This is a genomic window from Micromonospora sp. NPDC048835 (assembly GCF_040649995.1).
Lineage (GTDB): Bacteria > Actinomycetota > Actinomycetes > Mycobacteriales > Micromonosporaceae > Micromonospora.
Window position 1 is genome coordinate 1 of the sequence record NZ_JBEZGM010000003.1, and the last position, 57,671, is coordinate 57,671.

A 57,671-nucleotide genomic window follows, 5' to 3' on the forward strand; every position below is an offset into this window, starting at 1 on the left:
CGAACTCAACGCACGGCCACGCCAAACCCTCGACTGGCAGAATCCAGCCGAGGTACTCCACAAACACCTGGTTGCAACCGCCGCTTGAAACCGCCCACGCGCGAGGCCACTACATCCCGGATCTTGCGCGATCTTGGGGGCGGGAGGCCCCGGAGGGGGAGCTCGGGTCTTCCGGCAGGCGATCCTCGGCCGGCTCGATCCACCCGAGTGCGCCGGCTCGCCAGCTCGGCGAAGTCTTCCACGCGTCACCGCGCACTGATCATGACGTTCTCGCGTTGATCATGAAGTTATTGTCAGGGCGCAGGATTGATGGGTGACGACTTCATGATCGACTGATCTGGGGTGCGAGACCGGGGGTGGGCGCGAGTGCAATTCACGCGGAGAGTCGGGGCTTACGGGCTGTTGCGCGATTCGGGTCGGATCCTGATGCTGCGCGACGGGGCGGAGGGCGAGTATCCGGGGTTCTGGCGGTTGCCGGGCAGTGCCGTTGGGCACGCGGAGCACCCGGAGCGGACCGTAATCCGCGCGGCTGCCGCACAGGCTGGGCTGACCGTGACGGTGACGCGACTGGTCGCGGTGGTCGCCGACGTCACCACCTCTGCGGAGCAGGGGCTCGCGCTGCACACCGACCGATTGCTGTTCGAGCTCAGCACGTCCCACGGACGGGCCGAGAGCGCGCGACCCGAGAACGGGTGGGCCGAGGGCGCGCGACCCGAGAACGGGTGGGCCGAGGGCGCGCGACCCGAGAACGGGTGGGCCGAGGGCGCGCGGCCGGAGGCTGCGTTGCGTGACGTCGGGGCTGGCTCGGTTGATGAGGCCCGCTGGCTTTCCCTGGAGGAGGTCGAGCGGTTGCCGCTGACCCCGTTCACCTCCGAGGCGCTCGGCCTGCCGGTGACGCCACTGCCACCGGGGACGCATCGGTTCGCGGAACCGTTCTCGCCGCCGCACCCCGACCGGCGGTTGCGCTTCGGGGCGTACGGGCTGGTCACCGACCCTGCCGGGCGGATCCTGCTCACCCAGATCGCGGCGGGCTACCCGGGTGCCGGCCTGTGGCATCTGCCCGGTGGTGGCACCGATCACGGTGAGCAGCCGGCCACCGGGTTGCTCCGGGAGTTGGTCGAGGAGGGTGGGCAGGTGGGGCGGGTGGTGGAGCTTCTTGGCGTCAACAATCTGCACAATCCCGCTGCGGTGGGCCCGGAGGGTCGGCCGCTGGACTGGCATGGCGTACGGGTGATCTATCGGGTGGTGGTGGACGTACCTACCGATGCGGTCGTCACCGAGTCTGTCGGGGGGTCGACGGCGCGGGCGGGGTGGTTCAGCCGCGCGGAGGCGGTTGACCTGCCGTTGAGCGACATCGCCGCGCTGGCAATCGGACAGAGTGGTCGATAGCACTCCGCTCGCTGAGCCGAGATGGTGACCCTCCGGTACAGTCAAGGGCGGGAATGATGGAGGAAACGGGCGATGATGCCCGGGATGGGAACAAGCGAGCGGTTCGAGCGGTTTAAGCCAGATACAAGTACCGCCGGCAGCTATCGCCAAGCCATGTTCCCCTATGCGATGGTGTACTCCGCAAAATGGCTGCCGGGCCATGCAAGGTCCGGCACGAGACAGCCGGACACCCGCCAGTCGGCGGTCAGCAGATCCGGTGATGGAGGAAACGTGCCGAGAGCCCCATGGCGCCGGCGTCGTACTACTGACAGTCCGCGCCCCGCAGGGCGTCGCTGGGCGGGCCGGTTGCGCCGCAGCAGCACGTTCGCCCGCCAGGTGCTGTTGGTCCGGGTCGGCCGCCGCGACGGCGACCTGCACACGACCGACCTGGCCCCGACCGAGCACCGGTACGCCGACCGGCAGCGCCGTCGCTACGGCCTGGACCGGCTCAGCCGCCCGACGCTCGGTGTGGATCCCACACTTGGGCTGGACCGGGCGGACATCGACGCGGTCATGCCGGTCAGCCCAGCGATGCCGCCGATGGCGCCTGTCGACGAGGCCCGCTCGATTCCGCTGCTCCCCGGCGAGCGCACCATGGCGCGCCGGATGAAGTTCGCGCTGGTGAATGCCTGCACACTGGCCAGCCTGATGCTCGGCATGCTCGCCATCTTCCTGGCCATGCAGGGCGAGGTGCGCATCGCCGCGCTCTGCCTGATCGCCTGCGTCGGCTTCGACGGTCTGGACGGCGCGCTGGCCCGACGGCTCGGTGTGGCCAGCCCGTTCGGCGCACAGATGGACTCGCTCGCCGACATGTGCTCGTTCGGCCTCGCCGCGCCGGTCGTGGTCTACGCCTCGCTCGCCGGGTCCGTCTCCACGGCCGCGGCGGCGGTGGCGTGCGCTCTGGTCGCTGCGTGTGCCGCGATCCGACTGGCCCGCTTCAACGTCTCACCCAAGGACGGCCGGTTCTTCTGCGGTGTGCCCACCACCATGGCGGCCGCCGTGCTCGCCGTCACCGTGGCGATCAACCTGCCGGTGCCCGGTGCGGTGCTGGTCGCCGGGGTGGCGCTGCTGGCCTTCGCGATGGTTTCGAGCTTCCCGTACGCCAAGCTCGCCCGCCTGGTGAAGCTGCCGCCGTGGCTCTGGTTGGCCCCGGTGATCGGCGCGTTGGTCGACATCCGGCTCACGTTCGCCCTGATCGTGGTGGGCTACCTGATCAGCGGGCCGGTCCTCTGGCTGCGGCAACGTCGTACCGTCTGATGTGAGCAGACAGAACGGGGCGCCGCGGACAGCGGCGCCCCGTTCTGCGTTGGCGGGTCAGCGCCAGCGGGCGATCACCGTGGACCCGCCGACCACCTTGTCGCCCGGCCCGACCAGCGGGTCGGCGGACTCGGCCGGCAGGTAGACGTCGGTCCGGGAACCGAACCGGATCAACCCGAAGCGCTCGCCCTTGGCCAGCAGCGCGCCGATCGGCGCGCGCTGCACGATCCGGCGGGCGATCAGCCCGGTCCGTTGCGCGACCACCACCGTGCCACGGGCGGTGTCCAGCACGGTGTACGCGGCGACGTTGTGTTCGGCGTCCGGCTTCATCGCGTTGACGAAGCCGCCGTCGGCGACGAAGTAGTCCACCACCTTGCCGGCGACCGGGGCGCGGTTGACGTGCACGTCGAGTACGGACAGGAACACCGCGACCCGCAACCACTCGCCGTCGCCGAAGCGCTCGTCGTGCAGTCGCTGCACCGACAGGACCTTGCCGTCCGCGCTGGCGACCACGGCGTTCGGGTCCTCCGGCACGTCCCGTTCGGGGTCCCGGAAGAACGCGGCGACCGGCCCGGCGGCAAGCGCCGGCAGCAGCCACAGTTTGGACGACGGGCGCGTCACCCGGGCCAGCGCCGCGAGGCCCAGCGCGATGCCCGCTGCCGCCACACCGTTGGAGTCGATGTGCATGCCCCGGGTCAGCGGCACACTCGACGGCCGGTACGCGGGGGCCAGGCTGTCGGCTGCGGCCGGGCTGGCCGGGGTGAACCGCAGCCGGTAGACCCGCACCGGGGGCGAGTTGCGCAGCACCAGATCCGCGCCGACGCCGTAGAGGGCGTCCTGTCGGGCCAGCTCGGCGGCGGCACCCTCGGTCCGGCCGGGCGTGGTGACGGTCGCGACGCTCAGCACCGCCCCGTCGGTCAGGTATTTGGCCAGCCCCTCGATGCCGCTGCGGGTCGCCTCGGCGGTGCCGGTGAACGCCTCGCCGGCGATGACGACCGCGGCGGCCTCGGCTTCGGCGAGCGAGTCGACGACGTTGACCCGGTCGGCGACCCAGCGGCCCTGGGCGGTGACGTGCTCGCGGAGCGCAGCGGCGCCGAACGGCTCGGTGGGCACCACCGTGAGCCGGTCACCGGGGAGCAGCGCCTCGATCGCCGCGGCCAGCACCGCGGAGTCCGGGTTCGCCCCGACCAGCAGGGCGGCCTTGGCGTCGTTGATTCGGGCCAGCTCGGCGACGAGGGTACGGGCGGCTCGCTCGCCGATGCGGACCGGACCGGACCGGCCGGTGGTACGCACGGCGGGGGACTGGGTCATGTCGGGCGGGCTCCTGACGGGGGTAGAGACGGGAATCGCGGCGGGACCGCCATGGGCGGGACGGGCCGGCCGGCGGAGGCGAGATCTCCACCGACCAGCATATGCGTCCGTCCGCGTCGGCCGCACCGCCGTGGGGATGCGGTGGACCGACGCGGACAGGTGCCCGAGGTCAGGCTTCCCTGCGCGGACCCTTCCGCTCGTCGCCCGGCTGGTCGTCGACGGCCCCGACGGGGTGGTCGGGTCGGGTCGGCTCGTCCCCGTCGGACGGAGGGGTGCCGATCCCGATGGTCGGCTCCTCGTCGCCCTTGGCGGGCGACCCGGTGCTGGGCTCGGTGGGCGGTTCGGTGGGTGCATGTGCCAGCCAGGCCGGGTGGATCACGTCCGGGGAGAGCGGCGGGGGTGTGACGAGTGTCGGGTCGCTGGAGGGAGCGTCCCAGGTGGACCGTTCGGCTTCCCAGACCGGCAGGGCCACGCCGGAGGTCGACGAGGCGGCGCCGGAGACCGGCGCGGGCGCACCGGACGTGGGCGCGCCGGAAACAGACGGGCCGGAGACGGGCGCCACGGCCTCGGCGGCACCTGCCTCGGCGGTCGGTTCCGGCTGGTTCGGCCGAGCCGAGCGCAGCGCGCCGACCAGACCGAAGACCCCGATCAGGATGAGTGCGCCGGCCAGGAACCAGCCGACCGGCGGTAGCGAGAGCCCGAGCAGTTGGGCGAGCAACCACCAGGCGGACAGCGCCAGGAACACGAGCCCGAAGGCGAACGACACCAGATCCGTGCGGTGAGCCTTCACCGGGTCACCTCCAGGTTGCCGGCATTGACATGGATGTAGAGGCGCAGCGTTCCGCCGCCGGGCCCGTCTGCGCCGACGTCGGTGAACTCCCGCAGGCGGCCGTCCAGCCCGCCGGAGCGGTTGCCGAAGATGGTGGCGTCACCGGCGTTGACGTCGGCCACGGTGGTGACGTCCACGTTCGGTGGGACGACAACTGTCGCCTGGCCGAAGTTCACCGCAACCGTCACCTGGCTGTCCCGTTTCGCGAAGTCGATCCCGCGCAGGTCGAGCACGGCGTCGCCGAAGCTGTTCTCGTAGCGGTCCGCCAGGTCGCGGTAGTCGGTGGGCGCCCAGGTCACCGCGCCGTCGACGCCGCGTACCCGGTCGTAGGACTCGGCGACTGTCGCCGTACCGAGCGCTGCCGCGGTGACCAGACCGAGCGCGATGAGCCAGCGCGCCCGCCCGAACCACGTGCCGACAAGCAACCCCAGCGCGATCGTGGCCAACGCGGCCGCGAAGTACGCCGAGGCGCTGACCGCGAAGACGTCAAGCAGGTCGAGCAGGGCCACCAGACCGAGTACCAGGAAGATCAGTGAGAAGGTCACCGCGCCGAGCGGCGAGCGCTCCTTGGGGCGCTTCGGTGGCTTGGGCGGCTTGCGGGGCGGAGGCGCGACCGCCGTCGGCGAAGCGTACGGGCCGTGTGGCGCGAACGGAGGACGGTAGCCGGAGGGCGGCGGGGCGGTCGGATAGCCGGCCGGTGCGGTGGGCGTGCTGCTCACCGGTGCCGACGGCCAGCCGGCGCTGGGCATGGCGGTGCTCGGCCAGTCGGGCTGGGCAGCGGTCGCGCCGACCGGTTGCCCGGACGCCGGGCCCACCCCGGTCGTCCCACCCGCTTCGCTCAGCGGGCCCGCCCCGGTCACCTGCTGCGTCGCGGCGGCCGACAGCGGAGCACCTGTCGGTGGCGTGTCGTACGCCGGGAGGGTCACGGTGGGTGCCGCCCCGGTCGCCGCGCTGGGGTACGCCGGGCCGGTGCTGGCCATCGGCGGTGTCACCGCTGGACCGGTGGACGGCGCGACGCCGTACGACGGTGCGGGCCAGGCCACCGGCGGGACGACCGGGCCGGGCGGCCCGGTGGGTGGAGGGCCACCCGGGGTGCCGGGCCGTGGGAAGCGGCTGTCCCGGTTGAGTAGGAGCGCGCCGGCGACCAGGATGGCCGCGCCGAGCAGCACCGCGCGGAAGGCGTCGGTGACGATGTACGCGAAGCTGGCGGCGACCAGGATGCCCAGGATGATCACGGTCACCGGCGACATGCTGGAGCGACCACGCCCGAGCATCGACTCGACGGGGGACGCGGTGTCGCCCTCGTTCGGGATGATCAGCCAGGCGGCGACGTAGACCAGGATGCCGATGCCCCCGAAGAACCCGAGCACCGCGAGCAGCACCCGCCAGAGCACCGGATCGGTGTTGGTGGCACGGCCGATCGCCGCGCAGACGCCGGCCAGATACCGCCCCTCGCGCGGTCGGACCAGTCCGTACCGTGAGGTGAAGCCGGTGCCGCCGAGCGGCGGTGGCGGCGCGGACGGACCGGGAGCGCCCGGGCCGTAGCCGGTGCCCGCCGCGAACCCGGGGCCTGGGCCGTAGCCCGCCGCGGGTGGCCCGTAGCGGTCCTCCGGACCGCCGGGTGCGGTGCCGGCGTGCGGCGCGAACGTGCCGGGATCGGTCCGGTCGGTGGGCGGGGTGGTGGGCGGGGGCGGTGCTGAACCGCCCGGCTGTGCCGACCCCGGTCGGGGCGGCGGGGCAGCTTCCTCGGTCATGCTTCGATCCTGCTGCCCGGTCCACCCGAACGACCTCAGGACCCGACCCTGACCCCACCCTGAGATCCGGCGGCCGGAATGTCGGGGGCGTCCCCGTGGTCGGGGACGCCGCAGCGTGTGACGATCGAGTCACCCACCTCGACCTGTCAGCAGGGAGCCTCCGATCAGCACCGTGACCTCGCCCCCGCGCCTCTACCGCGCCCCGGAGCACCGGATGGCGGCCGGCGTCGCCGCCGGCATCGCCGACCATCTCGGCATCTCGGTGTTGCGGGTGCGCGTCGCGTTCATGGTCCTGCTCGGCCTGAGCGGGCTCGGCCTGCTGCTCTACGCGGCCTTCTGGGCGGTGGTGCCGCTGCGTCCCGGTGACACCGCGGTGCCGCCCCGGCGGGATGTGGCCCAACTCCTGCCGTTCGTGGGGATCGGGCTCGGTGTCCTGTTGATCCAGGTGATGGTCTTCGACTCGGTGGGCGCGGCGGGCACCGCCGGTTGGCTGGTGGCGATCATCGCGGTCGGCGCCGGGGTCATCTGGCACCAGTCCGCGCCCGAGCGCCGCCGACAGTGGGGCGACGCGATGCCGGTGCCCTGGCTCGGCGCGGTCGTCGAGGAGAGCGACCGGCGGGCCTTCGTGCTCCGGTTCATCGGTGGGGGGATCCTGGTCGCGGTCGGCATCATCGGCGTCGCGGCCGTCTATTCGCCGGCCCAGAACTTCGACGCGGTGATCAACGGCGTGATCTTCGCGCTGGTCGGGTTGGCGGGTGTCGGGGTGGTCGCCGCGCCGGTGCTCTGGCGGACGTACAACCAGCTCCGTTCGGAGCGCGAGGGGCGCATCCGTGAGCAGGAGCGGGCCGAGCTGGCGGCGATGGTGCACGACCAGGTGCTGCACACGTTGGCCCTGATCCAGCGCAACGCCGGCGACGTCAAGACGGTGCAGCGGCTGGCCCGGGGGCAGGAGCGGTCCCTGCGCAACTGGCTCTACAAGCCGACCGCCTCGCCGAGCGAGCGCTTCGCCGCAGCTCTGGAACAGGCCGCGGCCGAGGTCGAGGACACCTTCGCGATCAGCGTGGAGACGGTGGTGGTGGGGGACCGGGAGACCGACGAGAAGGTCGGGGCGATCGTCGCGGCCGCGCGCGAGGCGTTGGTGAACGCCGCCCGGCACGCCGGCGTGCAGACCGTGTCGCTCTACGCCGAGGTGGAGCCGGATCAGGTAAGCGTCTTCGTCCGGGACCGGGGGAAGGGCTTCGATCCGGATACCGTGGAGGACCACCGGCACGGCGTGAGCGGCTCGATCATCGGGCGGATGAAGCGGCACGGCGGACGGGCCGAGATCCGGTCCGGCCCGGGGGAGGGGACCGAGGTCCGGTTGATCCTGCCGATCTCCCGGGACTCGTCCGCAGCGGAGAGGAACAGATGACCATGGCCGAGCAGTCGACCGAGCACCTCGACCCGGCGGGTGCCCGCCCCGAGCGGCTGCGGGTGTTCCTGGTGGACGACCACGCCATGTTCCGAGCCGGGGTGCGCGCGGAGTTGGGCGCCCACGTCGAGGTGGTGGGCGAGGCGAGCACGGTGGCCGAGGCGGTCACCCGGATCGCCGCCGTCGGCCCGGACGTGGTGCTGCTCGACGTGCACATGCCCGACGGTGGCGGTCGTGCGGTGTTGGAGGCGATGCGGCGTACGCACCCGCAGGTCAAGTTCCTCGCGTTGAGCGTCTCCGACGCCGCGGAGGATGTGATCGGGCTGATCCGTGCCGGTGCCCGTGGGTACGTCACCAAGACCATCTCCCCGGACGAGCTGGCCGCCGCGATCCGCCGGGTGGCCGACGGGGACGCGGTGTTCAGCCCACGGCTGGCCGGGTTCGTGCTCGACGCCTTCGCGGCGCGACCGGACGCTCCGGTGGCCGACCCGGAGCTGGACCAGCTCACCAACCGTGAGCGGGAGGTGCTGCGGCTGCTGGCCCGGGGGTACGCGTACAAGGAGATCGCCAAGGAGCTGTTCATCTCCATCAAGACGGTGGAGACGCACGTGTCGAACGTGTTGCGCAAGCTCCAGATGTCCAACCGCTACGAGCTTTCCCGTTGGGCGGCGGACCGCCGGCTCGTCTGAGCGTGCGTCGGTGCGGGCGAGGATCAGAGAAACGTCGGGCGCACCCTCCTACACCCAGCCGGTGATCGCGCCCGGGTAGCCCTGGGCGCCCTCATCCGGACGGGTCGAAACATGAGTGGTGACGTACGTCCTATCGGGCTCGGGTAGGTCCGGGACGCGGATACGGGCCGAGGCCTGCTTCGCGGGTGACGCAACGTATTTCCTGCTCAGTGACGTCCGCGACGACCGTTTTATGATCATTTTTCAAGTATCGGCAACATGGCGGGCAACTAACGGCTTGATAACGGCACCTTCACGGAAGCGGCCGGTGGGTGTCACAGTGGCAGCACCTCACCATCGGTGTGTGGCACTCCGTACGCCCCAGGCCCACGATTTCCGCCGGAAACGGCGGCCCGTGGCTGTGTCGATCGCGTCGTGTCACGCCTCTTTGGTGGGGAGCCCGGCGGATCGGAACATCAGGGGTGTCCCCAACTTCCCTGTGGTCCCGGCGACCCGCGCCCCGGGGTGGTCGGGCGGTGTCACCCCCAAACGTGCGTGAAACCCACGACGGAACCTGGTTAGAAAGAGGAGGCCCCTCGGAATGAGAGTCTCGAAGCGGGCGACGGGCGCGATCGCGCTCAGCGCGGCTGCCGCGCTTGTCGCGAGCGGTTGCTCGAGCGGCGGCGACGGCGACACTGCCGCCAGCGCGGACGGCTCGATCGTTGTTCACGGCGTCCAGCCGGAGAACCCGCTGGTCCCGGCGAACACCACGGAGACCGGCGGCGGCAAGATCATCGACTGGATGTGGACCGGCCTGGTCGAGTATCCGAACGACGGTGGGGCCCCGCGTAACGCGCTGGCGGAGTCCATCAACACCACGGACTCCAAGGTCTTCACGATCAAGATCAAGGCTGGTACCAAGTTCCACGACGGTACCGAGGTCAAGGCGAAGAACTTCGTCGACGCCTGGAACTGGGCCGCCTACTCGCCGAACGGCGCGCAGAACGGCACCTTCTTCGCGGACATCGCGGGCTTCGACAAGACCTACACCTCCGACCCGGACGGCGCGGAGGGCCCGAAGAAGGCCCCGGAGCCGACGGCCAAGGAGCTGTCCGGTCTGAAGGTCATCGACGAGCAGACCTTCGAGGTCACCCTGGCGGCCCCGACCGCGGTCTTCCCGACCAAGCTCGGCTACAGCGCCTTCATGCCGCTGCCGGACGCCTTCTTCACCATGAAGCCCGAGGAGTTCGGTCGCAAGCCGATCGGCAACGGCCCGGTGAAGTTCGTGTCGTGGGACGACAACGCCCTCATCAAGCTGACCCGCTTCGACGACTACAACCTTCGCGACAAGATGAAGGTCAAGGACGTCGACGTCAAGCTGTACCAGGACGACAACGCCGCCTACGCCGACCTGCTGGCCAACAACCTCGACTTCATGGAGGTTGTCCCCACCTCGGCGCTCGCCGGTGACAAGTGGAAGACCGACCTCGGTGACCGGGGCCGCTCGACCGTCACCCCGTCGACCGCGTTCATCGCGTTCCCGATCTACGACAAGCGCTTCCAGAACCCGAAGCTGCGTCGTGCGGTGTCCCTCGCCGTCAACCGGCAGGAGATCTCGGACAAGATCTTCTTCGGTACCCGCAAGCCGGCCGACAGCTGGGCGAACCCGCTGACCCCGGGCGCCAAGCCGGGCAACTGCACCGCCTGCAAGTTCGACCCGGAGACGGCCAAGACGCTGCTCGCCGAGGCCGGTGGCTTCACCGGTGAGATGGTCTTCTACTACAACGCGGACTCCGCCCACAAGGACTGGATGGACGCCGTCGCGCAGCAGATCAAGACCAACCTCAGCATCAACGCTCGGGCCGAGGGTGTGCCGACCTTCGCGGTGTTCCGCCAGAACATCAACGCCCACCAGATGAAGGGCCCGTACCGCGCTGCCTGGCAGCAGGACTACCCGGACGTGGAGAACTGGGTCAACCCGCTCTTCATCACCGGCGGCTCCTCGAACGACGGCCTCTACAGCAACCCCGAGGTCGACACCCTTGCCAAGCAGGCCAGCGGCGCTCCGAGCCTGGAGGCTTCGCACGAGGCGTTCGCCAAGGCGGTCGAGAAGGTCGACCAGGACGTCCCGAGCATCCCGGTCTACTTCTACGGTCAGCAGTCCGGCCACTCGGAGAAGATCAAGAAGCTCGAGCTGAACAACGTCGGTGAAATCGACATCACCTCGGTCGAGCTCTGATCCGAACGGTCTGACCCCGGGTCGGGCTCGCCACATCCGGTGAGCCCGACCCGGGGCCGTTCCGCGATTGGGTGTTACAACACTCCACTCGCACGTTGTCACCACCGTGTCGGCCGTCCGACGCGCCCCCTGTCTGGAGGACCACCCCATGGGCCGTTATCTGTTGAGACGGCTGCTCCAACTCGTGCCGGTCTTCATCGGTACGACGTTCCTGATCTACTGGCTCGTCTGGGCCGTTCCGGGCGACCCCTTCGCCGGCAAGTGCGGCGAGCGTCGCTGCCCGGACCAGTACATCGCCTTCATGACCGAGAAGTACAACCTCGACCAGAACGTCTTCGTGCAGTACGGCAGTTACATGAAGAACCTGCTCCAGGGCGACTTCGGTCAGACGTTCTCGCAGCGCGAGATCAGCGACATCATCCTGACCTCGTACCCGAACACCCTGAAGCTGGCTCTCGTGGCGCTCGCCATCGAGGCGATCATCGGCCTCGGCGCCGGCGTGCTGACCGGTCTGCGGCGCAACGGCTTCCTGGACAACCTGGTCCTGGTCTCCACCCTCTTCCTCATCGCGCTGCCGGTCTTCGTGGTCGGCTTCGTGCTGCAGTGGCTGCTGGGTGTGCAGTGGGGCATCATCAAGCCGACCGTCTCCTCGGAGATGCGGTGGTCCGAGCTGATCGTGCCGGGCTTCGTGCTGGGTAGCGCGTCAGTGGCGTACATCGCCCGGGTGGCACGAACGAGCATCGCCGAGAACCGTCGCGCGGACTACGTTCGTACCGCAATCGCCAAGGGCCTGCCGATGCGCCGTGTGGTGGGTGTGCACCTGCTGCGCAACTCGCTCATCCCGGTGGTGACGCTGCTCGGTACCGACCTCGGTGCCCTGATGGGTGGCGCGATCGTCACCGAGGGAATCTTCGGCATCAACGGGATCGGCCGCCAGGTCTTCCGGGCGATCATCACCAAGGAGAGCGCCACGGTGGTAGGCATCGTGGTCGTCCTGGTGCTGGTCTATCTCGTGATGAACCTGCTGGTTGACCTGCTCTACGCCGCCCTGGACCCGAGGATCCGTTATGAGTGACCCGAGTACCGCATCGATCGTCAGCACCCCTGGCGCACATCCGACCGACTCCGCCGCCCCCGCCACCGCGGGCCAGCCGCAGAGCAACGAGAAACCGCGCGGCCTGCTCGGTGACGCCTGGCGGGACCTGCGGCGCAAGCCGCTGTTCTGGATCTCGGCAACGCTGATCTTGATCTTCCTGCTGATGGCGGCCTTCCCGGCGCTGTTCGCTCCGGGCGGCGACCCGGAGAACGGCGCGTTGGCCCGCAGCCTCAACAAGCCGGGCGCCGATGGTTGGTTCGGCTACGACGTGCAGGGCCGCGACGTCTACGCCCGGGTCATCTACGGCGCGCGTGCGTCCATTCAGGTCGCCGTGCTCTCCGTGCTGGGCACCCTGCTCATCGGCGGAACGATGGGCATCATCTCCGGCTACCGCGGTGGCTGGGTGGACGCGCTGCTCAGCCGGATCGCCGACGTCTTCTTCGGCCTGCCGTTCGTGCTCGGCGCGATCGTCATCCTGACCACCTTCAACGGGTCGGGCACCGGCAACAGCAAGAACAAGATCATGGGTCTGGTGACCGCCTCCCTGATCGTGTTGAGCTGGCCGGTGGTGATGCGACTGATGCGCTCCTCGGTGCTCGCCACCAAGGAGGCCGACTACATCGTGGCGGCCCGCGCGCTGGGTGCCGGCACTGGCCGGATCATCCTCAAGCACCTGCTGCCGAACTGTCTGGCGCCGCTGCTGGTCTACGGCACGATCATGGTCGGCTCGTTCATCGGTGCCGAGGCCACCCTGTCGTTCCTGGGCGTCGGACTGAAGTCGCCGGTGGTGTCCTGGGGCATCATGATCAGCGATGGGCAGCAGTTCGTCCGGGTCGCGCCGGGGCTGGTGTTCTTCCCCGCCGCGTTCCTCGTCACCGCAGTGCTGAGCTTCGTGATGCTCGGTGAGGCGGTCCGCGAGGCCCTCGATCCGAAACTCCGCTAGGGGATATCCAGTGTCCGACATTCTCGTGTCCGAGCAGTCCGCGTCGGGGCCCGGCAGGTCCGGGCGTCCCTCCGGCCGGCTGCTCGAGGTCGACGACCTGCGGGTGGAGTTCCGTACCCGGGACGGCGTCGCAAAGGTCATCAACGGGGTCACCTACCACGTCGACGCGGGGGAGACCCTCGCCGTGCTCGGCGAGTCCGGCTCCGGTAAGAGCGTCACCGCGCAGACCATCATGGGCATCCTCGACACGCCGCCCGGCTTCGTGACCGGTGGGCAGGTCCGCTTCCACGGCAAGGACATGCTGCGCATGTCCGCCGAGGAGCGTCGCCGCATCCGCGGCGAGGGCATCGCGATGATCTTCCAGGATGCGCTCTCCGCGCTGAACCCCGTCTTCACCGTCGGGTTCCAGATCGCCGAGCAGTTCCGGGTCCGGCGCGGCATGGGTCGCGCGGAGGCCAAGAAGCGCGCGATCGACATGCTCGACCAGGTCAAGATCCCGAACGCCAAGGGTCGGTACAACAACTACCCGCACCAGTTCTCCGGCGGTATGCGGCAGCGCGCGATGATCGCGATGTCGCTGGCGCTCGACCCGGAGGTGCTGATCGCGGACGAGCCCACCACGGCGCTCGACGTGACCGTCCAGGCCCAGATCATGGACCTGCTCGCGGAGCTTCAGCGTGAGCGGCAGATGGGCATGATCCTGATCACCCACGACCTCGGCGTGGTCGCCGACGTCGCGGACCGGATCGCGGTCATGTACGCGGGCCGGATCGTCGAGGAAGCCAACGTGTACGACCTGTACGCCAAGCCGGCGCACCCGTACACGATCGGTCTGATCGAATCCATCCCGCGCCTCGACGAGAAGGGGCAGCAGCTCCGGACGATCAAGGGCCTCCCGCCGAACCTGATGAACATCCCGCCGGGCTGCCCGTTCAACCCGCGGTGCCCGATGGCTCAGCCGGTGTGCCGGGAGAAGGTCCCGCCGCTGCTGCAGGTCGGCGCCTCCCGGGCCAGCGCCTGCCACTTCGCCGAGGAGCTGGTGAACCGTGTCTGAGAACATCCTCGAGGTCAATGACCTGGTCAAGCACTACCCCGTCACGCAGGGTGTGGTGTTCAAGAAGACCGTCGGTCAGGTCAAGGCGGTGGACGGGGTCTCGTTCGGTCTGCGCGCCGGTGAGACGCTCGGTGTGGTCGGCGAGTCCGGCTGCGGCAAGTCGACGCTCGCCCGGGTGCTGATGAACCTGGAGAAGCCGACCGCCGGCAACGTGGTCTACAAGGGCCAGGACATCTCCAAGCTCTCCGGTGGGGCGCTGCGACGTCTGCGCCGGCAGATTCAGCTGGTCATGCAGGACCCGTACACCTCGCTGAACCCGCGAATGACCGTCGGTGACCTGCTCGGTGAGCCGTTCGAGATCCACCCGGAGGTGGCGCCGAAGGGCAGCCGCCGGGCCAAGGTCCGCGAACTGCTCGACCTGGTCGGGCTCAACCCGGAGCACATCAACAGGTACCCGCACCAGTTCTCCGGCGGTCAGCGTCAGCGCATCGGCATCGCCCGTGCCCTCGCGCTGCGGCCCGAGATCATCGTCTGCGACGAGCCGGTCTCGGCGCTCGACGTCTCCATCCAGGCCCAGGTCATGAACCTGCTGGAGCAGTTGCAGGGCGAGTTCGGGCTCTCCTACGTCTTCATCGCGCACGACCTGTCGGTGGTTCGCCACCTGTCGGACCGGGTCGCGGTGATGTACCTCGGCAAGATCGTCGAGATCGGCACCGAGGACGAGATCTACGAGCGGCCGACCCACCCGTACACCCAGGCTCTGCTCTCCGCGGTGCCGGTGCCGGACCCGACGCAGCGCAACAACAAGACGATCATCCGGCTCACGGGTGACGTGCCGTCGCCGATCAGCCCGCCCTCGGGCTGCCGGTTCCGGACCCGCTGTTGGAAGGCGCAGGACGTCTGCGCCGAGCAGGTCCCGTTGCTGGAAGTCCGGCGGAGCTCGGACCACCCGAGCGCCTGCCACTTCGCGGAGAAGCGCGAGATCGTCGCCACCCACGAGGTGTGAGTCACCGAAACCGCCTGCCGCCGTCACCACGACGACGGCAGGCGGTTCCGTCTGTCCGGGACCTTCGTCGGCCACGCGGCGGCCCGGCAGCCCGCGTGGCGTTCCGGCAGCCCGCGTGGCGTTCCGGCAGCCCGCGTGGCGTTCCGGCAGCCCGCGTGGCGTTCCGGCAGCCCGCGCGGCGTTCCGGCAGCCCGCGCGGCGTTCCGGCAGCCATGTGGCGGCCCGGCAGCCCGCGTGGCGGTTCGGCGGCCACGTGGCGTCATCGGCCCGTGCGTCGCGCGGGGCGGGCCCCAGGTCGCCGCGGCGCGCCTCAGCGATCGCCGGGACGGCTCACAGCGGGCCGCGGCCGGCGCGGAGCAGCAGCAGGGCCAACTGGGTGCCGTCGGCACCGAGCGCGACCCGGAACCGCTCCAGGATCTCCCGTTCCCGGGAGAGCACCAGCCGGGTCCCACCGGACGCCATCCGGGTCACCCCGACCTCCTGGGACAACGCGGCCCGCTCCTGCCAGAGGGCGATCAACGCGTGGTCGATCTCGTCGATCCGTTCCCTGATCTGCACGATCCGCGCGGCGGCGGACGGCTCCTGGGTGCCGGTCTGCTGCTCGGCCGGCTCGGCGTCCCCACCCGGGGTCGGGGTGGCCACCGCCGGCTCAGACCCCTGTGCCGCAGGCTGACCCGGTCGGATCGGGCTGCCGCTCTGCTCCATCACGTCTGTCATCATCGGGTACCTCTCGCAGTGTGGTGCCCGGTGCCCGGAACCTGGGACGGAAAAAGCCCCGGACTCCAGGAGCCCGGGGCTTTAGCAGGTCAGGAACGATCAGGCGCGACCTACGGCAGCGGGACTCCCGGTGCCATAGTAAAAGTAGTAGCGCTCTGCGATCACGCCGTCGAGTATGCCCACGTCGTCGCCGGGTGCGCAAGCATTCGGCGGTTTGTTCGACCGGGAGCGCGCCGAACGGTTACAGGGCGCGGTCGCGCGGAGCCGCCGAGCGCCAGTGCTGCCGAGCGCCAGAGGCGCAGGGCTGCCGAGCGCCAGAGGCACAGTGTCCGACGGGCGGCATAGACTTGTCGGGCGATGCATCCTCTCTTCGACATCCCCGCGTCCCCGCCTGCGCCGGAGTCCGCGCCGGCCCGCCCGCACCGACCCGGGGCGGCCGTCGCGCGCCTCGATCCGCAGCAGCTTCTCGACGGGCTGAACGGGCCGCAGCGCGACGCCGTCAGCCACGCCGGCTCGCCCCTGCTGATCGTGGCCGGCGCCGGGTCCGGCAAGACCCGGGTGCTCACGCACCGGATCGCCTACCTGCTCGCCGCCCGGGACGTGCACCCCGGGGAGATCATCGCGATCACCTTCACCAACAAGGCCGCAGGCGAGATGAAGGAGCGCGTCGCCGCGCTCGTGGGCCCCCGAGCCCGCCTGATGTGGGTGTCGACGTTCCACTCGGCCTGCGTGCGGATCCTGCGTGCCGAGCACGAGCACGCCGGTCTCAAGTCGACGTTCTCGATCTACGACGCGGACGACTCCCGCCGGCTCATGCAGTTGGTGACCCGTGAGCTGGATCTCGACCCCAAGCGCTACCCGGCACGTGGGCTCGCGGCTCAGGTCTCCAACCTCAAGAACGAGCTGGTCGACCCGGAGCAGTTCGCGGCGCGGGCCTCCGGGCCCAACGAGCGGGCCCTCGCCGAGGCGTACACGCTCTACCAGCGGCGGCTGCGTGAGGCACACGCCCTGGACTTCGACGACCTGATCATGACCACGGTGCACCTGCTCCAGTCCCACCCGCACGTCGCGGAGAGCTACCGCCGGCGGTTCCGGCACGTGCTCGTGGACGAGTACCAGGACACCAACCATGCCCAGTACGTCCTGATCAAGGAGCTGGTCTCCGGCACCGACGGGCTGGAGCCCGCCGAGTTGTGCGTCGTCGGCGACGCCGACCAGTCGATCTACGCGTTCCGCGGTGCGACCATCCGCAACATCCTGGAGTTCGAACGGGACTTCACCGACGCCCGGACGATCCTGCTGGAGCAGAACTACCGCTCCACCCAGACCATCCTCAACGCGGCCAACGCGGTGATCGACCGCAACACCTCCCGCAAACCCAAGCGGCTGTGGAGCGAGGCCGGCGCCGGTGAGCAGATCGTCGGCTACGTGGCCGACACCGAGCATGCCGAGGCCGACTGGGCCGCGCGGGAGATCGACCGGCTGGTCGACGCCGACGAGACCCGCCCCGGCGACGTCGCGGTCTTCTACCGCACCAACGCCCAGTCCCGCGTCTTCGAAGAGGTGTTCATCCGCGTCGGCCTGCCCTACAAGGTCGTCGGCGGGGTGCGCTTCTACGAGCGCAAGGAGGTCCGCGACGCCCTGGCGTACCTGCGTTCGGTGGTCAACGACGACGACACGGTGAGCCTGCGCAGAGTGCTCAACACCCCGCGCCGAGGCATCGGTGACCGCGCCGAGGCGTGCGTCGAGGCGCTCTCCAGCCGGGACCGGATCTCCTTCGGGGCGGCGCTGCGCCGGGCCCGGGAGGCTCCTGGCATCTCCAGTCGGGCGGCCAACGGCATCGCCGACTTCGTGGCGCTGCTCGACGGTGCCCGCGAGCTGGCTGAGACCGGCACCCCGGAGGAGGTGCTGGAGGCGTTGCTGACCCGCTCCGGCTACCTTACCGAGCTGGAGGAGAGCTTGGACCCGCAGGACGCCGGCCGGGTGGACAACCTCCAGGAGTTGGTGAGCGTCGCCCGGGAGTACACCGAGCGGATCGAGGCGCTTGGCGAGGAGGGCGAGCGGGCCACCCTGGCCGGCTTCCTGGAGCAGGTGGCGCTCGTGGCCGACGCCGACCAGATCCCCTCCGACGACCCCGATCACCAGGGCGTCGTCACCCTGATGACCCTGCACACCGCCAAGGGCCTGGAGTTCCCGGTGGTCTTCCTGACCGGGCTCGAGGATGGCGTCTTCCCGCACCTGCGCTCGCTCGGCGACACCCGCGAGCTGGAGGAGGAGCGCCGACTGGCGTACGTCGGCATCACCCGCGCCCGACAGCGGCTCTACCTCTCCCGGGCGGTGACCCGCTCGGCCTGGGGGCAGCCGTCCTACAACCCGCCGTCGCGCTTCCTGGAAGAGCTGCCGACCGAGTTGGTGCACTGGGAGCGCACCGAAGGGTCGTACACCTCGTGGGCCGGCGGGGGCGGCGGCGTGGGCGGTCGTGCGGACCGCGTGCCCGGCGGCCGCGGCACCTTCACCGGAGGCACGCCGAAGGCGGCCCAGCTTGCCCAGCGGCTCGGCGTGGACGCCAGCCGGTTGACCACGGCGAGCGAGCTGCCGCAGGGGCCGAAGGTGTCCGCGGGCGACCGGGTCAACCATCAGCGGTACGGGTTGGGTCGGGTGCTCGCCGTCGAGGGGCACGGCCCGGGTGCCCGCGCGCAGATCGACTTCGGCGACCAGACCATGTGGCTGGTGCTCCGGCACGCCCCGGTGGACAAGCTCTGACCCCACCCGGACCCGTACGGCCTCCGGGTGACGTGTGGCCTGCGGACTCGCCGGTCGAGGCTCGGTGGTGCAGCGGGTAGGGCCTGCCCCACCGGCGATCCTCCCGCTCACTGGCTGTCACCCGGACAGGCCGCTTCGTAGGGTCACAGGACAGGCGTCGAACACGACGCCTGTCCGTTCCGGAGGTGTCACGTGAGCCACTCCATCAAGGGCCCGCCCGTCGAAAACCTAGCGTCGTCCGGGACGCTCGCCCGGATCGTCGACGTCGACGCGTTGCGCGCCGTGGCGCTACTCCTCATCCTGGTTGTCAACGTCGCCTTTTTCGCCTCCGGCTACCCCTTCCACCTGGTTCCGGACCCGGCGCACGACTCCTGGGGCGACCAGGCGGTCCAGTGGCTGGTCGAGCTGCTGTTCACGATGAAGGCGTACCTGCTCTTCTCCTTCCTGTTCGGCTACAGCTTCACGCTTCAGCTCGATTCCGCCGCGCGGCGTGGCGTCGACGTCGCCCCACGGTTCCGGCGACGGCTGACCGGGCTGTTCGTGCTCGGCATCCTGCATGCGGTGCTGCTGTTCCAGGGCGACATCCTGACCACGTACGCGTTGCTCGGTCTGGTCCTGCTCGCCATGCGGAACGTCGGCGTCGGGACCGCGCTGCGCGTCGCCGTCCTGCTGACCGGCGGGATCGGCTTCGTCCTCGCGCTCGCCGCCACTGGCGGGACCGAGCTGGTCACCGATCCGGCGACGGCACTTGCGGCGGGGCAGCGGTCCACCGAGGCACTACAGGGTGGAATCGGCACAGTGATCACTGAGCACCTACGCCAGCTGCCGGCGATGTTCGGCACCCTCCTCGTGCAGGGGCCGCTCGCCCTCTCTGCCTTCCTCTTCGGTTACGCGGCCGGGCGGCGCCGGCTGCTCACCGACGTCGTCGGGAACCGGCAGCTCCTGCGCCGGGTGCAGCAGCTGGGCTATCCCATTGGCCTGGCCGGTGCGGTGATCTTCGCATCGGGTGGGGGCACCGCCAACCTGACCGGGCTGACGGCGGGTGTGCTCACCGCGCCGCTGCTCGCGGCCGCGTACGCCGCCACTCTGCTCCAGTTCTTCCAGACCGACCGGGGGCGGCGGGCCGCCGCCATGCTCGCGCCGGCCGGCCGAATGTCCCTGTCGAACTACCTGGGTCAGTCGCTGCTCTGCGTGCTGGTCTTCACCGGCGTAGGGCTGGGCCTGGCCGGTGCCCTCGCGCCCCCGGTCGTCGTCCTCGTCGCGGTCACGATCTACTGCGTGCAGCTCGCCGCCAGCGCGGCGTGGATGGCCCGGTTCCGGTACGGGCCGGCGGAGTGGTTGTTGCGGGCCTGGACCGAGCAGCGGTGGCCACGGCTGCGGGCCGCGGACCCGGCCTAGGTCTTTCTCGGCATCGGTCGACGCCAGGCCGGAGGGTTTCTCGTGGGCGGCCGGTCAGCAGCCCAGATCCACGCCGCGCGCCCGCATGAAGGGGGCCGGGTCGATCTGGTTCCACATGCCCTGGTGCACCTCGAAGTGCAGGTGCGGGCCGGTGGCGTCGCCGGTGGCGCCCTCGTAGCCGATGACCTGGCCGGCCTTGACCTTCTGGCCGACGGCGACCGCGATGCGGCTCTGGTGGGCGTAGTGGGTCAGGTAACCGTTCCCGTGGTCGATGAAGACGGAGTTGCCGTACCCGTCGGAGGCGTCGCCGGCCTGGGTCACGGTGCCGGCGGCCGCGGCGTGGATCGGCGTGCCGGAGGGCAGCGCCAGGTCGATTCCGGCGTGCAGGGTGCCCCAGCGCTGCCCGTAGCAGGACGTCACGGCCGCGCCCGGCATCGGGTCGACCCAGGCGGGCGTGGGCTTGGTGGTCTTCTTCGGCTTTGGCTTCGGCTTGGTGACGGTCTTGGTGGGGGCCGGGCTGGTGCTGACCGCCGATGGGCTCGGCGTCGGGCTGAGCGAGGGGGTGGCCGGGGCGCTCGATTCACGGACCGAGCGGTCGGCCCGGCTCGCGGCCTCGGCCCGGGACTGCGCGTCGAGGGAGACGGCAGCGGGTGTCGGGTGGTCGGTGCCGCTGGTGGCGACGACGACACCGCCGAGGCCGAGCGCTACCAGGGCGGCGGCCCCGAGCACGATGAGGCGGTTCCGCCGGCCGGTGCGCTGCGGCTGCCCGGTCTGGCTGGTGTCGGGGGTGTTCTCGTTCTGGACGGGGCTGTCTTCCTGCACGGCGGACCTTCACAGTCGAGGGGCACTTGACCTCGAAATACTGGCGTCGGGCCGAGTGGGGGCAGCCGTGGGGACCGAACACCCGGACGGAGAGCGGACCATCCGGTGTCCGAATTTGACCTGGTATCCAGCATTAAATCCGTAAAAGTGATCATGCTGGCGGGTGGCGTCGGCCACAGTCGCCGCTGTGGGCCGGGACACATCAAGCCCGGACCCAACAACGCAGAACCGCCCGGATCGACAGATCCGGGCGGTCAACGGTCGTTACGCACTGTCAGGAGGCGGCTGCCTCGCTGTAGATTGCCTCGACTTGCAGCTTGATGTCCACTCCGCGTTCCTGGAGGTACGGCACCGGGTCGACCGGCTGCCCCTTGACATGGATCTCCAGGTGCAGGTGCGTGCCGTACGCGTGGCCGGTCTGACCCACGAGGCCGAGTTGGTCGCCCGCCTTGATCTGCTGGCCTTCCTTGACGCTCACCGCGGAGGAGTGGCCGTAGATGGCCTCGCTGCCGTCGGCGTGCTGAACGATCACCGCGTTGCCGTACCCGCCGAACCAGCCGGCCTTGGTGACCAGCCCGTCGTGGATCGCCACGTAGGGAGTGCCCTCGCCGGCGACCAGGTCCACGCCGGTGTGCATCTTGCCCCAGCGCACCCCGTAGGGCGAGTTGAAGTCGTAACCCTGCAGCGGCAGCAGCCAGACCTCGCGCTCGGCGCTGTCCTCGCTGCGGCTGTCGCGGGAGGCGCGGTCGGCGTTGTCCGCACGGGCCGCGGCGTCCTGACTGGTGACCGACGCCTGCTTCAGCTCGTCGAGGACCGTCGGGCTGACGTCCTTGGCGTCCGGCAGGGCGCTCGCGCCGAGGGCCACGATGCCGGCCCCGACGAACGCGGTGGTGACGACAGCGGCGTAACGGCTGCGGGGTGGGGTGGGTACGCGGCGGCGACCGCGATATCGATCGGGCTCAGACGACAGGCGCTGGCGCACGCACACCCTCCGTTGTCGGGGTTCCGAAGCGGCCGGTGGGCGCCCCCTGAAAGCTCAGGCGGAACGTCCGCTGACCGCGTCGTCACCCGTCCATGGACCTGATGACAACCGTGGACACGTTAGCCAACCACCAGGCGAGTCACAAGCTAGACCGAAAAATTGGCGTGTCGATCTGTCCGTTTGCGTCCATGATTGTCATGCATCGCGACGCCGAACGGTGCCCCTGTCGCTGCCCGTTCGTCGCCGAGCGTGACCGTTCCGGCGGACTCGTCCGGCTTGACTCCGGACAGCGCGCCGGGAGGGTCTCGGCGGGTCGACCAGGAGCGTGGCGGTGGCCGTTGCCAGGCTGGACCTCGCCGGGCGACGGGTGGACGCGTCGGATGCCGGCCGGTGGCAGAGCCCGGATTTCCCGGGCCGGGTCCGCCGGGTTACCGTTCGTTAAGGGTGAAGGTCGTCAAGCCGGTGGAAGGTGTGCGCTGATGAGCTCTCGTATCCGGGTCGTCGTCGCCAAGCCCGGCCTCGACGGTCACGACCGGGGCGCGAAGGTCGTTGCGCGCGCCCTTCGGGATGCCGGGATGGAGGTCGTCTACACCGGCCTGCACCAGACTCCCGAGCAGATCGTCGAGACAGCCATCCAGGAGGACGCGGACGCGGTCGGCCTGTCCGTCCTCTCCGGCGCACACATGACGCTCTTCCGGCGGGTGCTCGAACTGCTCGGTGAGCGGGACGCCCGCGACATCGTCGTGTTCGGCGGCGGCATCATTCCGAACGGCGACATTCCCGAGTTGGAGAAGCTGGGCGTCGCGAAGATCTTCACGCCGGGCGCCACCACCCAGTCGATCGTCGAGTGGGTCCGCGAGAACGTGGCCCAGCCGGTCTCCTGAGACACGCTGTTCGCTTGCGGCGACCGGGCGCGGGGAAACTGCGCCGACCGGACGCGGGCACGGGGGAGGGGCCGGACGCACCCCTCACACGTCCGGCCCCTCTATGCACGATGCCCCGCCGCCACCCCTCGACCGACAGGGCATCGGCCGTATCCCGTCTTTGCGCTGTTCAGCGCGCCGACACCTGACTCAACGACGCCCCCACGGCAGGGTTACGCAACCCTGGCAACATCGCCCGGACGGTGGATGTCGACCCGCTCGTGGCCGGAAACGGCCACGAGCGATGTCCGGTTGTGCATTACCGCACACCGTGCACCCGCTCGGTTGCCGGTGGTGCCGACCTCGCTAGGCTGCGGCCAATGGCCTGTTTCAACTGATGACAGGCGTCAAACTGTTTTTTGAACGCTGGTGGCGGCGCGACGGCGCGCCGCGGAGACGGGACGGGACGCGCAATCGTGGACCTGTACGAGTACCAGGGGCGGGACCTGTTCGAGCGGCACGGCTTGCCCGTGCTGGCCGGCGGCGTCGCCACTACCCCGGAAGAGGCCCGCGCGATCGCCGAACGCCTCGGCGGCCGTGTGGTCGTCAAGGCGCAGGTAAAGGTCGGCGGCCGAGGTAAGGCCGGTGGCGTCAAGCTGGCCGAGGGCCCGGATGAGGCGGTGGCTCGGTCCACCGACATCCTCGGCATGGACATCAAGGGTCACACCGTCCACAAGGTCATGATCACGGTGACCGCGGACGTGGCCGAGGAGTACTACTTCTCGTACCTGCTCGACCGGGCGAACCGCACCTTCCTCTGCATCGCCAGCGTCGCCGGCGGCATGGACATCGAGCAGGTCGCCGCCGACACCCCCGACAAGGTCGTGAAGGCCCCGATCGACGCGGTGAAGGGCGTGGACGAGGCCAAGGCCCGCGAGATCGTGACCGCAGCCGGCTTCCCGGCCGAGGTCGCCGACCAGGTGGTCGAGATCGCCGTCGGCCTGTGGCAGGCGTTCGTCGCCGAGGACGCCACCCTGGTCGAGGTCAACCCGCTCGCCAAGAACGGCGACGGCACGATGCTGCTGCTCGACGCCAAGATCAGCTTGGACGAGAACGCGGCGTTCCGGCACCCGGACCACGAGGCCCTGGTCGACCAGGCCGCGGTGGACCCGCTGGAGCAGGCCGCCAAGGCCAAGGACCTCAACTACGTCAAGCTCGACGGCGAGGTCGGCATCATCGGCAACGGCGCGGGTCTGGTCATGTCGACCCTCGACGTGGTCGCGTACGCCGGTGAGCGGCACGGCAACGTCAAGCCGGCCAACTTCCTCGACATCGGCGGTGGCGCGAGCGCCGCGGTGATGGCGAACGGGCTGGAGATCGTGCTCTCCGACCCGGCCGTGAAGAGCGTCTTCGTCAACGTCTTCGGCGGCATCACCGCCTGCGACGAGGTCGCCAACGGCATCATCCAGGCGCTGGCCCTGCTGGAGCAGCGCGGCGAGCAGGTCACCAAGCCGCTCGTCGTCCGACTCGACGGCAACAACGCCGAAGCTGGCCGGGCGATCCTGGACAGCGCGAACAACCCGCTCGTGCAGCGGGTGGACACCATGGACGGTGCGGCCGAGCGGGCCGCCGAGCTGGCAGCTGCGGGGGTCTGATCATGGCTATCTGGCTGACCAAGGACTCGAAGGTCATCGTCCAGGGGATGACCGGTTCCGAGGGTTCCAAGCACACCCGGCGGATGCTCGCCGCCGGCACCAACGTGGTGGGCGGCGTCAACCCGCGCAAGGCGGGCCAGAAGGTCGACTTCGACGGCACCGAGCTGCCGGTCTTCGCGTCCGTCGCGGACGCGATGGCCGAGACCGGGGCCGACGTCACCGTCATCTTCGTGCCGCCGCAGTTCACCAAGGCCGCCGTGGTCGAGGCGATCGACGCCGCGATTCCGCTGGCCGTGGTGATCACCGAGGGCGTCCCGGTGCACGACACCGCGTCGTTCTGGGCGTACAACGTGGCGCAGGGCGAGCGGACCCGGATCATCGGGCCGAACTGCCCGGGCATCGCCTCGCCGGGCGCGTCCAACGCCGGCATCATCCCGGCCGACATCACCGGCTCCGGCCGGATCGGCCTGGTCAGCAAGAGCGGCACGCTGACCTACCAGATGATGTACGAGCTGCGCGACATCGGCTTCTCCACCTGCGTCGGCATCGGCGGTGACCCGATCATCGGGACCACCCACATCGACGCCCTGGCCGCGTTCGAGGCCGACCCGGAGACCGACGCCATCGTCATGATCGGTGAGATCGGTGGCGACGCCGAGGAGCGGGCCGCCGAGTTCATCAAGGCCAACGTCACCAAGCCGGTGGTCGGCTACATCGCCGGCTTCACCGCTCCCCCCGGTAAGACCATGGGTCACGCCGGGGCGATCATCTCCGGCTCGGCCGGCACCGCCGAGGCGAAGCAGGCGGCGCTGGAGGCGGTCGGCGTCAAGGTCGGCAAGACGCCGACCGAGACCGCGAACCTGATGCGGGAGATCATGTCCGGCAGCTGAGCCGGTCAGGCAACACGAAGGGGGTCGACCGGTCACGGTCGACCCCCTTCGGCGTACGCGTCAGTCGTTGTTCCAGAACGGGTAGTTGCCGGTCGCCCGCAGGATCGCCCCGCCGATGATGTTGATCACGCCGAAGGCGATGGCGAGGTAACCGAGCAGCGGCGACTGCCCGTACCGGCGGGCGTCGCGGATGGACAGGTAGCCGAAGACGATGCCGAGGATTCCACAGCAGATGAGCCCCAGCACGATGCCCAGCACGCCCCAGAGGGTGGTTCGGTCGCGTCCCCGGGCCGGTGGTGGCGGGGGAGGCGGGTATGGCGTCGTCACTGCTTCCTCCGAACGCTCGTGGGCGAGGTGCCGGTCCGAACCGCGACCGGCGGACCCGTCGCGGGTGGTGACGACTCGGGCCCCCTCTGGGCCGAGGCTAGACCGGCCCGGGTGGGCCGGACGCCGGTTCGGTGAACTCGCCGTCCTTAGGAGGGGTTAACGGACTGCCACGGCCCGCGCGACGTGCCAGAGTAGAGCGGATGTCCCCCGTCACCCCTGACCATCCAGGCCGTTCCGGCGGTGTGAGCGCCGACGACCGGCCGGTCGACCGTGCCGCGCCCGCCCGGAGGGTGCCCGCGCCCCGCGCGGGCGGGTCGCCGCGCGGGCGTGCGCCGTTGCCCGTCGCCGCCGGGGTGGCCGCCTGCTGGGCCGCCCTCACCTCGTACCTGCCCGTCGCCATCGTGCTCGGCCTGGTGCAGCTCGGCGCGGACTCCACCACCCTGACCGGCACCCTGCGCACCGCGCTGGCCGGGTGGCTGCTCGGGCACGGCGTCCCACTGCACACCGAGTCCGGTCCGCTCGGGCTCGCCCCGCTCGCGCTGACCGTGCTCGCGCTCTGGCGGCTGACCCGGGCCGGGGTGCACGTCAGCCGCGCGATCGGCGCCCGCGACACCCGCTCTCCGCGCCGGGCGCTGCTCGCCGCGGGTGCGGTAGGAGTCGCCTACGCCCTGCTCGGCACGCTCTCGGCCGTGCTTGTCGGCACCGGCGGGCCGGACGTGTCCCTGATCCGGGCGGGTGTCACGTTCGCGGTGGTCGGCACCCTCGCCGCGCTTGTCGGCGCGGTCAGGATCACCGCGGTGACCCGGTTGCTCGTCGGCCGGATGCCGGGTCCGGTCCGCGACGGAGTGCGCACCGGCCTGGTGGCCGGGCTGCTGCTGCTCGGCGCGGGCGCGGGCGCGGCCGGGCTGGCGGTGGCCACCGGCGGCGGCGACGCGGCAGATATGATTGGGGCGTACCGCACCGGAGTCGCCGGGCAGGCCGGCATCACCCTGGTCAGCGTCGCGTACGCGCCGAACGCGGCGGTCTGGTCGGCGAGTTACCTGCTCGGGCCGGGCTTCGTGGTCGGGACCGACACCGCGGTCCGCACCAGCGAGGTGTCGGTCGGCGCGCTGCCGGCCGTGCCTCTGCTCGCTGGGCTGCCACGCGGCCCGGTGGACGGCCTCGGCGCCCTGCTGCTCGCGGTGCCCGTGCTGGCCGGGATGGTCGCCGGTTGGCTGCTCGCCCGTCGGGTGGCGCGACTCTCGGGGTCGGAGCGGGCCGCGCAGCGGTGGGCCGGGTTGCTGGCACCGGCGGTGCTGGCCGGGCCGGTGGCCGGAGTCTTGCTCGGTGCGGCCGCGGCGGTCTCCGGCGGGCCGCTCGGCGCCCGTCGGCTGGCCCAGGTCGGGCCGGTGGGCTGGCAGGTCGGGGCTGTGGCGGCAGGTGTCATCGCGGTCGGCGCGCTCGTCGGCGCCGCCGCCACCCGGGTGCTGACCCGCGGGCCCGCCCAGTAGACGAGCGCGGGGCGCCCCGGGCGAACCCGGAACGCCCCGTCGAAGCCGAGCTTGTCAGGGCTGGGTGGGCAGGTTCACCTGCGCCACGACGCTCAGGATGAGCAGCAGGATGCCCAGCCCGACGCCGACCGCGCCGCAGATCAGACCGGCCTTGGCCTGACCGGCGTTGTTGGCCTGACCCTGGGCCACCTTCTGCTTGGCGAGATAACCGGTCACGATGCCCGCGATGCCGACCGGGATGCCCAGGTACAGGCAGCAGACCAGCGGGATCGACGCGATACCGAGGATCATCGAGACCAGGCCGAGGGTGTTGTTCTGCCCCTGTGCCTGCGGGTACCCGGCGTTCGGGTACGTCGGACCGCTGCCGTACGGGGGCTGCTGCTGGGCGTACGGGTCCTGCTGCGGCGGCTGCTGGCCGTACGGCTGCCCCGAGGTGGGCTGCTGACCGTACGGGGCCTGCGGTGCGGCGTACGGGTCGTGCGGCTGCTGGCCGTACGGGGAGGCCGGCGGCTGGGGAGCGGTCGGGTCCTGGTTGGGCTGCTGGCCGTACGGGTCCTGACCGGGGTTACCGGGCTGCATTCGAGAAGCTCCTTGGACTGGTTCCGTCAGTTGGTGCTCTTATTTCCATCCATGATCGCGGTCAGTCCTCCCAAAGCCCAGTACAGCAACAGGACGACATGTCTCCCAAAGCGGGCAAAGTTGCACTTGTCGACCGCTTCGTGTGCCGGATCAGGGGTGGTGTGTGGGCCGGCGCGGCGTTCGGCCCGAGCGAGCGGCAGCGTACCGGGTGTACGCACGCCAGGACTGCCGAAGATCGGCGGGCCGCCCAGCCGAAGGGCGTCCCTGACCTGCCCGATAGGGTGGCCCGGTGACCGAGCCCGCGTCTGTCGCCCGCATCGTCGTCCTCGTCTCCGGCTCCGGGAGCAACCTCCAGTCGCTGCTTGACGCGGCCGCCGACCCCGCGTACGGCGCGCAGGTCGTCGCGGTCGGCGCGGACCGCGACGGCATCGCGGGCCTGGACCGGGCCGACGCCGCGGGGGTGCCGACCTTCGTCGAGCGGGTCCGCGACCACGACACCCGGGAGGACTGGGACCTGGCGCTCACCGCGCACGTCGCGAAGCACCAACCCGACCTCGTCATCTCCGCCGGTTTCCTCAAGCTGGTCGGCCCGCACTTCCTCGCTGCCTTCGGCGACCGCTACCTGAACACGCACAACACCCTGCTGCCGGCGTTCCCGGGCATCCACGGCCCCCGCGACGCCCTCGCCTACGGCGTGAAGGTCACCGGGGCCACCCTCTTCTTCGTCGACGCCGGCATGGACACCGGGCCGATCGTCGCGCAGGTCGCGGTGCCGGTGCTCGACGACGACGACGTTGACACGCTCACCGAGCGCATCAAGGAAGCCGAGCGGCGCCAGCTCGTCGAGCAGGTCGGTCGGCTGGTCCGCGAAGGCTGGACCATCACCGGAAGGAAGGTCACGGTTCCGTGAGTCCCACTCAGGACGGGCGCCGCCCGATCAGGCGGGCGCTTGTCAGCGTCTACGACAAGTCCGGGCTGGTCGAGCTGGCTCAGGCCCTGCACGCGGCCGGTGTGGAGATCGTCTCCACCGGCAGCACGGCGGGCACCATCGCCGCCGCCGGGGTGCCGGTGACGCCGGTGGAGACGGTGACCGGGTTCCCCGAGGTGCTCGACGGCCGGGTGAAGACCCTGCACCCGAAGGTGCACGCGGGTCTCCTCGCCGACCTGCGCAAGGACACCCACGTGACGCAGCTCGACGAGCTGGGCGTGGCGGCGTTCGACCTGCTGGTCTCCAACCTCTACCCGTTCCAGGCGACCGTCGCCTCCGGCGCCGACGTCGAGGAGTGCGTGGAGCAGATCGACATCGGTGGCCCGGCCATGGTGCGCGCCGCCGCCAAGAACCACGCCTCGGTCGCCGTGCTCACCGATCCGGCCGGTTACCCGGCGTTGATTGGGGCGCTCGACGAGGGTGGCTTCACACTGGCCCAGCGTCGGGCGCTGGCCGCGCGGGCGTTCGCCGACATCGCCGAGTACGACGTCGCGGTGGCCCAGTGGTGCGCCCGTGAGCTGGCCCCCGCCGACGACTGGTGGCCGCAGTTCGCCGGGCTGGCGCTGCGCAAGTCGGCGGCGCTGCGCTACGGCGAGAACCCGCACCAGCCGGCCGCGCTCTACACCGACCCGGACGCCCCGGCGGGGCTGGCCCAGGCCGAGCAGCTGCACGGCAAGGAGATGTCGTACAACAACTACGTCGACGCGGACGCCGCGTGGCGGGCCGCGAACGACTTCGCCGACCAGCCGGCGGTGGCGATCATCAAGCACGCCAACCCGTGCGGCATCGCGGTCGGCGCGGACGTCGCCGAGGCGCACCGTCTCGCGCACGCCTGCGACCCGGTGTCGGCGTTCGGCGGCGTCATCGCGGTCAACCGGCCGGTCTCGGTCGAACTGGCCCAGCAGGTCGCCGAGATCTTCACCGAGGTGGTGGTCGCCCCCGGCTTCGACGAGGGCGCGGTCGAGGTGTTGCAGGGCAAGAAGAACATCCGGCTGCTGCGGGCGCCCGCCTGGACGCCGGCGCTCGTCGAGTTGCGGCAGGTGACCGGCGGCGTGCTGGCCCAGGTCGCCGACCGGGTGAACGCCCCCGGCGACGACCCGGCCACCTGGACGTTGGCGACCGGTGCGGCCGCCGACGAGGAGCTGCTGCGGGACCTCGCGTTCGCGTGGCGGGCGGTCCGTGCGGTGAAGAGCAACGCGATCCTGCTGGCCAAGGGCGGCGCCACCGTCGGGGTCGGCATGGGTCAGGTCAACCGGGTCGACTCGGCGCGGCTCGCGGTCACCCGCGCCGGCGCCGACCGGGCCCGGGGCTCGGTCGCCGCCTCGGACGCGTTCTTCCCGTTCGCCGACGGTCCGCAGATCCTCATCGACGCCGGCGTCCGCGCCATCGTGCAGCCTGGCGGCTCGATCCGCGACGAAGAGGTCATCGAAGCCGCGCGCAGGGCAAACGTGACGATGTACCTGACCGGAACCCGCCACTTCTTCCACTAGGCCCCGGCCTCACCCCGTTGATCATGAAGTTGTTGCCCAGACACGCCGACGTGTCGGGCAACAACTTCATGATCAACGCAAGGGGTCAGGCCGTGGGGGTGGCCGGGCGGAGTTCGGCGAAGTGGCAGGCGGACGGGTGGGGGTCCGCAGCCCTCGGGACCGTCGCCGGGTCCTCCACCGCGCAGATGTCCTGGGCCTTCCAGCAGCGGGTCCGGAAGTGGCACCCGCTCGGCGGGTCGGCCGGGCTCGGCACGTCGCCGACCAACCGGATCATGTTGCGCTGGTCGCGGGCCTCCGGGTCCGGCACCGGCACGGCCGAGAGCAGAGCCTGGGTGTACGGGTGGGTCGCCCGCTCGTAGATCTCGTCCTCGGTGCCGATCTCGACGATCCGGCCGAGGTACATCACCGCGACGCGGTCGGCGATGTGCCGCACCACGGACAGGTCGTGGGCGATGAAGATGTACGAGAGACCCAGCTCGCCCTGTAGCTGCTTGAGCAGGTTGATCACCTGGGCCTGGATGGAGACGTCCAGCGCCGACACCGGCTCGTCGCAGACGATGACCTCCGGCTTCAGCGCGAGGGCGCGGGCAATGCCGATGCGCTGACGCTGACCGCCGGAGAACTGGTGCGGGTACCTGTTGATGTGCTCGGGGTTGAGCCCGACCAGGTCCAACAGTTCCTGGACCCGCTTGGCCTTGCTGCCCTTCGGCGCGGCGTCCGGGTGGATCTCGAACGGCTCGCCGATGATGTCGCCGACGGTCATCCGCGGGTTCAGCGAGGTGTACGGGTCCTGCATCACCATCTGCATGTTGCGACGCAGCCGGCGCAGCTCACCGCCGGACGCCTTGAACAGGTCCCTGCCCTCCAGGGTGGCGCGTCCGGAGGTGGGCGTCTCCAACCGCATCAGCAGCCGGGCGAGGGTGGACTTGCCGCAGCCGGACTCGCCGACCACGCCGAGCGTCTCGCCCCGGCGCAGCTCGAAGCTCACCCCGTCGACGGCCTTCACCGCCCCGATCTGCCGCTGGAACAACACGCCCTGGGTGATCGGGAAGTGCTTCACCAGACTGTCGACGGAGAGGATCGTCTCGCCGCGGACCTTCGTCGGGCTAGCGGGCGACGCTGTCATCACGGACCTCCTGCGCGAAGTGGCAAGCGCTGGTCCGGCCGTCGCCGAGGACCAGGTCGTGCGGCACCTCGTCCACGCAGACCTGCTGGACGTACGGGCACCGGGGGTGGAACGGGCAGCCGGACGGGATGCGCATCAGGTTCGGCGGCAACCCCTTGATCGTCGACAGCTCCTGGCCGCGGACGTCCAGGCGCGGGATCGACTCCAACAACCCCTTGGTGTACGGGTGGGCGGGCGCCTTGTAGAGCGAACGGACGTCAGCGTGCTCGACGATCCGGCCGGCGTACATGACCGCGATCCGGTCCGCGACACCGGCGACCACACCCAGGTCGTGGGTGATCAGGATCATCGCCATGTTGAGTTCCCGGCGCAGGTCGGCAAGCAGGTCCATGATCTGGGCCTGCACCGTCACGTCGAGTGCGGTGGTGGGCTCGTCGGCGATCAGCACCTTCGGATCGAGCGCCAATGCCATGGCGATCATGACGCGCTGCCGCATACCACCGGAGAACTGGTGCGGGTAGTCGCCGATCCGCTTCGCGGCACCCGGGATCTTGACCAGGTCCATCAGCTCGACGGCACGACGCCGAGCGTCGGCGCGGGACATGCCGGCGCGCTGGCGCAGTGTCTCACCGATCTGCCAACCGACCGGGAAGACCGGGTTCAGTGCGGAGAGCGCGTCCTGGAAGATCATCGCGATCTCCTTGCCGCGTACCTGCCGACGCTGCTCCTCGGAGCGGGTGAGCAGGTCCTCACCCTGGTACAGGATCTGGCCGGAGCGGACGAACGCGGGTGGCGTGTCCAGGATGCCCATGATCGCCTGTGCGGTGACCGACTTGCCCGAGCCGGATTCACCGAGCACCGCGAGGGTCTCGCCGGCGTCCAGGTGGTACGACACACCGTTGATCACCCGGGCCACACCCTCGTTGGTGCGGAACTCGACGTGCAGGTCCCGCAGCTCCAGCAGGTGGCCGCCCTCGGGCGTGGCGGAGGCGGGCGTGGGGTTGACGGTCATGAGAAATCACCGCAGCTTCGGGTCGAAGGCGTCACGGATCGCGTCGCCGAGCATGATGAACGCCAGCACGGTCAGCGCCAGGAAGGCCGACGGGACGATCAGCGGGGTGGCCGCCTCCCGCATGTGGATCCGACCGGTGTCGATGTCCTGACCCCACGAGATGGTGGGAGCCTTCAGCCCGATGCCCAGGAACGACAGTGTCGCCTCGGCCGCGATGAACGAGCCCAGCGCGATGGTCAGCACCACGATCGCCGGGGCCAGCGAGTTCGGCAGGATGTGCCGCCACATGATCCGGCTGTTGCCGGCGCCGAGCATCCGGGCCGCCGCGACGTAGTCCTGCTCCTTGGCGGTGATCACCGAGGACCGGACCACGCGGGCGGCGGTGGTCCACCCGAGGAGGGCCAGCACGAAGACGACCGCGCCGATCCGGGCCGTCTGGCTGTCGCTGGACACCCGCTTGAGCAGCACGATCGCGGCCAGCAGCAGCGGGATGCCGAGCACCACGTCGATCACCCGGGAGAGCACCGCGTCGACCCAGCGGCCGAAGTAACCGGCCAACATGCCGACCACCAGCGCGATGATGCCGGTGCCGAGGGCGGCGAGCGCGCCGACAAGCAGCGACGCCCGGGTGCCGTAGACCGCCCGGGCGTACGTGTCGCAGCCCTGGAAGTCGTACCCGAAGATGGCTCCGCCGGACGGCCCGGCGTGCTGCCGGGAGAGCAGGCAGTCGTTCGGGTTGTTGGCGGTGAAGACCCCGGGGAGCAGGGCCATCAGGGTGAAGATGACGACAAGCGCCAGCGAGATCCAGAAGATCGGGTTGCGGCGCAGGTCGCGCCAGGCGTCCCCGGCCAGGCTGCGGGGCTTCTGCGCGGCGCCGATCTGGTTGGGTGTGCCGGGCTCCCCGGAGGGGCCGCGTCGGGCGGCCTGGTTCTCGGTGGACGCCACAGTCTCAAAGTCGCTCATGCCTGCTCACTCATAGCGGATCCTCGGGTCGAGTACGGCGTACAGGACGTCCACCACCAGGTTCGAGACCAGGTAGACCACGACGAGCACGCTGACGATGCCCACCACCAGGGGGCCGTCCTCGGTGCGGATGCCGCGGAAGAGGTTGAAGCCCACGCCGGGGATGTTGAAGACGCCCTCGGTGATGATCGCGCCGCTCATCAGGTTGCCCAGTTCCACCCCGAGGAAGGTGACCACCGGGATCAGCGAGTTGCGCAGCACGTGGACGATGACGATGCGCCGCTTGACCAGGCCCTTCGAGCGGGCGGTCCGGACGTAGTCGGCGCGCAGGTTCTCCGCCACCGAGGCCCGGGTGAGTCGTAGGGCGGTGGCCAGCGACAGCGAGCCGAGCACGATGCCCGGCAGCAGGAGCGCGTAGAACGTCGGGTCGGACCCGGCGGTGGGTGGGAAGAGCTGCCACTTGACGCCCAGGAAGAACTGCGCCAGCGGCGCCAGCACGATGGTGGGGATACCCAGCACCAGCAGCGTCAGCACCAGCGTCGAGTTGTCGAAGATGCTGGCCCGGCGGATGCCGGCGAGAACGCCGGCGGTCACGCCGAAGATGATCGCCACAGCGAGCGCGATGAGCGCGAGCCGCACGGTGACCGGCCAGGCCTGCTGGAGGATGTCACCGATGTTCCGACCGGTGAGTGACTCGCCCAGGTTGCCCTGGAGCAGGTTCTTGACGTAGTCGAAGTAGCGGTAGAAGAAGCCGCCGACGCCTGTGGCGTCCAGGTGGTACTTCTCGGTCAGGTAGGCCCGTTGAGCTGGCGTCACCGGTCGTTCGCCGGCGAGCGCCTGGATCGGGTCGCCCTGCCCGGCGAATGTCAGCGCGTAGACGATCAGGGTGGTCCCGAAGAACGCCAGGACCATCTGCAGTAGGCGCCGCAGGATGTAGCGGAACATGCTTAGCAGTCTCTCCGGAAATGTGCGAAAGGGTCGCAGGACGGCATCTCTGGTCGTACCCGAAATATCCGAGACGTGCCGTCCGGCCCGGGGGAGCTGGCGCCACCGGGCCGGAACCGCCGCTGCGGTCCGGCCCCCGGTGGTGCGGTCCGGGCCACCCGGGCTTCGTCGCCCGGGTGGCCCGCACCGTGCTCAGCTCAGCTGGCTGCTTCGATCTTGACGAGGTTGACCCGCTGGAACAGGTCCATCTCGACGTTCTTGACCTTGGACGAGTGGCCGAACACGTTCTCGCCGAAGCGGAGCGGGATCACCGGCATGTCCTTGGCCAGGATGTCCTCCGCCTGCTGGTACTTGGCGATCGCCTCGTCCTGCGTCTTGGCGGCGGAACCCTCCTTGACCAGCTTGTCGAACTCCGGGTTGCTGTAGCCGTAGTAGTTCGACGAGCCGTTGGTGCTGTACAGCGGGCCGAGGTAGTCCTCCATGGTCGGGTAGTCCATGACCCAACCCATCCGGAACGCACCCACCGGCGTCTTCTTCTCGACCTTGGTGAGCAGGTCGGCGAACTTCGGCTCGGCCGAACCCACCGCGTCGACACCCAGATTGGTCTTGAGCTGGTTGACCGTGGCGTCGACCCAGTCCTTGTGACCGCCGTCGCCGTTGTACGAGATGACGATCTTCGAGGGGCCACCGGCGGCCTGGTAGAGCTTCTTGGCCTCGGTCGGGTTGAACTCACCCGACTTGCCCGTGGTGTCGTCCCGGTAACCCGGCAGCACCGGCGAGACGAAGGAGCGCGCCGACGTCTGCGAACCCTTGAAGACCGACTTGGTGATCTCGTCACGGTCGATCGCCATCGAGATGGCCTTGCGGACGTCCGGCTTGCTGTAGTCCTTGTCGAACGTCGGGAACGCGAGGAACTGGAACGACGACATCGGGCTGGTCTTGTACCGGTCGCCCAGGTCGCTCGGCGCGGTGCTCAGGCTCTCGGTCGGGATCGTGGGCAGCACGTCCAGGTTGTCCGCCAGGACGTCCGCGTACGCCGCGGTGAGCTGCTGGTAGATCCGGAACTCGATGTTCTTGACCTTGGGCTTCTCGCCCGGGAAGGCGTCGTACCGCTCGACGTCGATCTTGCTGTCGTGCTGCCAGGTGCCCTTCATCTTGAAGGGGCCCTGCCCGATCGGGGCCTGCTCGTAGGAGTCCTTGAGCACGCCCGGAGCCGAGAACGCGGCGTCCGGCATCGGGAAGAACGCGTTGTAGCCAAGCGTGGTCTTGAAGTCGATGTACGGCTCGTTGAGCGTCACGGTGAAGGTGAGGTCGTCGACCTTCTTCAGGCCGGACATCTCCTTGGCCTTCGGCGCCTTGCCCTGCAGGTCCGCGTAGCCAGCGATCTTCTCGAAGAAGGCGTTGGTGTCCTGGCCGTTGGGGGCGTACGCGCCGTAGTTCCAGGCGTTGATGTAGTCCTCGGCCGTGACCTTCTCACCGTTGTGGAAGGTGAAGCCGTCCTTGAGCTTGATCGTCCAGACCTTGTTGTCGGACGAGGTCACCGACTGTGCCGCGACCTCGTACGGCTTGTTCTGGGCGTCGTAGTCGACGAGCGGGCTGAACAGGCCGGCGATGACCTGGGAGCCGGACGTCTCGGTGGTGTTTGTCGGAACCAGGTGCTTCGGTTCGGCGATCTGGATGCTGACCACCGAACTGTCGCTGCCACCGGATCCACCGTCGCCGCCGCTGCCGCAGGCCGCGAGGCCCAGCGTCACCGCGAGCGGGAGGGCGGTCCAGGCGGCGAGTCTACGAACTCGCATTGAGCCTCCTCATCTCCTCACGCTGCGCAGTCAGGCCCGACGCTGGGTTTACGCTGCGCAACAAGCGGTAACGGTAGGTCGGAGGCGAGGCTTCGACAACGACGCGGTTGCGGGTGGGTAACGGTCCGGGGTCGCTTCCCTTGTCGGAGGCGGGCACATCTGCTACGCGAAACCGGCCATAACAGTGCTGAACTGCTCTTCTGCGTATGGCTGACGTGCTGATTGAGTGCACCTGGGCCAGGTTTTCGCCTACTGAGGCGATCGTCCGCTCTCCGGCGGCGTCGGCCCTCCCTGTCTGGTTCGACAGTGATCGAATCCACAAGTCGTCACCGATAGTGATGAGCGACACCTCACGCTCGGTCACCTCGTTGAGGGTCCGCCCCCACTCGTCCCGGGGCACCCGGCCGGTCGCCGTGCCTGTCGCTGCTCGGCGATCTGCCGGTCGGCACGCCAGGGGTGCCGGGGGACGGCCCGTGCGAGGTCGTCTGAATCGCGTGCGGTGGCCGTGAGACGATCTGGTCGTGACGGCGACGCTTCTGGACGGCAAGGCAACCGCGGCGGAGATCAAGGACGAGCTGCGCATACGGGTGAAGGCACTGGCGGAACGCGGCATCACCCCGGGGCTCGGCACCGTCCTGGTCGGGGCGGATCCGGGCAGCCAGGCGTACGTCAACGGCAAGCACCGCGACTGCGCCGAGGTGGGCATCGCCTCGATCCGCCGCGAACTGCCCGCCGACGCCACCCAGCAGCAGGTCGACGACGTGCTGGCCGAGCTGAACGCCGACCCGGCGTGCCACGGCTACATCGTCCAACTCCCGCTGCCGGCTCACCTCGACACCCAGCGGGTGCTGGAGTTGATCGACCCGGACAAGGACGCCGACGGCCTGCACCCGGTCAACCTTGGGCGGCTCGTGCTCGGCTACGACGGGCCGCTGCCCTGCACGCCGCGCGGCATCGTCGAGCTGCTCCGCCGGCACGACGTGGCGCTGCGCGGGGCCACCGTCGCGGTGGTCGGTCGGGGCAACACCGTCGGCCGACCGCTCGGCCTGCTGCTCACCAGGCGCAGCGAGAACGCCACGGTCACCCTGTGCCACACCGGCACCCTCGACCTCGCCTCGCACACCCGTGCCGCCGACATCGTGATCGTCGCGGCCGGCGTACCGGGCCTGCTCACCGCCGACATGATCAACCCCGGCGCGGTGGTGGTGGATGTCGGCATCACCCGCGTGATCGGCGCGGACGGCAAGGGCCGCTACACCGGCGACGTGGACCCGGAGGTGGCCGAGACGGCCGGCGCGCTGGTCCCCATGCCCGGAGGTGTCGGCCCGATGACCCGGGCCATGCTGCTCAGCAACGTCGTGGAGCGCGCCGAGCGCGGCTGACCCACCCGCCGGTGACGCCGGTGACGTTCGCCCCATACCGGCGATGGCCGCCGCCCCTGGCCTGTTCGGTGCCAGGATGACTGATACGGTCCGGAAAACCGACTGGTATCAGGGAGTGGGACGACCATGGGTAAGAAGGTCACTGTCGTCGGGGCTGGCTTCTACGGCTCCACCACCGCACAGCGCCTGGCCGAGTACGACGTCTTCGACACCGTAGTGATCACCGACATCGTGGAGGGCAAGCCCGCGGGCCTCGCGCTCGACCTCAACCAGTCCCGGGCCATCGAGGGCTTCGAGACCAAGGTCGTCGGCGTGACGACCGGCCCCAACGGTGAGGGCTACGAGAGCATCGAGGGCTCCGACGTCGTCGTGATCACCGCTGGCCTGCCGCGGAAGCCCGGCATGAGCCGGATGGACCTGCTGGAGACCAACGCCAAGATCGTCCGTCAGGTCGCCGAGAACGTCGCCAAGTACGCCCCCAACGCCGTCGTCATCGTCGTCTCCAACCCGCTCGACGAGATGACCGCGCTGGCGCAGCTCGCCACCCAGTTCCCGAAGAACCGGGTGCTCGGCCAGGCCGGCATGCTCGACACCGCCCGGTTCAGCAACTTCGTCGCCGAGGCGCTGAACGTGCCGGTGGCCTCGGTACGCACGCTGACCCTGGGCTCGCACGGCGACACCATGGTCCCGGTGCCGTCGAAGAGCACCGTCAACGGCAAGCCCCTGCGTGACGCGATGCCGGCCGAGCAGATCGAGGAGCTGGTCGTCAAGACCCGCAACGGTGGCGCCGAGGTGGTCGCGCTGCTCAAGACCGGCTCCGCCTACTACGCCCCGTCGGCAGCCGCAGCCCGGATGGCGAAGGCCGTCGCGGAGGACTCCGGCGAGGTCATGCCGGTCTGCGCCTGGGTCGACGGTGAGTACGGCATCTCCGGTGTCTACCTGGGTGTCGAGGCCGAGATCGGTGCCGAGGGCGTCAAGCGGGTCGTCGAGACCGACCTGGACGCCGACGAGCGCGCCAGCCTCCTGGAAGCCGCCGAGGCCGTCCGAGCCAAGCAGGGCGACATCTCCAGCATGTAGTTCCCCGCACCAGACCACCCGAAGGGCCCGCCGGCCAACCCGGCGGGCCCTTCGCCATCCCCACCCACCTCCACTCCACCCCCACCCACCCCACCCCCACCCCCCGGCCCCCGCCCCGCCCCCGCCCCGCCCCGCCCCGCCCCGCCCCCGGTTGATCAAGAGGTTTGCGTCAGGAAACACCACCGTGGTGACGCAAACCTCTTGATCACGAGATGGGGTGGGTGGTGGGTGGGGGGTGGGTGGTGGGTGGGGGTGGGGCGTTGGTTGGTGGGCCGGCGGACGGGGTGGGCGCAGCTTCGGGGATGTTGCTGCCTTGAGGGGTTGGGAGGGAGCACTTTCAGTGATGTTGCGCGGATCTTCCATCGAGATCGTGCTCGATCCTGGTTCTACTGGTGTCCCGGACTCGCGTCGCGCCTCCGTCCAGGATTGAAGGGGCTTGCTCGACCGCTCCGATGGGTGATCCCCGCGCGGCACTCCTCGATCATGAAGTTGTTGCCCTGCGGATCGGCGTGTCGTGGCAACAACTTCATGATCAACGGAAACGCCCAGGGGGCCGGGGGCCTGAGGTTCAGGGGTGGTGGGGGAGGAAGGGGGTGCCCAGGTGGGGGGTGGCCAGGAGGGTGGGGGAGTGGGTGTGCAGGGTGGTCAGGCGGGAGTGGCGTGCCATGTCCGGGTCTTCCTCGTGGGCGTACGCCAGGTCGGGGTCGACCAGCTGCACCATGTGCACCAGCAGGTCCCCGGTGAAGAGCACCCGTTCGTCGGCGATGGTCAGGAGCACCGACTGGTGGCCGGGGGTGTGGCCGGGGGTGGGCAGCAGACGTACCGCCGGGGTGAGAGTGGTCTCGCCGTCGACCACCCGGAGCTGGCCGGCGGCGCGCAGGGGGGCGACCAGGCCGGCCGGTAGCCCGGGGTTGAGTGCCTCCGCCGCGTCGAGTTCGTCGCGCTGGATCAGGTAGCTCGCGTTCGGGAAGTACGGCTGCCCGGGGGTGCCGGTGACCGCCCAGCCGATGTGGTCGCTGTGCAGGTGGGTCAGGACGACGGTGTCGACGTCGGCCGGGTCGATGCCGGCGGCGGTCAACTCGGCGGGCAGTCGGCCGGGGACCGGCGCCCAACTGACGGCGGGGGCGTCGGCCGGGCCGATCCCGGCGTCGACAAGGGTGACCGGCCCGTCGCCGGTGCGGATCGCGAAGCTGCGGAACCGCAGCCACCACTGCCCGTCGGCGGTCACCGAGTCGGGGTCGCGCCGGTCGGCCTTGAGCCACTGGGTCGCTGTGGCCTGCGGAAACGCCTCCGCGCGGGGCTGGAAGAAAGCCCCCTCACCGTCGGTCAGGGCGGTGATCGTGATAGACCCGAGGGTGCGGTTCAGTGGCATCGGACGATGATTCCAGGGCATTCCTGTTCCGCGCAGCCCAGTTCTGCCGGCTGGTCGAGGCCGGCTGGGGGCTGCCGGCCCAATTGCAGTACGCTCGTACTGCTTGAGCACGTGTCCCCCGAGAGGAGCGCCGGCCGATGGCGAAGATCAAGGTAAACAACCCGGTCGTAGAACTCGACGGCGACGAGATGACCCGGATCATCTGGAAGCAGATCCGGGAGCAGCTGATCCTGCCCTACCTCGACGTCGACCTGCACTACTACGACCTGTCGATCCAGTACCGCGACGAGACCGACGACCAGGTCACCATCGACGCCGCAAACGCCATCAAGGAGCACGGCGTCGGCGTCAAGTGCGCGACCATCACCCCGGACGAGGCCCGGGTCGAGGAGTTCGGCCTGAAGAAGATGTGGCGGTCGCCCAACGGCACCATCCGCAACATCCTCGGCGGTGTCGTCTTCCGTGAGCCGATCATCATGTCCAACGTGCCGCGGCTGGTCCCCGGCTGGACCAAGCCGATCATCATCGGCCGGCACGCCCACGGTGACCAGTACAAGGCCACCGACTTCGTCGTCCCCGGCCCGGGCACGGTGACCATCACCTACACCCCGGCCGACGGCGGCACGCCGATGGAGATGGAGGTCGCCAACTTCCCCGGCGGCGGCATCGCCATGGGCATGTACAACTACGACGAGTCGATCCGGGACTTCGCCCGGGCGTCGTTCCGGTACGGCCTGGACCGCAACTACCCGGTCTACATGTCGACCAAGAACACCATCCTCAAGGCGTACGACGGTCGGTTCAAGGACATCTTCGCCGAGGTGTTCGAGGCGGAGTTCAAGGCCGAGTTCGACGCCGCGGGCCTCACCTACGAGCACCGGCTCATCGACGACATGGTCGCCGCCGCGCTCAAGTGGGAGGGTGGCTACGTCTGGGCCTGCAAGAACTACGACGGTGACGTGCAGTCCGACACCGTCGCGCAGGGCTTCGGGTCGCTGGGCCTGATGACCTCGGTGCTGCTCTCCCCGGACGGCCGGACCGTCGAGGCCGAGGCCGCGCACGGCACTGTCACCCGGCACTACCGGCAGTACCAGAAGGGCGAGAAGACCTCGACCAACCCGATCGCGTCGATCTACGCCTGGACCCGGGGCCTCGCCCACCGGGGCAAGCTGGACGGCACGCCGGCGGTCACCGAGTTCGCCAACACCCTGGAGCAGGTCATCATCGACACCGTCGAGGGCGGCCAGATGACCAAGGACCTCGCGCTGCTCATCTCGCGCGACGCCCCGTGGCTGACCACCGACGAGTTCATGAACGCGCTCGACGAGAACCTGGCCCGTAAGCTCGCCGCCTGATCCAGGCGTACCGCATCATCGGAGCCCGCCGGCACCCCTGCCGGCGGGCTTCGGTGTGTCCGGCCGCGCCGCGCCGGTCGGCGTCACCGCGCCCGGCGCGCCTCGTTGACCAGGATGGACGAGATGCCAGTCGCGTCCAGGAAGGTTGACCACGGTCGACCAGCGGCACCCGTGCGCCGATCAGCCAGCCTTCCCGGCTGTGCCGTGCACAGCCAGCCGTCCCTTCCCTGCGGGGGGCCCTGTCCCGGGCCCCCCGCGCCCTGTTTTCCCGAGGAGCGCGTGGCGGCTCAGGCGGCGCGGAGCAGTTCGGCGGCACGCTCCGGGGCGATGTCGTTGATGAAGACGCCCATCCCGGACTCGGAGCCCGCCAGGTACTTCAACTTGTCGGCGGCCCGCCGGATGCTGAACAGCTGCAGGTGCAGGTGGCCCAACTCGCGGTCGACCCGCACGGGGGCCTGGTGCCAGGCCGCGATGTACGGCATCGGCATGTCGAACAGGCCGTCGAAGCGGCGCAGCAGGTCCAGGTAGAGCGGCCCGAAGGCGTCCCGTTCGCTGTCGCTGAGCGCCGGGATGTCCGGCACCACGCGGCGCGGCGCGACGTGCACCTCGAACGGCCAGCGCGCGGCCGCCGGCACGAACGCCGTCCAGTGTTCGTTCTCGGTGACCACCCGTACGCCGGTGCTGCGCTCGGCGGCCAGCACGTCCGCGTACAGGTTGCCCCCGCCGGTCCGCTCGGCGTGCCGGCGCGCCGCGGCCAGCATCGCGCGGGTGCGCGGCGTCACGAAGGGGTACGCGTAGATCTGCCCGTGCGGGTGGTGCAGCGTCACACCGATCTCGACGCCCCGGTTCTCGAAGCAGAAGATCTGCTCGACGCCGGGCAGCGCGCCGAGCACCTCGGTGCGGTCGGCGAGCGCGTCGAGGACGGTGCGGACCCGGCGCGGGGGGAGGCTGGCGAAGGAGGCGTTGTGGTCGGACGTGAAGCAGACCACCTCACAGCGGCCGAGGCCCGGCCGGACCGGTGTGAACGGGGTGATCTCCCCGGGCTCCTCGGCCACCCGACCGCTCAGCGACGGGAATCGGTTCTCGAAGACCACCACGTCGTAGTCGGGTGCCGGGATCTCGGTCAGCCGGTCGCCGACCGACGGGTCGAGCGGGCACTCGTTCGCCGGCGGGAGGAACGTGCGGGTCTGCCGGTGCACGGCGACGGCGACCCACTCGTCGGTCAACGGGTCGTAGCGCAGCTGCGATGCCGGGGGAGGCGGCGGCAGGGTCCGGCGGTCCGGCTGGTCGCGGACCGCGTCGTCGCGCTCGTCGAAGTAGATCAGCTCCCGGCCGTCGGCCAGGTCGATCGCGGTGCGCTTCACGGCGCCGTCCCCCTCAGTTGTCGGCGTGCGCGTCATGCGGCCCGCCCGTTGTCGCCTTCACCATGATCAGTTCGCCCACCTGTTCGCCGAGTACCCGTCGTGCGGGCGGAGGCAACAGGTCGTCGCTGACAAGTACGTGGGCCGCCGTCAACTCGACGATCGAGGAGATGCCCACCGTGCCCCACTTGGTGTGGTCGGCGAGCACCACCAGCCGGTCCGCCGCGGCGACGAGCGCGCGGTCGGTCTCCGCCTCCATGAGGTTGGGGGTGGTGAAGCCGGCCCGCTCGGTGATGCCGTGCACGCCCAGGAAGAGCAGGTCCAGGTGCAGTGACCGGACGGCCCCGACCGCGAGGGGCCCGACAAGTGCGTCCGACGGTGTGCGTACGCCGCCGGTGAGCACCACTGTCTGGTCCGGGCGGCCGGCGGCGTGCATGATTTCGGCGACCGGCAGCGAGTTGGTCACGACGGTCAGCTCGGGCACGTCGACAAGCCGGCGGGCCAGTTCGGCCGTGGTGGTGCCGGCGGAGAGCGCGACAGCCGCCCCCGGCCGGACCAGCTGAGCCGCCCGGTCGGCGATGGCGGCCTTCTCCGGCAGTTGGCGGACCGACTTGGCGTGGAAGCCCGGCTCGTCGGTCGAGCTGGGCCCGGTGGTGGTGGCGCCACCGTGCACCTTGGCCAGCAGACCGCGCTCGTGCAGCGCATCCAGGTCGCGCCGGATGGTCATGTCGGACACGCCGAACTCGCCGGCCAACTCGGTGACCCGGACGCCGCCGGCCGCGCGGACCCGGGCCAGGATGGCAGCCTGCCGCTGCTGAGCGAGCATCTGCCGTGCCTCCCCGGGGGTTCACGTACCCTCACGCGGTCAAACGTGTTCCAACAAAGATGAACACTATCGCGTAGCGGTCAGCGGTGAAAGGAACGGGTACGACGACGACTCAGGCTGACGCGATCTTCAACTCCACCCAGCCGGTCTCGGTCAACTGGTGCAGCACGGCCTGCACCGCGTCCGCCACGCTCAGGTCGGTGGTGTCCAGCACCAGATCGGCGTCGGCCGGCTCCTCGTACGGGTCGTCGATGCCGGTCATCCCGGTGAGCAGGCCAGCCCGCGCCCGCGCGTACAGGCCCTTGCGGTCCCGCTGCTCGCACACCTCGAGCGGGGTGGCCACGTGCACGAGCACGAAGCCCGCCCCGGCGGCGAGGGCCATCTCCCGCGCGGTGGCGCGGGCTGCCGCGTACGGGGCGATCGGGCAGCAGATGCCCACCCCCCGGTGCCTGGCGATCTCGGCGGCCACCCAGCCGATCCGCCGGACGTTGAGATCCCGGTCGGCCTTGCTGAAGCCCAACCCGGCGGAGAGCTCCCGGCGCACCACGTCACCGTCGAGCAGGGTCACCGTACGGTCGCCGCTCTCCCGCAGCGCGTCCGCCAACCCACGGGCGACAGTCGACTTACCGGAGCCGGAGAGGCCGGTCAGGAAGACCACCAGCCCGCGCTGACGACGCGGCGGCCGGGCCCGGGCCAGCTCCCGTGCCACGGCGGGCGGGGTGTGCCACTCCGGTAACGGGAAGCCCCGGTCGAGCAGGTCGTCGATCTCCGCCTGGGTCAGCGCGAGCCGGCGGTTACGCGGTGGGATGTCCTCCCGCCAACGCCACTGCCCGTCCCGGTTGTCGTAGGCGAGTTCGCGGGGCACCAGCACCCGCAGCCCGGCACCGGAGAGCATCTCCCCGGTGGAGAGCAGGTGGGTGACCCCGTACGCGGCGGAGACCCGAGCGCGCAGCAGCGCGTCACTGATCTCCTCGCGGCGGTGCGACAGCGGCACCGCGACCAGGGTGGCGGGCGGCATCCGGTCCCGTGCGGCGAAGATCGTACGGACCAGCGCCTCCGGCGGGAGCCCGTCGGCACCGCCCTCGCCGACCGGGATCATCACGAGCAGGTGCGCGGCCAGGGTGCGCGCGGCGTGGGCGATCTGGGCGAGCTGCGGACGGTGCAGCGGGCGATCGGCGATCACGCCGAGCACCCGGCCCGGGGGCAGCAGCGCGCGGACCTCCTCGGGGTTGCGGCGCAGTCGCTGGAACGGACCGTGCCCACCGTCGCCAAGTCGCCGAACCTGGCCGCCCACCCCGGCCACACCCTCGCGCACCGGCCAGACGTCGGCCACGTCCAGGGCGGCCGCCGGGGCGCCCTCCCCATCGGTGAGCACGAGCGCCCGGCGGGCCGGATCGCGCGGGTCGAAGCTCTGCGCCAGCGCGGCCGGCACCTGGAGGACGACCGCGACCTGCCACGGTGTGCCGTCGGCCAGCTTGCCGCGGCGGCTCACCGAGACCAGGTCGGCTCGGGTCATGAAACCGGTCAGTGGGGCGTACGCGCCGGTCAGCAGCAGCTCCAGATCAGCGAGCTCACCAGGACGTGGCGTGTACGCCGGTGCGTCCCGCAGCACCTCGTCGGGCAGCACCCAGCCGTTGCTCATCCACACCCCCCACTCACTGACCGGCACACAGTTTCGCAGCCGACCGCCGATCGGTCGAGGGCGCCACTCCACGACCCGGGCGGGCGGATCAGCGCTTGATCCGCCGGCCTACCGCCGACCGCATCCGGTTCCACACTTTCCGCTCGTCGCGGATCCGAGGTCGGGAGCCGTCCGCCCGGCAGATGAACACCAGCGGCAGTCGCGCGTCCTCGGTCCAGCCCACGTTGGTGATCCGGGCCTTGAGCAGCCAACTGCCCCTGGTCCGGCCGCCGTTGAGGGCGGCGAAGTCGATCGTGGCGGTGGTCCGGTGCACCAGGTGGACGGTCCCCGCTCCGGTCGTACCGGTGATCCGCTCGGTCCGGAAGGTCATCGGCAGGAAGGTCTCGTCGCCGGTCTCCCGGTGTCGGGCAACCAGGTCCAGCCGGGCCTTGCGCACCTGCGCGGTGGCGTCGAGCACCTCGGGGGCGATCTCCTCCATCGGGAGCATCAGTACGTCGCGGTCACCGTCTGCACGGAAGCCGACCGGCTCGCTCCCGGAGCGCAGCTCGGCGGCGACGGTCACCGTGACAGCGTGGTCGGCGCGGCGGAGATCGTCGACGACGCCGTGTGCGGCGATGCCCGACTCCCAGCGGGCGAGCCTGCGCAGGTCCGCGACACGCCCCCGCTCCGCCAGGTACGCCACGGCTCGGAGCAGGGGCGGCAGACCGCCGGCGACACCGGGGGCGAAGCGGTCCTGAATGATCTTCTGAACCTCCAGCGCGACCTCGCCCAGCCACGGCTCGGGCGCGTCCAGCAGCCGCTTGCCCCGCAGATGGCCGAGCATCTCGTTGCGCAGCCAGCGCCGGTGCAGCCGGTCCCGCAGCGGACCCGGCTCGGTGTTGGCGTCCACGACGTCCAGCGCCTCGCGCACGCTGGCGAAGTAGCTCGCCGGGTCCAGTCTTTCCGCGGTGACGTTACGCGCGTCGCCCCGCTGGACGTGGTGGTAGCAGGTGTAGTCGGACAGCACGGAGGTGCGCCGGGACAGGAAGTAGGCGCGCACGACGAACGAGTGGTCCTCGAGCCGACGCTTGCCGCCCTCCGGGAACCGCAGACCGTGCTCGTTCAGGAACGACCGCCGGAACAGCTTGTGACAGGTCAGGCTGTCGATCAGGGGGGAGTTGCCCAGGGTGGCGTCGGGGCGGTTCTTCCGGAACAGCTCGCGCGGCACGGGGCGCCCGTAACCGGCCATCTTCCCGACCACGATGTCCGCGTCGTTCGTCTTCGCGCACGCGTACAGCCGCTCCAACGCCTCGTCGGCGAACCAGTCGTCGTCGTCGGCGAAGAAGACGTACTCGCCACGGGCGTGCTCGATGCCGAGGTTGCGGGGGCGCGACGGCCAGCCGGAGTTCTCGATGTGCAGCACCCTGACGTGTGGGTACTCAGCGGCCAACCGGTCCAGTCGCTCGGCCGTGTCGTCGGTCGAACCGTCGTCGACGAAGATCGCTTCGAACTCGTCCGTGGGCAGCGACTGGCGGAGCAACGAGGCGATGAGCTTCTTGACGTGTGGGCCGCAGTTGTACGCCGGCACCACGACGCTCACTTTGGGGACGCCCACCTTGGTTGTCAGGATCCCTCCCACGTCGTCGGTCGGCCACTGGGCGGTCGATGCCCGGTGAACGGGAGGTGAATGGTGCCACCCCGGAAACGTCTTTCCCAAGGCGGGGTCCGGCCGAACGCGGGACCGGCGGAAACGTCGCGAGCCCCCCGGTGCGGGACCTTAGGGGGCCGGCGGCGGAAGGATCAGGGGAGCGCCGGGGGCGCGCCGGTGTCCATGCTGGGCGTCGAGTCCCTACGCTTGGCGCGTGACACTGATCGCGACCCAGTCGCTCACCAAGACGTACGGAGGCCGGGTCACCGCGTTGGCCGACCTCACCGTCGCCGTCGAGCCCGGGATCATCGGCCTGGTGGGCGCGAACGGCGCCGGCAAATCCACGTTGATCAAGATCCTGCTCGGCCTGATCGCACCAACAAGTGGCCAGGTCTCGGTGCTCGGCATCGACCCGACCACCGACCCGGCGGCTGTCCGCGCCCGGGTCGGCTACATGCCGGAGCACGACTGCCTCCCGCCGGACCTGTCCGCCGCCGAACTGGTCACCCACCTCGGCCGGATGAGCGGCCTGCCCCGCACCGCGGCCCGGGAGCGGGCCTCGGAGGCGCTGCGGCACGTGGGGCTCTACGAGGAGCGCTACCGGCCGGTCGGTGGCTACTCGACGGGCATGAAGCAGCGTGTGAAGCTGGCCCAGGCGCTGGTGCACGACCCCGACCTGCTGCTGCTCGACGAGCCGACGAACGGCCTGGACCCGGCGGGCCGGGACGCCATGCTTGCCCTCGTGCACCGGATCGGCACCGAGTTCGGCATCTCCGTGCTGGTCTGCTCGCACCTGCTCGGCGAGGTCGAGCGGATCTGCGACACGCTCATCGCCATCGACGGCGGCCGGTTGCTGCGCGCCGACAACATCTCCGCGATGACCACGGCCACCGACGTGCTCGCCGTGGAGGTCAGCGAGGGCACCGACGAACTCGCCGCCCGACTCGCCGAGCTGAACCTGCCGGTGGCCCGGGACGGCCGACTGCTCCTCGTGCCGCTCGCCGACGACGGCACCTACGACCTGATTCTCGGCGCGGTCGCCGAACTGGACCTGCCACTGCACCGACTGGACCAGCGCCGGCACCGGGTGGCCGAACTCTTCGCCACGAGGGAGCTCACTCATGCCTGAGTCGTCCACCACCGCTGTGCGCCCCACGCCGACCGGCGTGATCCACGACATCGGCTACCAGCGCTACGAGGGGCCCAGGCTGGGTCGTCGGCAGGTCTTCGGCGCGCTCTACCTGCACGGTCTGCGCACCGCGTTCGGGTTCGGACGCAGCGCCAAAGCCAAGATCTTCCCGTGGCTGGTGGTCGGCATCGTCAGCCTGGTCGCGGTCGCCCTGGCCGCGATACGCAGCCAGATCGGCGAGCCGGTCGCCACGTACGCCCAGTTCGCCGACGCGATGAGCTGGCTGGTCATCTTCTTCGTCGCGGTCGTCGCCCCGGAGCTGGTCTCCCGGGACCTGCGCAGCGGCGTGCTTCCGCTCTACTTCTCCCGGCCGCTGCCGCGCGTCGACTACGCGTTGGCCAAGCTGCTGGCTCTGGTCACCACGCTCTGGCTGCTGCTCGGCGGGCCGCAGCTGTTGATGTTCCTGGGTGCCGCGTTCACCACCAAGCAGGGCATGCGCGGGGTGTGGAACGAGCTGCTCGACCTGCTGCCCGGGCTGCTCTACGCCGGGCTCTGGGCGGTGGTCTTCGCCTCGATCGGCCTGCTCGTCGCGTCGCTGACCGGCAAGCGTGCCTTCGCCGCCGGTGGGGTGGTCGCGGTCTTCCTGATGACCACCCCGATCGTGGGTGTGCTGAGCATCCTGCCGTCACGCACCGCCAACGAGTTGGCCGGGCTCGCCTCACCCTCCACGCTGGTGCAGGGGGTGGGCATCTGGTCGCTTGGTGACCTGCTTGTCGAGGGCGACCCGGGCGAGATGATGATCGGCGGTTTCGGCCCGGTCTACGCCCTGGCCGCGGTGCTGTTGGTCGCCGGTGCGACCGCCCTCCTGCTGGCCCGCTACCGGAAGGTCGCCTCCTGATGAGCACGCTGAGCCTGACCGGGGTGTCCCGGTGGTACGGCAACGTGGTCGCGGTCAACGACATCAGCATGGGCCTGGGGCCGGGCGTGACCGGCCTGCTCGGCCCGAACGGCGCCGGCAAGACCACGCTGCTGCACATGATGGCCGGGTTCCTCGCCCCGTCACGTGGCACGGTCACCCTCGACGACGAGCCGACCTGGCGCAACCCCGACGTCTACCGGCGGCTGGGGCTGGTCAGCGAACGCGAGGCGGTGCAGGGCTTCCTGACCGCGTACGAGTTCGTGCTCGCCAGCGCGAAGCTGCACCGGCTGCCCGACCCGGAGGCCGCGGCCCGGCGGGCGATCGGTCTGGTCGAGTTGGAGTCGGCGCAGGACCGACGGATCGGCACGTACTCCAAGGGCATGCGCCAGCGCGCCCGGGTGGCCGCGGCGATGGTGCACGACCCGCAGGTGCTGCTGCTCGACGAGCCGTTCAACGGCATGGACCCGCGCCAGCGGCTGCACATGATGGAACTGCTGCACACCCTCGGTGACGCCGGCCGGACGATCCTGTTCAGCTCGCACATCCTGGAGGAGGTCGAGCAGGTCTCCGGGACGGTGCAGGTGATGGTGGCGGGCCGGCTGGCCGCCTCCGGCGACTTCCGGACCATCCGCCGGTTGATGACGAACCGGCCGCACGTCTTCGCGGTGCGCTCCACCGACGACCGGGCGCTTGCCGTCGCGCTGATCGCCGAGGCGTCGGTGAGCGGGGTCGAGCTGGACCCGACCGGCCTGACCGTGCGGGCCGGCGACTACGGCGCGTTCACCCGGGCGCTCCCCCGGATCGCGCTGAACAAGGGCATCCGGGTGCGCCAGCTGGTGCCGTCCGACGAGTCCCTGGAGAGCGTCTTCTCCTACCTCGTGGAGGCGTGACCGGTGCCTGCGACGAGTGAACGAGCGCAGCGAGCGCGGCCCGCGGTCACGAACGAAGGAAGATGACATGTCGACGATTACCTGGATCACCGCGCGCGGGTTGTTCGGCCGACGTCGGTTCCTGCTACTGCTACCGCTGCCGTTGGTGCTGCTCGGGCTGGCCGTGCTCTGCCGGTCGCTGGGGGTGGACCCGGGGGAGTGGGGGCCGCCGGTGCTCGTCGGCCTCGGGCTGGCGGTCGTGCTGCCGGTGGTGGCGCTGATCATCGGCACCGGCGTGCTGGGCGCCGAGATCGACGACGGCACCGTGGTGCACATCCTGACCAAGCCCCTGCCGCGCTGGCAGATCGTCCTGCCGAAACTCGGGGTGTCCGCCGGCGTCACCGCAGCCACCGTCGCGGTGCCGCTCTACGTCGCGGGCGTGCTCGCCGACTCGGTACGCCTCGGTCTTGCCCTGGCGGTCGCGGGCGCGCTCGGTGCGCTTGCGTACTCGGCGTTCTTCCTCGCGCTCAGCCTGGTCACCAGGCGGCCGGTGCTGCTCGGCCTGGTCTACGTGCTGATCTGGGAAGGGCTGCTCGGCAACTTCGTCAGCGGCACCAAGGTGCTCTCCATCCAGCAGTACGTGATCGCCCTCGCCGACCGGATCGCCCCCACCGGGCTGCTGGAGACAAGCGTGTCGGTGCCGGTGGCGTCGGTGATGACCGCGCTGTTCAGCGTCGGCTTCACCGTGCTCGCCATCGACCGCCTACGCTCGTTCAGCGTGGCCGGCGAGACGAGCTGACGGCGGTGCGAGCCGCTGATCCGGCCAGCCCCCGCACGGCGGTAGGGCTGGCCGGATGGACCGGGCCGGCCACCCCGGGCCAGGCTTGTGGGCGTGAGCGTCGAAGCGGAGCGGACGTCGTTGGCTGAGCCGTACTCCCGGAGCAGCCGACCCTGGCTGACCAGCCTGGCCGTCGCCGGGCTGGCCTCTGCCACGGTCGCCACGGCGGCCCAGGGCAGCGGCCAGTTCCACTGGTGGGCGGTGTTCATCCTGATCCCGGCCGCGTTGATCGCGGCCAGTGGCGGGCCGCTGCTGATCCGCGGCGGTGGCCGGGCCTTCGCCGGGTACATGCTCGCCTGTGTCGGCACGATCGTCTTCGCGGTCGGGGCGCTGCTGATGTTCGGCGTGATGGGGCGGGGTTGGCCGCTCATGGTGGTGCTGCCGTGCCTGGCGGTCGCCGGCACCTACGGCTGGCGGGCGGCCCACCCACTGGCGCGCGGCCTGCACCGGGCGGTGGCGCTGCTCGCGCTGACCGGGGCGCTGCTGGGCGTGACGCTGCAACTGATCCGGGTGGATCTGATCGACCTGAAGACCGGGTGGTGGGGCGCTTTCCTGATGCTTGCCGGGGCCATCGTGCTCGGCAACGCGGGGGAGCTGACCCGACACCGGATGCCGTACCGCCTCCAGGCGATCACCCTGTTGGTGGGGCCCGCCGTGGTCGCGTTCCTGCTCGGGCTGCGTTTCCTGCGCGGGTGGTGACCCCGCCGGCCCGCCGCCGCCCGAGCGGGCGGCGGCGGGCACCGGTCAGAAGGCGCAGGCGATGACCAGCTCCGGGGTACGGTCCGGAAGCAGGTCGAGTTTGCCGATCCGCCCGGCCGCCCGTAGGTCGTCGGCGACCAGGGTGAGCTGCTCCAACAGCGCCGCCGGGCCGAGCGCCTCCGCCAGCGGCACCTCCGCCTTCATCGACAGCTTCCGCTCCGACTTGGCCCGCCGCACCTGGCTCAACGCGTCACCGGCGAGCCGCAGCAACGCCGGCTCACCCGAGCCCTCGATCGTCCGGGCCACCTCGTAGGTCGTCGGCCACGTCGCCCGGTGCACCGAGCCGTACCGCCACCACGACCAGACCTCCTCGGTCACGTACGGCAGCACCGGGGCGAACAACCGCAGCTGCACCGAGAGCGCCGAGGCCAGCGCCGCCCGTGCCGAGTCGGCTCCCGCCCCGGTGCCGTACGCGCGTTCCTTGACCAGCTCGATGTAGTCGTCGCAGAACCGCCAGAAGAACGCCTCGGTCACCTGCAACGCCGCCGTGTGGTCGTACGAGTCGAAGGCGCTGCTCGCCGCGGTGACCACGGTGGCCAGCTCGGCGAGCATGGCCCGGTCCAGTGGGGTGGTCGACGGGGCGCGTAGGGCGTCCGCCGCGCCCAACCCGAGCGCGAACTTGGACGCGTTGAGCAGCTTGGTGGCCAGTCGCCGGCCGACCTTGATCTGGGCCGGGTCGAAGGCCAGGTCCATGCCAGGCTTGCCGCTGGCCGCCCAGTACCGCACGGCGTCCGAGCCGTGCTGCTCCAGCAGGGCCAGTGGGGTGACGACGTTCCCCTTGGACTTGGCCATCTTCTTGTGGTCGGGATCGAGGATCCAGCCCGAGAGCACGGTGTCCCGCCAGGGCAGCACCCCGTGCTCGAAGTGCGAACGGACCACGCTGTCGAAGAGCCAGGTCCGGATGATCTCCTGCCCCTGCGGGCGGAGGTCCATCGGGAAGACCTGGGCGAACAGGTCCGGGTCGGTCTCCCAACCACCGACGATCTGCGGGGTCAGTGAGGACGTGGCCCAGGTGTCGAGCACGTCCGGGTCGCCGATGAAGCCGCCGGGCTGGCCGCGCTGCGACTCGTCGTAACCGGGTGCCGGGTCGCTTGACGGGTCGACCGGCAGCGCGGACTCGTCCGGCGTGAGAGGGTGGGACCAGTCCGGTTCGCCAGCGTCGTCGAGCCGGTACCACACCGGCACCGGCACCCCGAAGAAGCGTTGGCGGCTGACCAGCCAGTCCCCGTTCAGGCCGCCCACCCAGTTGTCGTAGCGGTGTTTCATGTGCGCCGGCACCCAGTGCAGCTCCGCGCCCCGGGCCAGCAGCGTGGCCCGCAACGCCTCGTCCCGGCCGCCGTTGCGCAGATACCACTGTCGAGTCGAGACGATCTCCAGTGGCCGGTCGCCGCGTTCGTAGAACTTGACCGGGTGGGTGATCGGGCGTGGTTCGCCGATCAGGTCACCGGCGTCGGCAAGCATCCCGACGATCTCCCGGCGGGCGCCGTTGACGGTCTGCCCGGCCAGCGCCGCGTACGGCTGCGCCGGCACCCCGTGCGGCGGCTCGGACAGCAGCCGACCATCCCGGCCGATCACCACCCGGGTGTCCAACCCCAGCTCACGCCACCACGTCACGTCGGTCAGGTCACCGAACGTGCAGACCATCGCGACGCCGGTGCCCTTGCCGGGTTCGGCGAGTGGGTGGGCGTACACGGGCACCTCGACGTCGAACAGCGGGCTGCGGACCGTGCCGCCCACCAGATCGGCGTACCGCTCGTCGTCGGGGTGGCAGACCAGCGCCACACAGGCCGGTAACAGCTCGGGCCTGGTGGTGTCGATGAGCACCTCACGGCCGTCGGGCGCGGTGAACCGCAGCCGGTGGTACGCGCCGGGGCGCTCCCGGTCCTCCAGCTCCGCCTGGGCGACCGCCGTGGCGAAGCCGACGTCCCAGAGCGTCGGCGCCTCCGACTGGTACGCCTCACCGCGGCGCAGGTTGCGGACGAACGCCCGCTGGCTGGTGGTCCGGGCGAACCGGCCGATCGTGGTGTACGTCAGGGACCAGTCCACCGAGAGCCCGAGCCGCCGCCACAGCGACTCGAAGACCTGCTCGTCGGTGACCGTCAGTCGCTCGCACAGCTCGATGAAGTTGCGCCGGGAGATCGGGGTCGGGTCGCGGCGGGCCGCGTCGTCGACAGGCGCCGCCGGTGGCCGCCACACCGGGTCGTACGGCAGTGCCGGATCGCAGCGCACCCCGTACACGTTCTGCGCCCGACGCTCGGTGGGCAGGCCGTTGTCGTCCCAGCCCATCGGGTAGAAGACCGCCTTGCCGCGCATCCGCTGGTACCGGGCCGTGGTGTCGGTGTGCGTGTACGAGAAGACGTGCCCCATGTGCAACTCGCCCGATACGGTCGGCGGCGGGGTGTCGATCGAGAACACGTCCCTGCGCTCCTTCGAGCGGTCGAACGCGTACGTGCCTTCCTCCTGCCAGCGGCGTGCCCAGCTCTCCTCGAGCCCGTCCAGGGTCGGACGCTCGGGAACGCCGGCACGGGCCGTCCTCGCCGTATCGGTCATGCTGCGATCGTAGGCACCTCCCGGGTGCGGGGCGACGGAGTTGCGGCCGAACACACCGGCGGCGGTTCCGCGCCGCCGCCGCTAGATCAGCGAGTCACGCCACTGGCGGTGCAGGGCGGCGTACCGGCCGTCGGCCTCGGCGAGCACGGCGGGCGGGCCGTCCTCGACCACCTCTCCGCCGTCGAGGACGAGCACCCGGTCGGCGGTCTCCACTGTGGAGAGGCGATGCGCGATGACAAGTGCGGTGCGGTCGCGCAGGACGGTGCCGAGTGCCCGCTGCACGAGACGTTCGGTCGGTACGTCGAGCGACGACGTCGCCTCGTCGAGGATGAGCACCGTCGGGTCGGCCAGGAACGCGCGGGCGAACGCGACAAGCTGCCGCTGCCCGGCGGAGAGCCGGCCGCCGCGCCGGTGCACCTGGGTGGCGTACCCCTCGGGCAGCGCGGTGATGAAGTCGTCCGCGCCGATCGCCCGCGCGGCGGCCCGCACGGCGGCGTCGTCGGCCCCCGGGGAACCGAACCGGATGTTCTCCGCGACGGTCCCGCTGAACAGGTGGTTCTCCTGTGTCACGAGCACCACCGCGCGTCGCAGGTCGGCGTCGCACACGTCGCGCAGGTCGACCCCGTCCAGTCGGATGGTGCCGGTGTCGGGGTCGTGGAACCGGGCCACCAGCTTCGCGATCGTCGACTTGCCCGCCCCGGTCGGCCCGATCAGCGCCACCGTCTGCCCGGCCGGCACCGTCAACTCCAGCCCGCGCAGGATCGGGGTGTCGGAACGGTAGCCGAAGCCGACGGCCCGGAAGACCAGCTCGCCCCCGCCGGGCCCGGTCGGCAGCGGTGTGGGCCGGGTCGGTTCGGCGACCGTCGGCCGCTCGTCGAGGACCCCGGCCAGCTTCTCCAGTGCGGCGGTGGCCGACTGCAACGAGTTGTAGAACTGGCTCAGCTCCTGCATCGGCTCGAAGAAGCGGCGCAGGTAGAGCAGGAACGCGGCGAGCACACCGATCTCGGTCTGCCCGCCGAGCACCCGCCAACCGCCGTAGCAGAGCACCGCCGCCACGGTGACGTTGCCGATGAGTTTGATCGCCGGCGAGTAGGTGGCGATCAGCCGGAACGCGTGCAGGCTGCTTCGTCGGTAGTCGTCGCCGAGCGCCACGAAGATCCGTTGGTTGCGCGGCTCCCGGCGGAACGCCTGCACCGCCCGGATGCCCCGCATCGACTCGACGAAGTGCACGATGACAAGTGCCACCGCGTCCCGGGTCCGTCGGTACGCGCTCGCCGACGACCTGGCGAACCAGCGGGAGAGCCAGAACAGGAACGGGAAGGCGAACAGCGTCACGGCGGCGAGCGGCAGGTCCAGCCAGAGCAGGATGGCGGCCACCGAGAGGATCGAGAGCCCGGCCAGCACCAGGCTGTCGATCCCGCCGTCGACAAGCTCGGCGATCGAGTCCAGGTCGCTGGTGAGCCGGGAGACCATCCGGCCGGACGTGTACCGCTCGTGGAAGCCCACCGACAGTCGCAGGAAGTGCCGGAACACCCGCTGTCGCAGGTCGAGCAGGACTGCCTGGCCGATCCGGGCGGAGAGGGTGAGGAAGCCGCGGCGGGCCGCGTACTCGGTCATCGAGGCCACCGCGAACGCCCCGGCGACGGTGATCAGCGGGCCGGGGTCGCCGCCGCGCAACGGCGGGATGGCCCGGTCGATGCCGATCATGACCAGGTACGGACCGGCCATCGCGGCGGCGTTCTGGGCCAACAGCAGGCTGACCGCAGCGGCGAGTCGCCTCCGGTGCGGGCGGAGCAGGTCGCCGAGCAGGACGCGACTGAGCCGGCGTAGCCGGGCCACCGCTTCGGGGCTGGTGTCCTCGGCACGACTCCGGTCGGCCTCCGGGTCGGTGGCGGTGCCCCGCCACCGGTCGAGCTCGGGCTCCTCCTCGGGCGGTGGGTCGGCCTGCTTCGGCACGCTCACGAGCGCACCAGCCCCCACCCGTCCGAAGGGGACGGGCTCGGCCCGCTGGCGCCGGACGCCGGTGGCTGGCCGGCGGGCGGCTCGGCGGCGAGCAGCGCCCGGTACGCCGGGACGGTGGCCAGCAGGTCGGAGTGCCGGCCGGTCGCGGTGACCCGGCCGTCCTCGAGTAGGGCGACCCGGTCGGCGAGCGCGATCGTCGACGGACGGTGCACCACCAGCAGCGCGGTGCTGTCGCACAGGACCTGGCGCAGCGCGGCCTCGACGAGCGCCTCGGTGTGCACGTCGAGCGCGGAGAGCGGGTCGTCGAGCACCAGCACGGCCGGTCGGCCGAGCACGGCCCGCGCCAGCGCGAGTCGTTGCCGTTGCCCGCCGGAGAGGGACAGCCCCTGCTCGCCCACCCGGGTGGCCAACCCCCAGGGCAGGTCGTACGCGAAGTCGGCCTGGGCCAGGGCGAGTGCCGCGCGGACCTCGTCGTCGCTGGCGTCCGGGCGGCCCAGGGTGAGGTTCTCCCACACCGACATGGAGAAGAGCGTGGGCTCCTCGAACGCCACCCCGACCAGTCGGCGCAGCGAGGCCAACCGCAGCTCCCGCAGATCGTGCCCGTCCAGCGTGATCCGGCCGGCCGTCACCTCGTTGAGCCGGGGCACCAGGGAGAGCAGCGTGCTCTTGCCGCAGCCGGTTGCGCCGACCAGGGCCACCGTCTCGCCCGGCTCGATGCTCAGGTCGATCTCGTGCAGCACCGGTGCGGTCGCGCCCGGGTAGCTGAACGCGACCCGCTCGAAGCGCAGTCGACCGTGCACCGCGACGCGGGGCAGCGCGATGGCGCCGGGAGAATCCACGATCTCCGGTGGGGTGTCCAGCACCTCCTGGATCCGGTCGGCGGCGGTGGCCGCCTCCTGACCGTTGGCGATGATCCAACCCAGCGACTGCACCGGCCAGATGAGCATCAGTTGCAGGCTGACGAACGCGACCAGCTCGCCGATGGTGAGCGCACCGTGCGCGGCGGCGGCCGCCCCCGCCGCGAGCACCACGCCCAGGGTCACGTTCGGCACCAGGTCGAGCAGCGCCGAGGTGTTGGCCAGCAGTCGTCCCTTGCCGACGCCCGTGTCGTGCAGCCGCCGGGCCGCGCCGGCGAAGCGGGCCGCCAGTTCGGGCCCCCGCCCGTACGCCTTCATGGTGCGCAGGCCCTGCGCGGTCTCCTCGACCAGGGTCGCCACGTCGCCCTGCTGATCCTGCATGCGGCGGGACGCGGCGTGGTAGTGCCGCCCGAACCGGCGACTGATCAGCAGCAGCGGCACCGCGCTTGCCGCGACGAGCACCCCGAGCGCCGCGTGCAGGTTGATCAGCAGCACCACCACGACCACGTACGTGGTCAGGTTGAGCACCAGGAAGAACACGCCGAAGGAGAGGAACCGGCGGATCACCGAGAGGTCGCTGGTGATCCGGGAGAGCAACTGGCCGGACTGCCAGCGGTCGTGGAAGCTCGTCGGCAGCCGTTGCAGGTGGGCGTAGACGTCGGCACGCAGCGCCGCCTCCATGCCCACCGCCGAGGACGACTGCACCCAGCGGCGGATGAAGATGAGCACCGCCTCGACGACACCGAGCAGCAGCGCGAGGCCACCGAGCTGGAGCAGCCCGGCCGGTTCGTGTCGGGCCACCGGCCCGTCCACGACCCGCTGCACGACGAGCGGGACGGCGATCCCGGCCGCGGTGCCGGCGAGCCCCGCGACGAGCAGCCAGACGAACTCGGCAGCGTACGGGCGCAGGTAGGGGCGCAGCCGCCAGAGGTTGTGCGCGGGGCGAGTGCGCGCGGCGGCCCGTGCGGCCGGGTCGCCGTCGCTCTCCACAGGCACTACCAGACGGTAGCGTCTTACCGCCGTCGATGCTCCTGTCAGCTTGCTGTCAAGCGCCGCTCGTGACCGAGAAGCCACTTCTTCACGTCCAGCCCCCAGCGGTAGCCGCCGAGCGTCCCGTCGGTGCGGAGCACCCGGTGGCAGGGCACGAAGAGGGCTGCCGCGTTCCGGGCGCAGGCGGCCGCGGCGGCCCGCACCGCAGGCGGTCGACCGGCAAGCGCGGCGTACCCGGTGTAGGTGACCGGGGTGCCCGCCGGCACGTGACGTAGCACCTGCCAGGCGTGGGCCATGAATTCTCCACCGGTCTGTTGGCGGACCGGCACCGCGTCGATGGCGGCAAGATCA

General features: G+C 70.6%; 46 protein-coding genes and 1 pseudogene (1 of these 47 running past the window's edge). 25 read left to right on the forward strand and 22 right to left on the reverse strand.

Translation table 11 applies throughout. The features are described 5' to 3' along the window. Positions 1-366: 366 nt before the first annotated feature. Entirely contained in the window at positions 367-1,389 is a 1,023-nt protein-coding gene (locus tag AB0C15_RS04760; RefSeq protein WP_357348711.1) for an NUDIX domain-containing protein, read from the forward strand. A 345-nt stretch (positions 1,390-1,734) separates the two neighbouring features. Continuing rightward, on the forward strand, positions 1,735-2,685 hold the full coding sequence (locus tag AB0C15_RS04765; RefSeq protein WP_357348713.1) for a CDP-alcohol phosphatidyltransferase family protein: 951 nt from the start codon (positions 1,735-1,737) through the stop codon (positions 2,683-2,685). Between the two features lie 57 nt (positions 2,686-2,742). On the opposite strand, the gene AB0C15_RS04770 is transcribed toward AB0C15_RS04765, so the two are convergent. The 3 genes and pseudogenes from AB0C15_RS04770 to AB0C15_RS04780 all read right to left on the reverse strand — a co-directional run bounded on the left by AB0C15_RS04770 (position 2,743) and on the right by AB0C15_RS04780 (position 6,579). After that, complete coding sequence (locus tag AB0C15_RS04770; RefSeq protein ID WP_357348715.1) at positions 2,743-3,996, reverse strand: phosphatidylserine decarboxylase; 1,254 nt, start codon at positions 3,994-3,996, stop codon at positions 2,743-2,745. A 607-nt stretch (positions 3,997-4,603) separates the two neighbouring features. Next, positions 4,604-4,786: pseudogene (locus tag AB0C15_RS04775) on the reverse strand (hypothetical protein); the annotation flags it as partial. Continuing rightward, positions 4,783-6,579, reverse strand: a complete 1,797-nt coding sequence (locus AB0C15_RS04780) for a PspC domain-containing protein (RefSeq protein WP_357348717.1) — start codon at positions 6,577-6,579, stop codon at positions 4,783-4,785. The gene AB0C15_RS04780 and the pseudogene AB0C15_RS04775, both read right to left, overlap by 4 nt. 172 nt (positions 6,580-6,751) lie before the next feature. Here AB0C15_RS04780 and AB0C15_RS04785 point away from each other — a divergent pair, with 172 nt between their 5' ends. From AB0C15_RS04785 to AB0C15_RS04815, 7 genes are all read left to right on the forward strand, one after another. Next, positions 6,752-7,990 carry a PspC domain-containing protein gene (locus AB0C15_RS04785; RefSeq protein WP_357348719.1) on the forward strand — a complete coding sequence of 413 codons (1,239 nt, stop codon included), beginning with the start codon at positions 6,752-6,754 and terminating at the stop codon, positions 7,988-7,990. Between the two features lie 2 nt (positions 7,991-7,992). Further along, positions 7,993-8,679 carry a response regulator transcription factor gene (locus tag AB0C15_RS04790; RefSeq protein ID WP_357349311.1) on the forward strand — a complete coding sequence of 229 codons (687 nt, stop codon included), beginning with the start codon at positions 7,993-7,995 and terminating at the stop codon, positions 8,677-8,679. 580 nt (positions 8,680-9,259) lie between these two features. After that, positions 9,260-10,897 (forward strand): ABC transporter substrate-binding protein, encoded by a 1,638-nt coding sequence (locus AB0C15_RS04795; protein WP_357348721.1) that lies wholly within the window; start codon positions 9,260-9,262, stop codon positions 10,895-10,897. 148 nt (positions 10,898-11,045) lie between these two features. After that, complete coding sequence (locus AB0C15_RS04800) at positions 11,046-11,972, forward strand: ABC transporter permease (protein WP_357348724.1); 927 nt, start codon at positions 11,046-11,048, stop codon at positions 11,970-11,972. Further along, positions 11,965-12,936 carry an ABC transporter permease gene (locus AB0C15_RS04805; RefSeq protein ID WP_357348726.1) on the forward strand — a complete coding sequence of 324 codons (972 nt, stop codon included), beginning with the start codon at positions 11,965-11,967 and terminating at the stop codon, positions 12,934-12,936. The genes AB0C15_RS04800 and AB0C15_RS04805 overlap by 8 nt, the downstream gene beginning before the upstream one ends. 25 nt (positions 12,937-12,961) lie before the next feature. Beyond that, on the forward strand, positions 12,962-13,990 hold the full coding sequence (locus AB0C15_RS04810) for an ABC transporter ATP-binding protein (RefSeq protein WP_357349313.1): 1,029 nt from the start codon (positions 12,962-12,964) through the stop codon (positions 13,988-13,990). Beyond that, positions 13,983-14,996 (forward strand): dipeptide ABC transporter ATP-binding protein, encoded by a 1,014-nt coding sequence (locus AB0C15_RS04815; protein ID WP_357348728.1) that lies wholly within the window; start codon positions 13,983-13,985, stop codon positions 14,994-14,996. Before AB0C15_RS04810 ends, AB0C15_RS04815 begins: the two co-directional genes overlap by 8 nt. Before the next feature lie 330 nt (positions 14,997-15,326). Here the strand turns inward: AB0C15_RS04815 and AB0C15_RS04820 are convergent, their stop codons facing one another. Continuing rightward, complete coding sequence (locus AB0C15_RS04820) at positions 15,327-15,716, reverse strand: chorismate mutase (RefSeq protein WP_357348730.1); 390 nt, start codon at positions 15,714-15,716, stop codon at positions 15,327-15,329. Positions 15,717-16,070: 354 nt separating this feature from the next. On the opposite strand from AB0C15_RS04820, the gene pcrA reads away from it, so the two are divergent. Beyond that, complete coding sequence (pcrA, locus tag AB0C15_RS04825) at positions 16,071-18,476, forward strand: DNA helicase PcrA (RefSeq protein WP_357348732.1); 2,406 nt, start codon at positions 16,071-16,073, stop codon at positions 18,474-18,476. A 192-nt stretch (positions 18,477-18,668) separates the two neighbouring features. After that, a complete protein-coding gene (locus AB0C15_RS04830; protein WP_357348734.1) occupies positions 18,669-19,874 on the forward strand; it encodes a DUF418 domain-containing protein in 1,206 nt (401 codons plus the stop codon). Between the two features lie 54 nt (positions 19,875-19,928). Here AB0C15_RS04830 and AB0C15_RS04835 read toward each other — a convergent pair whose 3' ends face one another. After that, a complete protein-coding gene (locus AB0C15_RS04835; protein WP_357348736.1) occupies positions 19,929-20,696 on the reverse strand; it encodes a M23 family metallopeptidase in 768 nt (255 codons plus the stop codon). Between the two features lie 274 nt (positions 20,697-20,970). Beyond that, complete coding sequence (locus tag AB0C15_RS04840; RefSeq protein WP_357348738.1) at positions 20,971-21,678, reverse strand: M23 family metallopeptidase; 708 nt, start codon at positions 21,676-21,678, stop codon at positions 20,971-20,973. Positions 21,679-22,157: 479 nt separating this feature from the next. Between AB0C15_RS04840 and AB0C15_RS04845 the strand changes: the two genes are divergently transcribed. From AB0C15_RS04845 to sucD, 3 genes are all read left to right on the forward strand, one after another. Then, positions 22,158-22,562: a cobalamin B12-binding domain-containing protein gene (locus AB0C15_RS04845; protein WP_357348740.1), complete on the forward strand. Its 405-nt coding sequence runs from the start codon at positions 22,158-22,160 to the stop codon at positions 22,560-22,562. A 455-nt stretch (positions 22,563-23,017) separates the two neighbouring features. Further along, positions 23,018-24,196 carry an ADP-forming succinate--CoA ligase subunit beta gene (gene sucC / locus AB0C15_RS04850; RefSeq protein WP_357348742.1) on the forward strand — a complete coding sequence of 393 codons (1,179 nt, stop codon included), beginning with the start codon at positions 23,018-23,020 and terminating at the stop codon, positions 24,194-24,196. Positions 24,197-24,198: 2 nt separating this feature from the next. Further along, positions 24,199-25,086 (forward strand): succinate--CoA ligase subunit alpha, encoded by an 888-nt coding sequence (sucD, locus tag AB0C15_RS04855; RefSeq protein WP_357348744.1) that lies wholly within the window; start codon positions 24,199-24,201, stop codon positions 25,084-25,086. Positions 25,087-25,146: 60 nt separating this feature from the next. On the opposite strand, the gene AB0C15_RS04860 is transcribed toward sucD, so the two are convergent. Further along, entirely contained in the window at positions 25,147-25,413 is a 267-nt protein-coding gene (locus AB0C15_RS04860; RefSeq protein ID WP_357348746.1) for a DUF4190 domain-containing protein, read from the reverse strand. 200 nt (positions 25,414-25,613) lie between these two features. Here AB0C15_RS04860 and AB0C15_RS04865 point away from each other — a divergent pair, with 200 nt between their 5' ends. Beyond that, a complete protein-coding gene (locus tag AB0C15_RS04865; protein ID WP_357348748.1) occupies positions 25,614-26,903 on the forward strand; it encodes a DUF6350 family protein in 1,290 nt (429 codons plus the stop codon). Positions 26,904-26,957: 54 nt separating this feature from the next. On the opposite strand, the gene AB0C15_RS04870 is transcribed toward AB0C15_RS04865, so the two are convergent. Further along, positions 26,958-27,482, reverse strand: coding sequence for a DUF4190 domain-containing protein (locus tag AB0C15_RS04870; RefSeq protein WP_357348750.1), 525 nt, complete (start codon positions 27,480-27,482; stop codon positions 26,958-26,960). Positions 27,483-27,771: 289 nt separating this feature from the next. Here AB0C15_RS04870 and purN point away from each other — a divergent pair, with 289 nt between their 5' ends. Both purN and purH read left to right on the forward strand, forming a co-directional pair. Beyond that, the gene (purN, locus tag AB0C15_RS04875; protein WP_357348752.1) at positions 27,772-28,392 is read left to right on the forward strand and encodes a phosphoribosylglycinamide formyltransferase; all 621 of its coding nucleotides are present in this window, start codon (positions 27,772-27,774) and stop codon (positions 28,390-28,392) included. Further along, positions 28,389-29,960, forward strand: a complete 1,572-nt coding sequence (purH, locus tag AB0C15_RS04880; protein ID WP_357348754.1) for a bifunctional phosphoribosylaminoimidazolecarboxamide formyltransferase/IMP cyclohydrolase — start codon at positions 28,389-28,391, stop codon at positions 29,958-29,960. The genes purN and purH overlap by 4 nt, the downstream gene beginning before the upstream one ends. Before the next feature lie 85 nt (positions 29,961-30,045). On the opposite strand, the gene AB0C15_RS04885 is transcribed toward purH, so the two are convergent. From AB0C15_RS04885 to AB0C15_RS04905, 5 genes are all read right to left on the reverse strand, one after another. Further along, positions 30,046-31,086: a dipeptide ABC transporter ATP-binding protein gene (locus AB0C15_RS04885; protein ID WP_357348756.1), complete on the reverse strand. Its 1,041-nt coding sequence runs from the start codon at positions 31,084-31,086 to the stop codon at positions 30,046-30,048. Then, the gene (locus tag AB0C15_RS04890) at positions 31,067-32,098 is read right to left on the reverse strand and encodes an ABC transporter ATP-binding protein (RefSeq protein WP_112583768.1); all 1,032 of its coding nucleotides are present in this window, start codon (positions 32,096-32,098) and stop codon (positions 31,067-31,069) included. The genes AB0C15_RS04885 and AB0C15_RS04890 overlap by 20 nt, the downstream gene beginning before the upstream one ends. Before the next feature lie 6 nt (positions 32,099-32,104). Then, positions 32,105-33,061: an ABC transporter permease gene (locus tag AB0C15_RS04895; protein WP_357348758.1), complete on the reverse strand. Its 957-nt coding sequence runs from the start codon at positions 33,059-33,061 to the stop codon at positions 32,105-32,107. Between the two features lie 6 nt (positions 33,062-33,067). Continuing rightward, entirely contained in the window at positions 33,068-34,006 is a 939-nt protein-coding gene (locus AB0C15_RS04900) for an ABC transporter permease (RefSeq protein ID WP_357348760.1), read from the reverse strand. A gap of 197 nt (positions 34,007-34,203) precedes the next feature. Continuing rightward, positions 34,204-35,805 carry an ABC transporter substrate-binding protein gene (locus AB0C15_RS04905; RefSeq protein ID WP_357348763.1) on the reverse strand — a complete coding sequence of 534 codons (1,602 nt, stop codon included), beginning with the start codon at positions 35,803-35,805 and terminating at the stop codon, positions 34,204-34,206. Positions 35,806-36,326: 521 nt separating this feature from the next. Between AB0C15_RS04905 and AB0C15_RS04910 the strand changes: the two genes are divergently transcribed. Next, positions 36,327-37,187 (forward strand): bifunctional methylenetetrahydrofolate dehydrogenase/methenyltetrahydrofolate cyclohydrolase, encoded by an 861-nt coding sequence (locus AB0C15_RS04910; protein ID WP_354972629.1) that lies wholly within the window; start codon positions 36,327-36,329, stop codon positions 37,185-37,187. Between the two features lie 126 nt (positions 37,188-37,313). Next, the gene (locus AB0C15_RS04915; RefSeq protein ID WP_112583765.1) at positions 37,314-38,264 is read left to right on the forward strand and encodes a malate dehydrogenase; all 951 of its coding nucleotides are present in this window, start codon (positions 37,314-37,316) and stop codon (positions 38,262-38,264) included. A 568-nt stretch (positions 38,265-38,832) separates the two neighbouring features. Here the strand turns inward: AB0C15_RS04915 and AB0C15_RS04920 are convergent. Beyond that, positions 38,833-39,636 (reverse strand): MBL fold metallo-hydrolase, encoded by an 804-nt coding sequence (locus AB0C15_RS04920; RefSeq protein ID WP_357348765.1) that lies wholly within the window; start codon positions 39,634-39,636, stop codon positions 38,833-38,835. Positions 39,637-39,773: 137 nt separating this feature from the next. Between AB0C15_RS04920 and AB0C15_RS04925 the strand changes: the two genes are divergently transcribed. Next, entirely contained in the window at positions 39,774-40,991 is a 1,218-nt protein-coding gene (locus AB0C15_RS04925) for an NADP-dependent isocitrate dehydrogenase (RefSeq protein WP_145779001.1), read from the forward strand. 287 nt (positions 40,992-41,278) lie between these two features. Here AB0C15_RS04925 and galT read toward each other — a convergent pair whose 3' ends face one another. The 4 genes from galT to AB0C15_RS04945 all read right to left on the reverse strand — a co-directional run bounded on the left by galT (position 41,279) and on the right by AB0C15_RS04945 (position 46,399). Beyond that, positions 41,279-42,355: a galactose-1-phosphate uridylyltransferase gene (gene galT / locus AB0C15_RS04930; RefSeq protein WP_357348768.1), complete on the reverse strand. Its 1,077-nt coding sequence runs from the start codon at positions 42,353-42,355 to the stop codon at positions 41,279-41,281. Between the two features lie 13 nt (positions 42,356-42,368). Next, positions 42,369-43,178 carry a DeoR/GlpR family DNA-binding transcription regulator gene (locus AB0C15_RS04935; RefSeq protein ID WP_357348770.1) on the reverse strand — a complete coding sequence of 270 codons (810 nt, stop codon included), beginning with the start codon at positions 43,176-43,178 and terminating at the stop codon, positions 42,369-42,371. Positions 43,179-43,290: 112 nt separating this feature from the next. Further along, on the reverse strand, positions 43,291-44,820 hold the full coding sequence (gene cysC / locus AB0C15_RS04940) for an adenylyl-sulfate kinase (RefSeq protein WP_357348772.1): 1,530 nt from the start codon (positions 44,818-44,820) through the stop codon (positions 43,291-43,293). 88 nt (positions 44,821-44,908) lie between these two features. Further along, positions 44,909-46,399 carry a glycosyltransferase family 2 protein gene (locus AB0C15_RS04945; RefSeq protein WP_357348774.1) on the reverse strand — a complete coding sequence of 497 codons (1,491 nt, stop codon included), beginning with the start codon at positions 46,397-46,399 and terminating at the stop codon, positions 44,909-44,911. A gap of 262 nt (positions 46,400-46,661) precedes the next feature. Here AB0C15_RS04945 and AB0C15_RS04950 point away from each other — a divergent pair, with 262 nt between their 5' ends. The 5 genes from AB0C15_RS04950 (at position 46,662) to AB0C15_RS04970 (ending at position 50,901) form a co-directional block, all read left to right on the forward strand. Beyond that, the gene (locus tag AB0C15_RS04950) at positions 46,662-47,576 is read left to right on the forward strand and encodes an ABC transporter ATP-binding protein (RefSeq protein WP_357348776.1); all 915 of its coding nucleotides are present in this window, start codon (positions 46,662-46,664) and stop codon (positions 47,574-47,576) included. Continuing rightward, complete coding sequence (locus tag AB0C15_RS04955) at positions 47,569-48,474, forward strand: ABC transporter permease (RefSeq protein ID WP_357348778.1); 906 nt, start codon at positions 47,569-47,571, stop codon at positions 48,472-48,474. The genes AB0C15_RS04950 and AB0C15_RS04955 overlap by 8 nt, the downstream gene beginning before the upstream one ends. Further along, the gene (locus tag AB0C15_RS04960; protein WP_357348780.1) at positions 48,474-49,385 is read left to right on the forward strand and encodes an ABC transporter ATP-binding protein; all 912 of its coding nucleotides are present in this window, start codon (positions 48,474-48,476) and stop codon (positions 49,383-49,385) included. The genes AB0C15_RS04955 and AB0C15_RS04960 overlap by 1 nt, the downstream gene beginning before the upstream one ends. A gap of 67 nt (positions 49,386-49,452) precedes the next feature. Then, a complete protein-coding gene (locus AB0C15_RS04965) occupies positions 49,453-50,163 on the forward strand; it encodes an ABC transporter permease subunit (protein WP_357348782.1) in 711 nt (236 codons plus the stop codon). Between the two features lie 93 nt (positions 50,164-50,256). Beyond that, positions 50,257-50,901 (forward strand): hypothetical protein, encoded by a 645-nt coding sequence (locus AB0C15_RS04970; RefSeq protein WP_357348784.1) that lies wholly within the window; start codon positions 50,257-50,259, stop codon positions 50,899-50,901. Between the two features lie 45 nt (positions 50,902-50,946). On the opposite strand, the gene valS is transcribed toward AB0C15_RS04970, so the two are convergent. From valS to AB0C15_RS04990, 4 genes are all read right to left on the reverse strand, one after another. Next, positions 50,947-53,511 (reverse strand): valine--tRNA ligase, encoded by a 2,565-nt coding sequence (valS, locus tag AB0C15_RS04975; RefSeq protein ID WP_357348786.1) that lies wholly within the window; start codon positions 53,509-53,511, stop codon positions 50,947-50,949. 81 nt (positions 53,512-53,592) lie between these two features. Beyond that, positions 53,593-55,473 (reverse strand): ABC transporter ATP-binding protein, encoded by a 1,881-nt coding sequence (locus AB0C15_RS04980; RefSeq protein WP_357348788.1) that lies wholly within the window; start codon positions 55,471-55,473, stop codon positions 53,593-53,595. Continuing rightward, a complete protein-coding gene (locus AB0C15_RS04985; RefSeq protein ID WP_357349315.1) occupies positions 55,470-57,320 on the reverse strand; it encodes an ABC transporter ATP-binding protein in 1,851 nt (616 codons plus the stop codon). Before AB0C15_RS04985 ends, AB0C15_RS04980 begins: the two co-directional genes overlap by 4 nt. 44 nt (positions 57,321-57,364) lie before the next feature. Further along, on the reverse strand, positions 57,365-57,671 hold the 3' portion of the coding sequence (locus AB0C15_RS04990) for a methylated-DNA--[protein]-cysteine S-methyltransferase (RefSeq protein ID WP_357348790.1). Its footprint extends 203 nt past the window's final position; the window shows 307 of its 510 coding nt (coding positions 204-510); its start codon lies beyond the right edge, outside the window; the stop codon is at positions 57,365-57,367.

What these genes read in the sequence shown, in the direction of transcription:
- AB0C15_RS04770 (WP_357348715.1), bottom strand. Translation starts at nt 3,996, where the DNA reads ATGACCCAGTCCCCCGCCGTGCGTACCACCGGCCGGTCCGGTCCGGTC.
- AB0C15_RS04780 (WP_357348717.1), bottom strand. Translation starts at nt 6,579, where the DNA reads ATGACCGAGGAAGCTGCCCCGCCGCCCCGACCGGGGTCGGCACAGCCG.
- AB0C15_RS04790 (WP_357349311.1), top strand. Translation starts at nt 7,993, where the DNA reads ATGGCCGAGCAGTCGACCGAGCACCTCGACCCGGCGGGTGCCCGCCCC.
- AB0C15_RS04795 (WP_357348721.1), top strand. Translation starts at nt 9,260, where the DNA reads ATGAGAGTCTCGAAGCGGGCGACGGGCGCGATCGCGCTCAGCGCGGCT.
- AB0C15_RS04800 (WP_357348724.1), top strand. Translation starts at nt 11,046, where the DNA reads ATGGGCCGTTATCTGTTGAGACGGCTGCTCCAACTCGTGCCGGTCTTC.
- AB0C15_RS04805 (WP_357348726.1), top strand. Translation starts at nt 11,965, where the DNA reads ATGAGTGACCCGAGTACCGCATCGATCGTCAGCACCCCTGGCGCACAT.
- AB0C15_RS04820 (WP_357348730.1), bottom strand. Translation starts at nt 15,716, where the DNA reads ATGATGACAGACGTGATGGAGCAGAGCGGCAGCCCGATCCGACCGGGT.
- pcrA (WP_357348732.1), top strand. Translation starts at nt 16,071, where the DNA reads ATGCATCCTCTCTTCGACATCCCCGCGTCCCCGCCTGCGCCGGAGTCC.
- AB0C15_RS04845 (WP_357348740.1), top strand. Translation starts at nt 22,158, where the DNA reads ATGAGCTCTCGTATCCGGGTCGTCGTCGCCAAGCCCGGCCTCGACGGT.
- sucD (WP_357348744.1), top strand. Translation starts at nt 24,199, where the DNA reads ATGGCTATCTGGCTGACCAAGGACTCGAAGGTCATCGTCCAGGGGATG.
- AB0C15_RS04865 (WP_357348748.1), top strand. Translation starts at nt 25,614, where the DNA reads ATGTCCCCCGTCACCCCTGACCATCCAGGCCGTTCCGGCGGTGTGAGC.
- AB0C15_RS04870 (WP_357348750.1), bottom strand. Translation starts at nt 27,482, where the DNA reads ATGCAGCCCGGTAACCCCGGTCAGGACCCGTACGGCCAGCAGCCCAAC.
- AB0C15_RS04885 (WP_357348756.1), bottom strand. Translation starts at nt 31,086, where the DNA reads ATGACAGCGTCGCCCGCTAGCCCGACGAAGGTCCGCGGCGAGACGATC.
- AB0C15_RS04890 (WP_112583768.1), bottom strand. Translation starts at nt 32,098, where the DNA reads ATGACCGTCAACCCCACGCCCGCCTCCGCCACGCCCGAGGGCGGCCAC.
- AB0C15_RS04895 (WP_357348758.1), bottom strand. Translation starts at nt 33,061, where the DNA reads ATGAGCGACTTTGAGACTGTGGCGTCCACCGAGAACCAGGCCGCCCGA.
- AB0C15_RS04900 (WP_357348760.1), bottom strand. Translation starts at nt 34,006, where the DNA reads ATGTTCCGCTACATCCTGCGGCGCCTACTGCAGATGGTCCTGGCGTTC.
- AB0C15_RS04905 (WP_357348763.1), bottom strand. Translation starts at nt 35,805, where the DNA reads ATGCGAGTTCGTAGACTCGCCGCCTGGACCGCCCTCCCGCTCGCGGTG.
- AB0C15_RS04915 (WP_112583765.1), top strand. Translation starts at nt 37,314, where the DNA reads ATGGGTAAGAAGGTCACTGTCGTCGGGGCTGGCTTCTACGGCTCCACC.
- AB0C15_RS04920 (WP_357348765.1), bottom strand. Translation starts at nt 39,636, where the DNA reads ATGCCACTGAACCGCACCCTCGGGTCTATCACGATCACCGCCCTGACC.
- AB0C15_RS04925 (WP_145779001.1), top strand. Translation starts at nt 39,774, where the DNA reads ATGGCGAAGATCAAGGTAAACAACCCGGTCGTAGAACTCGACGGCGAC.
- AB0C15_RS04935 (WP_357348770.1), bottom strand. Translation starts at nt 43,178, where the DNA reads ATGCTCGCTCAGCAGCGGCAGGCTGCCATCCTGGCCCGGGTCCGCGCG.
- cysC (WP_357348772.1), bottom strand. Translation starts at nt 44,820, where the DNA reads ATGAGCAACGGCTGGGTGCTGCCCGACGAGGTGCTGCGGGACGCACCG.
- AB0C15_RS04955 (WP_357348778.1), top strand. Translation starts at nt 47,569, where the DNA reads ATGCCTGAGTCGTCCACCACCGCTGTGCGCCCCACGCCGACCGGCGTG.
- AB0C15_RS04960 (WP_357348780.1), top strand. Translation starts at nt 48,474, where the DNA reads ATGAGCACGCTGAGCCTGACCGGGGTGTCCCGGTGGTACGGCAACGTG.
- AB0C15_RS04965 (WP_357348782.1), top strand. Translation starts at nt 49,453, where the DNA reads ATGTCGACGATTACCTGGATCACCGCGCGCGGGTTGTTCGGCCGACGT.
- valS (WP_357348786.1), bottom strand. Translation starts at nt 53,511, where the DNA reads ATGACCGATACGGCGAGGACGGCCCGTGCCGGCGTTCCCGAGCGTCCG.